The 56,703-nt window shown below is 64.5% G+C and carries 53 protein-coding genes and 1 pseudogene (1 of these 54 only partly in view); 30 read left to right on the top strand and 24 right to left on the bottom strand.

The window, feature by feature from the left end; genetic code table 11:
* From B3098_RS23750 to B3098_RS23735, 4 genes are all read left to right on the top strand, one after another.
* Positions 1-978, top strand: the 3' portion of a protein-coding gene (locus B3098_RS23750) for a cyclic nucleotide-binding domain-containing protein (protein WP_279971072.1). The gene continues 132 nt to the left of window position 1, outside the view; 978 of the gene's 1,110 nt are visible here — the last part of the coding sequence; its start codon lies beyond the left edge, outside the window; it ends in the stop codon at positions 976-978.
* Between the two features lie 359 nt (positions 979-1,337).
* Positions 1,338-4,613 carry a T6SS effector BTH_I2691 family protein gene (locus tag B3098_RS23745; RefSeq protein WP_286899383.1) on the top strand — a complete coding sequence of 1,092 codons (3,276 nt, stop codon included), beginning with the start codon at positions 1,338-1,340 and terminating at the stop codon, positions 4,611-4,613.
* 20 nt (positions 4,614-4,633) lie between these two features.
* Positions 4,634-5,416 (top strand): DUF6708 domain-containing protein, encoded by a 783-nt coding sequence (locus B3098_RS23740; RefSeq protein WP_286899381.1) that lies wholly within the window; start codon positions 4,634-4,636, stop codon positions 5,414-5,416.
* A 142-nt stretch (positions 5,417-5,558) separates the two neighbouring features.
* Complete coding sequence (locus B3098_RS23735; RefSeq protein WP_279971071.1) at positions 5,559-6,569, top strand: Bug family tripartite tricarboxylate transporter substrate binding protein; 1,011 nt, start codon at positions 5,559-5,561, stop codon at positions 6,567-6,569.
* 28 nt (positions 6,570-6,597) lie between these two features.
* On the opposite strand, the gene B3098_RS23730 is transcribed toward B3098_RS23735, so the two are convergent.
* Genes B3098_RS23730 through B3098_RS23720 form a run of 3 tightly spaced genes read right to left on the bottom strand, consistent with a single transcriptional unit; the run spans position 6,598 to position 9,462 of the window.
* Positions 6,598-8,505: an amidohydrolase gene (locus B3098_RS23730; protein ID WP_175136388.1), complete on the bottom strand. Its 1,908-nt coding sequence runs from the start codon at positions 8,503-8,505 to the stop codon at positions 6,598-6,600.
* Complete coding sequence (locus B3098_RS23725) at positions 8,498-8,797, bottom strand: XapX domain-containing protein (protein ID WP_056561574.1); 300 nt, start codon at positions 8,795-8,797, stop codon at positions 8,498-8,500. The genes B3098_RS23730 and B3098_RS23725 overlap by 8 nt, the downstream gene beginning before the upstream one ends.
* A gap of 11 nt (positions 8,798-8,808) precedes the next feature.
* The gene (locus tag B3098_RS23720) at positions 8,809-9,462 is read right to left on the bottom strand and encodes a hydrolase (protein ID WP_175136389.1); all 654 of its coding nucleotides are present in this window, start codon (positions 9,460-9,462) and stop codon (positions 8,809-8,811) included.
* 251 nt (positions 9,463-9,713) lie between these two features.
* Here B3098_RS23720 and B3098_RS23715 point away from each other — a divergent pair, with 251 nt between their 5' ends.
* Positions 9,714-10,919, top strand: a complete 1,206-nt coding sequence (locus tag B3098_RS23715) for an alpha/beta hydrolase family protein (RefSeq protein ID WP_286899377.1) — start codon at positions 9,714-9,716, stop codon at positions 10,917-10,919.
* A 79-nt stretch (positions 10,920-10,998) separates the two neighbouring features.
* A complete protein-coding gene (locus B3098_RS23710) occupies positions 10,999-12,912 on the top strand; it encodes a B12-binding domain-containing radical SAM protein (protein ID WP_218344029.1) in 1,914 nt (637 codons plus the stop codon).
* Positions 12,913-12,935: 23 nt separating this feature from the next.
* On the opposite strand, the gene B3098_RS23705 is transcribed toward B3098_RS23710, so the two are convergent.
* Positions 12,936-13,676 (bottom strand): SDR family oxidoreductase, encoded by a 741-nt coding sequence (locus B3098_RS23705; RefSeq protein ID WP_286899375.1) that lies wholly within the window; start codon positions 13,674-13,676, stop codon positions 12,936-12,938.
* A gap of 189 nt (positions 13,677-13,865) precedes the next feature.
* The gene (locus B3098_RS23700; protein ID WP_286899372.1) at positions 13,866-15,200 is read right to left on the bottom strand and encodes an MFS transporter; all 1,335 of its coding nucleotides are present in this window, start codon (positions 15,198-15,200) and stop codon (positions 13,866-13,868) included.
* Between the two features lie 258 nt (positions 15,201-15,458).
* Here B3098_RS23700 and B3098_RS23695 point away from each other — a divergent pair, with 258 nt between their 5' ends.
* A complete protein-coding gene (locus B3098_RS23695) occupies positions 15,459-16,097 on the top strand; it encodes a DUF2625 family protein (RefSeq protein ID WP_286899370.1) in 639 nt (212 codons plus the stop codon).
* Positions 16,098-16,217: 120 nt separating this feature from the next.
* On the opposite strand, the gene B3098_RS23690 is transcribed toward B3098_RS23695, so the two are convergent.
* The gene (locus tag B3098_RS23690) at positions 16,218-16,910 is read right to left on the bottom strand and encodes an SDR family oxidoreductase (RefSeq protein ID WP_286899369.1); all 693 of its coding nucleotides are present in this window, start codon (positions 16,908-16,910) and stop codon (positions 16,218-16,220) included.
* Positions 16,911-17,013: 103 nt separating this feature from the next.
* Between B3098_RS23690 and B3098_RS23685 the strand changes: the two genes are divergently transcribed.
* On the top strand, positions 17,014-17,895 hold the full coding sequence (locus B3098_RS23685) for a LysR family transcriptional regulator (RefSeq protein WP_286899367.1): 882 nt from the start codon (positions 17,014-17,016) through the stop codon (positions 17,893-17,895).
* Between the two features lie 198 nt (positions 17,896-18,093).
* A pseudogene (locus B3098_RS29080) lies at positions 18,094-18,540 on the top strand (TonB-dependent receptor plug domain-containing protein); the annotation flags it as partial.
* On the opposite strand, the gene B3098_RS23675 reads toward B3098_RS29080, so the two are convergent.
* The 3 genes from B3098_RS23675 to B3098_RS23665 form a co-directional block, all read right to left on the bottom strand.
* On the bottom strand, positions 18,435-18,701 hold the full coding sequence (locus B3098_RS23675; protein ID WP_286899365.1) for a hypothetical protein: 267 nt from the start codon (positions 18,699-18,701) through the stop codon (positions 18,435-18,437). The pseudogene B3098_RS29080 and the gene B3098_RS23675 sit on opposite strands and share 106 nt — an antisense overlap.
* 382 nt (positions 18,702-19,083) lie before the next feature.
* Positions 19,084-19,224, bottom strand: a complete 141-nt coding sequence (locus B3098_RS23670) for a hypothetical protein (protein WP_286899363.1) — start codon at positions 19,222-19,224, stop codon at positions 19,084-19,086.
* Positions 19,225-19,304: 80 nt separating this feature from the next.
* Positions 19,305-19,475, bottom strand: coding sequence for a hypothetical protein (locus tag B3098_RS23665; protein ID WP_286899362.1), 171 nt, complete (start codon positions 19,473-19,475; stop codon positions 19,305-19,307).
* A 104-nt stretch (positions 19,476-19,579) separates the two neighbouring features.
* Between B3098_RS23665 and B3098_RS23660 the strand changes: the two genes are divergently transcribed.
* From B3098_RS23660 to B3098_RS23640, 5 genes are all read left to right on the top strand, one after another.
* The gene (locus B3098_RS23660; RefSeq protein WP_286899361.1) at positions 19,580-20,248 is read left to right on the top strand and encodes a TonB-dependent receptor domain-containing protein; all 669 of its coding nucleotides are present in this window, start codon (positions 19,580-19,582) and stop codon (positions 20,246-20,248) included.
* Between the two features lie 88 nt (positions 20,249-20,336).
* Positions 20,337-20,639, top strand: coding sequence for a hypothetical protein (locus tag B3098_RS23655; RefSeq protein WP_175183559.1), 303 nt, complete (start codon positions 20,337-20,339; stop codon positions 20,637-20,639).
* Positions 20,626-20,916 carry a hypothetical protein gene (locus B3098_RS23650; RefSeq protein ID WP_286899359.1) on the top strand — a complete coding sequence of 97 codons (291 nt, stop codon included), beginning with the start codon at positions 20,626-20,628 and terminating at the stop codon, positions 20,914-20,916. Before B3098_RS23655 ends, B3098_RS23650 begins: the two co-directional genes overlap by 14 nt.
* Positions 20,917-20,933: 17 nt before the next feature.
* Positions 20,934-22,583: a PepSY-associated TM helix domain-containing protein gene (locus B3098_RS23645; protein WP_286899358.1), complete on the top strand. Its 1,650-nt coding sequence runs from the start codon at positions 20,934-20,936 to the stop codon at positions 22,581-22,583.
* 181 nt (positions 22,584-22,764) lie between these two features.
* Complete coding sequence (locus B3098_RS23640) at positions 22,765-26,391, top strand: autotransporter outer membrane beta-barrel domain-containing protein (protein WP_286899357.1); 3,627 nt, start codon at positions 22,765-22,767, stop codon at positions 26,389-26,391.
* A gap of 26 nt (positions 26,392-26,417) precedes the next feature.
* On the opposite strand, the gene B3098_RS23635 is transcribed toward B3098_RS23640, so the two are convergent.
* Positions 26,418-26,984 carry a hypothetical protein gene (locus B3098_RS23635; protein WP_286899355.1) on the bottom strand — a complete coding sequence of 189 codons (567 nt, stop codon included), beginning with the start codon at positions 26,982-26,984 and terminating at the stop codon, positions 26,418-26,420.
* A 305-nt stretch (positions 26,985-27,289) separates the two neighbouring features.
* On the opposite strand from B3098_RS23635, the gene B3098_RS23630 reads away from it, so the two are divergent.
* The 3 genes from B3098_RS23630 to B3098_RS23620 all read left to right on the top strand — a co-directional run bounded on the left by B3098_RS23630 (position 27,290) and on the right by B3098_RS23620 (position 29,640).
* Positions 27,290-28,123, top strand: coding sequence for a DUF4189 domain-containing protein (locus B3098_RS23630; protein WP_286899352.1), 834 nt, complete (start codon positions 27,290-27,292; stop codon positions 28,121-28,123).
* A 229-nt stretch (positions 28,124-28,352) separates the two neighbouring features.
* Positions 28,353-28,700 (top strand): VOC family protein, encoded by a 348-nt coding sequence (locus B3098_RS23625; protein ID WP_286899351.1) that lies wholly within the window; start codon positions 28,353-28,355, stop codon positions 28,698-28,700.
* A gap of 10 nt (positions 28,701-28,710) precedes the next feature.
* On the top strand, positions 28,711-29,640 hold the full coding sequence (locus B3098_RS23620; RefSeq protein WP_175136403.1) for a CysB family HTH-type transcriptional regulator: 930 nt from the start codon (positions 28,711-28,713) through the stop codon (positions 29,638-29,640).
* Positions 29,641-29,709: 69 nt separating this feature from the next.
* Here the strand turns inward: B3098_RS23620 and B3098_RS23615 are convergent, their stop codons facing one another.
* The 4 genes from B3098_RS23615 to B3098_RS23600 form a co-directional block, all read right to left on the bottom strand.
* Positions 29,710-30,546, bottom strand: coding sequence for an alpha/beta fold hydrolase (locus B3098_RS23615; RefSeq protein ID WP_175121403.1), 837 nt, complete (start codon positions 30,544-30,546; stop codon positions 29,710-29,712).
* 147 nt (positions 30,547-30,693) lie between these two features.
* A complete protein-coding gene (locus B3098_RS23610) occupies positions 30,694-31,074 on the bottom strand; it encodes a response regulator transcription factor (RefSeq protein ID WP_286899349.1) in 381 nt (126 codons plus the stop codon).
* Positions 31,075-31,190: 116 nt separating this feature from the next.
* Positions 31,191-31,841, bottom strand: coding sequence for a response regulator transcription factor (locus tag B3098_RS23605; protein ID WP_279971057.1), 651 nt, complete (start codon positions 31,839-31,841; stop codon positions 31,191-31,193).
* Positions 31,838-33,715: a PAS domain-containing sensor histidine kinase gene (locus tag B3098_RS23600; RefSeq protein ID WP_286899346.1), complete on the bottom strand. Its 1,878-nt coding sequence runs from the start codon at positions 33,713-33,715 to the stop codon at positions 31,838-31,840. The genes B3098_RS23605 and B3098_RS23600 overlap by 4 nt, the downstream gene beginning before the upstream one ends.
* A 326-nt stretch (positions 33,716-34,041) precedes the next feature.
* Here B3098_RS23600 and B3098_RS23595 point away from each other — a divergent pair, with 326 nt between their 5' ends.
* From B3098_RS23595 to B3098_RS23575, 5 genes are all read left to right on the top strand, one after another.
* A complete protein-coding gene (locus tag B3098_RS23595; protein ID WP_175183553.1) occupies positions 34,042-34,560 on the top strand; it encodes a Dps family protein in 519 nt (172 codons plus the stop codon).
* 63 nt (positions 34,561-34,623) lie between these two features.
* Positions 34,624-35,127 carry a redoxin domain-containing protein gene (locus B3098_RS23590; RefSeq protein ID WP_175136408.1) on the top strand — a complete coding sequence of 168 codons (504 nt, stop codon included), beginning with the start codon at positions 34,624-34,626 and terminating at the stop codon, positions 35,125-35,127.
* Positions 35,124-35,663 (top strand): DsbA family protein, encoded by a 540-nt coding sequence (locus B3098_RS23585; RefSeq protein WP_286899342.1) that lies wholly within the window; start codon positions 35,124-35,126, stop codon positions 35,661-35,663. Before B3098_RS23590 ends, B3098_RS23585 begins: the two co-directional genes overlap by 4 nt.
* A gap of 198 nt (positions 35,664-35,861) precedes the next feature.
* Positions 35,862-36,185 carry a hypothetical protein gene (locus B3098_RS23580; RefSeq protein ID WP_286899341.1) on the top strand — a complete coding sequence of 108 codons (324 nt, stop codon included), beginning with the start codon at positions 35,862-35,864 and terminating at the stop codon, positions 36,183-36,185.
* Complete coding sequence (locus B3098_RS23575; protein ID WP_286899340.1) at positions 36,157-37,125, top strand: hypothetical protein; 969 nt, start codon at positions 36,157-36,159, stop codon at positions 37,123-37,125. The genes B3098_RS23580 and B3098_RS23575 overlap by 29 nt, the downstream gene beginning before the upstream one ends.
* A gap of 43 nt (positions 37,126-37,168) precedes the next feature.
* Here B3098_RS23575 and B3098_RS23570 read toward each other — a convergent pair whose 3' ends face one another.
* From B3098_RS23570 to B3098_RS23550, 5 genes are all read right to left on the bottom strand, one after another.
* Positions 37,169-37,657 (bottom strand): GlcG/HbpS family heme-binding protein, encoded by a 489-nt coding sequence (locus tag B3098_RS23570; RefSeq protein ID WP_056566538.1) that lies wholly within the window; start codon positions 37,655-37,657, stop codon positions 37,169-37,171.
* A 116-nt stretch (positions 37,658-37,773) separates the two neighbouring features.
* Positions 37,774-38,388 (bottom strand): response regulator transcription factor, encoded by a 615-nt coding sequence (locus B3098_RS23565; protein WP_191577274.1) that lies wholly within the window; start codon positions 38,386-38,388, stop codon positions 37,774-37,776.
* A complete protein-coding gene (locus B3098_RS23560) occupies positions 38,385-39,824 on the bottom strand; it encodes a sensor histidine kinase (protein WP_286899338.1) in 1,440 nt (479 codons plus the stop codon). Before B3098_RS23560 ends, B3098_RS23565 begins: the two co-directional genes overlap by 4 nt.
* 56 nt (positions 39,825-39,880) lie before the next feature.
* Positions 39,881-41,044, bottom strand: coding sequence for an HPP family protein (locus B3098_RS23555; RefSeq protein WP_175121412.1), 1,164 nt, complete (start codon positions 41,042-41,044; stop codon positions 39,881-39,883).
* A gap of 119 nt (positions 41,045-41,163) precedes the next feature.
* Positions 41,164-41,616 carry a MarR family winged helix-turn-helix transcriptional regulator gene (locus tag B3098_RS23550; protein ID WP_279971050.1) on the bottom strand — a complete coding sequence of 151 codons (453 nt, stop codon included), beginning with the start codon at positions 41,614-41,616 and terminating at the stop codon, positions 41,164-41,166.
* Between the two features lie 83 nt (positions 41,617-41,699).
* Between B3098_RS23550 and B3098_RS23545 the strand changes: the two genes are divergently transcribed.
* Positions 41,700-43,484 (top strand): chloride channel protein, encoded by a 1,785-nt coding sequence (locus tag B3098_RS23545; protein ID WP_286899337.1) that lies wholly within the window; start codon positions 41,700-41,702, stop codon positions 43,482-43,484.
* Here B3098_RS23545 and B3098_RS23540 read toward each other — a convergent pair whose 3' ends face one another.
* A complete protein-coding gene (locus B3098_RS23540; RefSeq protein WP_175121415.1) occupies positions 43,485-44,393 on the bottom strand; it encodes a LysR family transcriptional regulator in 909 nt (302 codons plus the stop codon). It abuts the gene before it with no gap.
* Between the two features lie 183 nt (positions 44,394-44,576).
* Here B3098_RS23540 and argC point away from each other — a divergent pair, with 183 nt between their 5' ends.
* Positions 44,577-45,509, top strand: coding sequence for an N-acetyl-gamma-glutamyl-phosphate reductase (gene argC / locus B3098_RS23535; protein ID WP_286899332.1), 933 nt, complete (start codon positions 44,577-44,579; stop codon positions 45,507-45,509).
* A 51-nt stretch (positions 45,510-45,560) separates the two neighbouring features.
* Here the strand turns inward: argC and B3098_RS23530 are convergent, their stop codons facing one another.
* From B3098_RS23530 to B3098_RS23515, 4 genes are all read right to left on the bottom strand, one after another.
* A complete protein-coding gene (locus tag B3098_RS23530) occupies positions 45,561-46,550 on the bottom strand; it encodes a Bug family tripartite tricarboxylate transporter substrate binding protein (RefSeq protein WP_286899330.1) in 990 nt (329 codons plus the stop codon).
* A gap of 72 nt (positions 46,551-46,622) precedes the next feature.
* The gene (locus tag B3098_RS23525; RefSeq protein ID WP_286899327.1) at positions 46,623-47,666 is read right to left on the bottom strand and encodes a hydroxyacid dehydrogenase; all 1,044 of its coding nucleotides are present in this window, start codon (positions 47,664-47,666) and stop codon (positions 46,623-46,625) included.
* On the bottom strand, positions 47,663-48,331 hold the full coding sequence (locus B3098_RS23520) for an RraA family protein (RefSeq protein WP_286899326.1): 669 nt from the start codon (positions 48,329-48,331) through the stop codon (positions 47,663-47,665). The genes B3098_RS23525 and B3098_RS23520 overlap by 4 nt, the downstream gene beginning before the upstream one ends.
* A 131-nt stretch (positions 48,332-48,462) precedes the next feature.
* Positions 48,463-49,362: a LysR family transcriptional regulator gene (locus tag B3098_RS23515; protein ID WP_175136421.1), complete on the bottom strand. Its 900-nt coding sequence runs from the start codon at positions 49,360-49,362 to the stop codon at positions 48,463-48,465.
* Between the two features lie 154 nt (positions 49,363-49,516).
* Between B3098_RS23515 and B3098_RS23510 the strand changes: the two genes are divergently transcribed.
* The 6 genes from B3098_RS23510 to B3098_RS23485 all read left to right on the top strand — a co-directional run bounded on the left by B3098_RS23510 (position 49,517) and on the right by B3098_RS23485 (position 56,379).
* Positions 49,517-50,695, top strand: a complete 1,179-nt coding sequence (locus B3098_RS23510; RefSeq protein ID WP_286899325.1) for an alpha-hydroxy acid oxidase — start codon at positions 49,517-49,519, stop codon at positions 50,693-50,695.
* Positions 50,696-51,093: 398 nt separating this feature from the next.
* Complete coding sequence (locus tag B3098_RS23505; RefSeq protein WP_286899323.1) at positions 51,094-51,900, top strand: hypothetical protein; 807 nt, start codon at positions 51,094-51,096, stop codon at positions 51,898-51,900.
* Position 51,901: 1 nt separating this feature from the next.
* Positions 51,902-52,564, top strand: coding sequence for a hypothetical protein (locus B3098_RS23500; protein WP_286899322.1), 663 nt, complete (start codon positions 51,902-51,904; stop codon positions 52,562-52,564).
* A 983-nt stretch (positions 52,565-53,547) separates the two neighbouring features.
* Positions 53,548-54,417: a class I SAM-dependent methyltransferase gene (locus tag B3098_RS23495; protein ID WP_278484538.1), complete on the top strand. Its 870-nt coding sequence runs from the start codon at positions 53,548-53,550 to the stop codon at positions 54,415-54,417.
* Between the two features lie 38 nt (positions 54,418-54,455).
* Positions 54,456-55,499 carry a MerR family transcriptional regulator gene (locus B3098_RS23490; RefSeq protein WP_286899320.1) on the top strand — a complete coding sequence of 348 codons (1,044 nt, stop codon included), beginning with the start codon at positions 54,456-54,458 and terminating at the stop codon, positions 55,497-55,499.
* On the top strand, positions 55,468-56,379 hold the full coding sequence (locus tag B3098_RS23485) for an alpha/beta hydrolase (protein ID WP_349677769.1): 912 nt from the start codon (positions 55,468-55,470) through the stop codon (positions 56,377-56,379). Before B3098_RS23490 ends, B3098_RS23485 begins: the two co-directional genes overlap by 32 nt.
* Positions 56,380-56,703: the final 324 nt, after the last annotated feature.

Here is a 56,703-nt window from a genome sequence, read left to right as displayed (position 1 = left end):
GCCGAGCCGGGCCGCGTGCTGCTCAACAGCGGTGATCGCGAAGCCGCGTTCTACATCCTGCTCCAGGGCTATGCCGAAGTGTTGGAAGCCGACGCTGGCGGCGCCATGCGCAGTCTGCTTGTCCATCGTGACGGCGAATTCACGGGCAGCCTGGACCTCTTCACCGACCGGCCGAATGCGGTCACGGTGCGCGCCAATACCCCCAGCCGCCTGTTGCGGCTGAGCCGCGCAGCGCTTGAAACGATGATTCTGGCGGAGCGGCCGCTGGCAGAAATCATCCTGCGCGCGTTCATGCTGCGCCGCATCGGGTATCTACGGCGCCGGCCGTATGGGGGCGCCATTCTGCGCTCAGTGGGGGAAAGCGCGCAGGAAGATCCCGTCATGGACCTGGCCGTGATCGGGGGCGGACCGGCTGGATTGGCCGCCGCCGCCTATGCCGCCTCCGAGGGGCTGCAGACATTGCTGGTGGGCGGCTCGCTCTCCTGTGGCGACGCGCCCGGGGTGGACGTGTTGAAGGGCTTCCCCGGCACGATCACCGGATTATGCGAGGGCCCGCTGCTGCGCCGCGCCGAGGACCAGAGCAGGCGCTTCGGCGCGCAGGTCCTGCCGCTGCGCACGGTCAGCCGCTTCGACGGCGGCTGTTATCCCTATCGGGTGTGGCTGGACGACGGCCGGCTCGTCGAGGCGCGCAGCCTCATCGTTGCGACCGGCATGCAGGGCGATGCGGAAACGGTGACCGATCAGGCCAACACCGCATGGCTGGACGGGTGGTTGGACACGGACGACCAGGGCTGCATCCATACGGGTCGTGCCGCCGCGGGATCGATGCAGGCCAGGGATTATGAAAGCTCGCAGCCGGGTGTGTTTGCGGTGGGAGCGGCGCGTGCCGGGTCGGTGAAACATGTGCTGGCGAGCATCGCCGAGGGCGCGGCTGCGGTGCGGGTGGTGCATCGGTTTTTGGATGCGTCGGCGCATTGAAGGCGGGGTGGATCGACTTCCCCCAAGATGACAAAGCGTGCGGCAGAGCCGAGCTGCGGCCCGTGTCGAGATGGATGATCGGGCCAACGTTGGCTCAATCGGGCCGAAATTGGCCCGTTTTTTTTTGTTTGTTTTCAAACCATTAAAGAATTTCGGGCCACAAACGGCCCGAACTTCCGTTGATAAAAACACTTTCGCTGCTTCCGCGACGTTGGGATCGCCAAGTTTGGCGATGAGGAACGCGTAAGTGGTTGATAAGAAAGAACAACGAAAAAGGCGCTTCCAAGTTGGCACAGCGTTTGCACTGAGGCGATAGGTCATCACCGATTACTGCCTCACTGCGCCAAGAAAAGGAACTTATGAGCATCAGCACGACTTTGGGCTGGGCGATGCGCCATGCTGTCCCCAATCCTACGGGCACATGTAACGCCTGCGAACGCACTGGCCTGCCGATTCTGCCATTGCGAGCGGCCTATGCGCCCACGCCCACTGCCACATCCAAGCGGCCGCTTGCCGGCGGTGGCGATCTGGCTGCCGTACCGATGCGGTTCGATCAGCCGCGTACGCTGCGTGAAGGGTATCTCTATGTGCTGCTCGACAAGCGAGAGTGGCAGGCCTATCAGGTGACGCCCGAAGTGGCGCTGCGTCAGTTCAACCCATTTTCCATGCCGCGGGCAGCCCCAGAGCCGCTGAGCGAAAGATGCATTCACCAGGACCACGACGTTCCCGCTTCGTTCATCAACATCGACACCAAACTGTTCAAGACCGCATGGATAGCGTTCTCCAGCGATCCGTGGTCCGACAGCGTATTGAATCGCTATCTCCACAGTTTCGCGGGCGAAAAGTCGCCAATGGCCATCAGGTTTTACGAGCTTGACTTGCAGACCGCGCGGAACGATCCCGCGAGTGTAGGCATCGCAATGACGGAGCAGAGCCTTCAGGTCGATCAGCACGTGCTGGAATACGCTACGCCCACGATCGGCGATTTTGTCAGCGTGCACGGATTTTGCTCGCGCAATCATCGCTTGAACGCGCTTGAAGGTTTCGTCCGGACTCAGACACAGCGCGAGCAATTGCCGAATGGCGTGTTGGCGTTGGTCCTGCCGGACCCGGTCGGGATGGTCCAGGAAATCAATCATCAGCGCCTGGGTTGGCTAAGGGAGCGGCAGGCTTATGAGGCAGACCCGCTCAACAACTACAAATTCTTCACGTCCGAAAGCCTGAAGCGCCTGCGTGAACTCTGCAAGGTGGCCGCGGACAACGCCATTGCCCACAGTCCCTATGCTTACCACAGTGGAACGGCGGGGCCGCCGGTTTTCGGCGACCCCGCTCGCGAGCGAGCCGAACAGGTCGAGCACAAGGCAGGGAAGCTGCTTGCGCGCCTTGATGAGCGATATGACGAAGCCGCGCGCGCCAGTTGGGAGCGGTCGTTCGAAGCGCACAAGGCGCGGTTGCAGACGCAAGTGGATAGGCTGGCCGAACTCTACACAGACCAGATCCTCATTAACCCGATGTTCCGTGTGGCGGAGCAGTATGACTACGATGCGCAAAGTGCGTATTCAGTAATGGGTTACATCCGCACGATGGAGCTGTGCCTGAGCGGCGGCATCACCGAAGCAACGCCTAAACCAGATTCCGAGGGCAATATTCAACCGGTCACTGGGCCGTCGGCGCGCGCCTGGGAAGCCTGGATAACGGATGGTCAGAGCATCGTCTTCAAAACCCTGTTCGCGCTCGACAAAGACCTGATGCAAAGCCTGGTTCCCACGTTCAGCAATCAGGGCGAGCTGGATTGGAACGACTTCGGCAAGCTCTACGCCCCGATCACCAAAATCATTACCAGTAGCGACCTGGGCGACAAACTCATCTGGCCTAACGTTCAGGACGCGATCGCCAGTGTGCTGGCCGCTTACAACAGTGCGGTGAGCCGACTGGAACTGAAGGTTGATGCCGGCGTGCGAAACGTCGCCACGCGCGTGAACAGCGCATCGCTCTTGCTGTATTCGCGGACGTACATGACCCAGGTCGCCGTTCAGATGAAGCTGGGCGAGTTTTACGCATTGATGTGCAAGCAGATCGGGGAAGACCTCGACAGGCTTTCGGCCGCCATCGCGCAGGCGACCGGAAAGGTGCACAAGCAGGTGCGGTCGGTGCTGACAGCGGGCGTCCTCAGTCTGGCCCTAAGCGATCCGAAACTCGCGGAACAGATGGTTGAAGTGGTGTTGTGGGTCGAAGGTAACGCCAATGACTTGCGAAAGCGCTTTGGCGACGTCGTCAAGGATGTCACCCAGCAAGCAGGGGAGGTTATCGGAGACGCTACGAGCCGGGCTGGCGAAGCGCTAAGCGAACTCAAGGTGCTCGCCGGCACGCTGGAGCCGGGGGCGCGCAAGGTGTTAGCTGGTGTTCAGCTTAGCGCGTTGCGGGCTGCCGAGTTCGCGCGGACCGGATTGAGAGGCGCGCGGAGTGCTGCAGCCATCGCCCGCGGAACGGTCGGGAGCGCTGAATTGCTAATTGCCGTTGGCGGCACGTACCTACTATCGCAGGGTTTGCGCAAATCGGTTGAAGCCGTGGATGCCACTTTCGGAGCCAAACACGAGGAAGCCGTGCTGGCGGTGTACTCGGCCTCAATCGGGGTGTTGGGGGGAAGTATTGAGGTGGCGGGAATGACGATGAGGGCCAGCGCTGAGCAAGCGAGGAAAGTTCTCCGCGCGCATGCGTCGAGTGTCGGTGCCATCAGTCAGCTCGCGGACGCTGGGAAAGCACTGGCGCGCTTTGGGGGAATACTTGGCGCGGTGTCTGGGGCTGTTGACGCTGTTGCGGCTTTAGCTGCAGCTGGTCGTGCCGGTGATGCTGGCGGTAAATCAGCAAGATCTTGGTACTTCGGTGCTGCAGGATTATCCGTCACAAGCGCGGGCTTTGCAGTGTACGCCCTCTATTCCGCCTCGACGACAATATTGAGTGCCACCTGGGTGCTTGGGCCTGTCGGGTGGGCAATTCTTGCTGGAATTAGTGCGTTTGTCTTTCTGCAGCTTGGTGGGGAGGCTGAGTCGTCTCCCTTAGAACTATGGGCGTATCGTAGTTACTTTGGACTATCGGAGAGTGATAAGTTTGACGACGCGAATTCCGCAGTTTCCGCATTGAATGCGGCGGTTCTTGGGGTCGATGCGCAGGTGGTGTTTGGTTCTATAGTGCGAGCCGTCCACTACGAAGGGAAGGCTGCCGCCATGGGTGGGGCCGAGGGAGGGCCGGCGGTTATACCGCAATTGCAATATCAAATAGTCATGCCTCGCTACGATGTCTCCCGCGTAGCCTTTAAGTGGCGACTTATCGTAAAGCGGTATTCCGGCGAGCAGATTATGGCGTCCGGTATGCACCCACTCGGTGATCTCAAGTCAAGTGAACATAGCATCCCGCTACAGCGGCTGGATTATGTGCCTGAAAGTAATGCGCCGACTAGCCGCGAGCGCACGGTTACTGCAGTAGAGGAAGGAAAGGAAACCTTCCTTATTGTGGAAGGCTCGATCGAACTCAAAGTTAGTCACGATATCGATGAGGCACGAATCGTTCTAGAGTACCTACCAAACATTCACGACTCAGAGATGATCGCAATCGTGGACGTTTCGGAGGCCAAATGACAACGTCTCCGAAAGCTCTCTTGGACATTCCGACTGCTGGATGGAAAGCTGATCTTCCGCTTCCATGGGCACCACCGGATCATATTTTTCATCCAATCGGCGTCGCACCCAATCACGTGGACGAAATCTACCTTGAGTTGCATACCGCCAAAATATTGAATCGAACGGTGGTTTGCGCTTGTGGCATCTTTATTCTCACGATCGCGTTTCTAATGCTCGTATTGTTGTCGCTTGAGCTTGCAGACGGAGCATATGCATTTAAATCAAATCCATTGGCTTATGTCTTTTTATTGGGAGCAATAATGGTCAGTTTCGTCCTGGGAATAGGCATGTTACGCACAGGTATAGCCGCCCCTCGAGACGAGCCCATCCGTTTCAACCGCAAGCGAGGCAAAGTTTACGTGTACCGATTTCACAGCGCCGGACCGATCAGTCGAAAGGGTTGGGGTGTTCGCCCGGAGGCTTTCGACTGGAAAGACCTACGAGCCGAAGCATGGGGCCGCATGGCGCCAAGTCCTAGCGGTGTGCCGATCTTCGCGTGGGGCGTGGATATCGCCGTGGTGGCGCCGGGCACCAATCACGTCACTGACCGCTTCCAATTAGCCGGCAGCAATGCCAACGGCGAACACATGTGGGCCATGGCGCGCGCTTTCATGAACCAGGGGCCGGAGGCGTTACCCCAGTATCCAAATCCGCCTCGTGATTGGAACAACGATGTGCCGTCCTACCACTTGGCCTTGCGTTTAGCGCCCAAAGTCCAATGGCCGGCTGATATGGATCTCGAGTCGCGCACCCCACCCTGAATCGCCTTTCCCTCATCCAAATGCCCTAAGACCCGCAAGGATTTTGTGGACAGACCATAAAGTTTTTTCTCTTTGCGCAGGCGAGAGTTTGCGAACATGCGTCTAAAGCTTTCCAGCCATAGGAACGCATCGGGAGACAACCATGATCTGTACGCATGCCGCGCGCAAGCGCGTCAACATCGTCGCTGCAGCCTTCATCGCAGCTGCCGCATTCGCCGTCCCCAGCCTTGCCTCCGCGCAGGCTGCCGACAGCTATCCCAGCAAACCCATCCGCCTGATCATTCCTTACCCGCCGGGAGGCGCAACCGACGTTATCGGACGCATCGTGGGCCAGCGCCTGAGCGATGAGATCGGCGGCCAGGTTGTGATAGAGAACCGGGGCGGCGCTGGCGGAAACATCGGCGCTGCCGAGGTGGCCCGGGCTCAGCCCGACGGCTACACGCTCCTGATGGGCGCGCTGACTTCGCACTCGGTCATGGCGACCCTGGAGAAGGACTCGATCCCATACGACCTGCGCAAGGACTTCGCGCCCGCCGGCGTGGTGGGTTTCGTGCCGCTGGTGGCCGTGGTCAATCCCAAGCTGCCGATCAAATCGCTGTCCGAACTGGTGACCTACGCCAAGGCGAATCCGGGAAAGCTCAACTTCGCCTCGTCGGGCGCGGGCGCGCCGCAGCGCATGGCAATGGAGCTGTTCAAGCAGATCGCGGGTGTCAACATCGTGCACGTGGCCTATCGCGGCAGCGGTCCGGCCATGACCGATCTGGTCGGAGGACAGGTCGAGACGATGACCGAGACGGTTCCTGCTGCAATCTCGTTCATCAAATCAGGCCAGTTGCGTCCGTTGGCCGTGCTGACGCCGCAGCGCGTTTCGATGCTGCCGGATATTCCCACTGCCGAGGAGCAAGGGTTCAGCGGCTTCAACGTCAGTTCGCTCTTTGGCGTGATGGCGCCGGCGGGCACGCCGGCTCCTATCGTGGCCAAGATCAACAAGGCGCTGACCACGGCGCTGGCCAAGGACGATGCCAAGGCCCAACTGCTGCAGCAAGGCGTTTACGCTGACGCGCTGGATGTGGAAGCGTCCAAGGCCCGGCTGAACGCCGAGATCGAGCAGTGGGCAAAGGTCATTCGCGAGGGGGGCATCACCGTCAACTGACGGGAAGCCCCGGCCGCGCAATGCATCCTCAGACGGCCCAGCAGGCGCAGCCGAGCGCGCCCCAGAAACCCTTCAGGTCGGAAACGGGCAGCTTGCTGGCCCAGGCCCCGGCGTGCTGGTGGCCGTGGACATTGCAGTCGTTGGCGCACGCGCAGGCAGCGGCCGCCTCGCGCAGGGAGGCCTGCAAAGGCTTGCCCTCGCTGTCGCCCCAGGCGCCGTAACCGCCGAACAGGCGCGTGGGCGACCAGTCGGGCATGGCGGGCGGCGGGGCGGCCTCGTCGTGTTCGGAAAACTCGCCTGCGCCCCAGACCACCTTGCCGCCCACGACGGTCAGCAGGCTGCTGGTGTCGGCGATGTCGGATTCGGGGCACGAGAAGAAGTCGCGATCGGGCACGATCAGATCGGCAAGCTGGCCGACGGCGATACGGCCCTTTTTGCCCTGTTCGTTCGAGAACCAGGTGACGTTCTCGGTCCACATGCGCAGGGCGGCGTCGCGGTCCAGGCAGTTGCGCTGCGGGGTCAGCCGCAGGCCGCCCACCGTCTTGCCCGTGATGAGCCACGACAGCGACACCCACGGGTTGTATGAGGCGACGCGGGTGGCATCGGTGCCCGCCGACACGTTGACGCCTTTTTCAAGCATGCGCTTGACGGGCGGCGTGGCCTCGGCGGCACCGGCGCCGTAGCGCTCGACAAAGTATTCGCCCTGGTAGGCCATGCGATGCTGCACGGCCACACCGCCGCCGAGCGCGGCGATGCGGTCGATGGAACGCTCGGAAATCGTCTCGGCGTGGTCGAAGAACCAGTTCAGCCCGGCCAGCGGAACGTCCTTGTTCACGCGTTCGAACACGTCGAGCGAGCGCGAGATGGTCTCGTCATAGGTGGCGTGCATGCGCCAGGGCCAGCGGTTCTGCGCCAGGATGCGCACGACTTCCTCGAGATCGCCTTCCATTTCGGGACCCATCTCGGGGCGCGGCTGGCGGAAATCTTCGAAGTCGGCCGCCGAAAACACCAGCATTTCGCCTGCGCCGTTGTGGCGGAAGTAGTCGGTGCCTTGCTTGTACTGTGAGGTGGCCGTCCAGTTCAGGAAGTCTTCCTTTTCCTGCTTGGGCTTCTGAGTGAAAAGGTTGTAGGCCAGGCGGATCGTCAGTTGACCGGCGTCGGCCAGTTGCTGGATGACCTGGTAGTCCTCGGGGTAGTTCTGGTTGCCACCGCCCGCATCGATGGCGCCTGTGACGCCCAGGCGGTTCAGGTCGCGCATGAAGTGGCGCGTGGAATTGACCTGATATTCGAAGGGCAGCTTGGGCCCCTTGGCCAGCGTGGCGTACAGGATCGATGCGTTGGGCTTGGCAAGCAGCAGCCCGGTTGGGTTGCCGGCCGAATCCCGGACGATTTCGCCGCCGGGCGGCGCGGGCGTGTTCTTGTCGTAGCCGACCGCACGCAGGGCGGCGGCGTTGAGCAGGGCGCGGTCGTACAGGTGCAGGATGAACACGGGCGTATCGGGCGCCACCGCGTTCAATTCCTCGATGGTGGGCAGGCGTTTTTCCGCGAACTGGTGTTCGGTGAAGCCGCCGACCACGCGCACCCATTGCGGAGCGGGCGTGATGGCGACCTGGCGACGCAGCATGGCCATGGCGTCGGCCAGGCTGGTCACGCCGTCCCAGCGCAGTTCCATGTTGTAGTTCAGGCCGCCGCGGATGATGTGCAGGTGATTGTCGATCAGGCCGGGCAATACGCCCCGTCCGTTCAGTGCGATGACGCGGGTGGCCGGGCCGGCCAGGGGCAGGATGTCGCTGGCGGCGCCCACACGCGTGAAACGGCCATCCTTGATGGCAACCGCGTCGGCGACGGGGTTGGCGGGGTCCAGGGTCGTGAAACGGCCCTGATGCAGGATGAGGTCGGGGGCGCCTTGGCGCGCGGGATCCAGGGTGTCAGCCATTGCGCTTGTCTCCACATGCATCGGCGGGTTGTTGGGCGGTGTCGGCGGACGCCTTGGGGCAGCTGGGCAATTCGCCGAACATATGCGGTTTTACCTGTTCATGGATGAAGGACGTGCGGGTGGGCTCGTCCGCCAGCAGGCGCTTGACCAGCGGGGGAATCTGTTCCCCAGCCAGGATGCCCAGCAGGCCAACCAGCGCGATCACCGGTGGCGCCGGCGATCGCACATTGAACAGGGCGTAGATGATACCGACCAACAGGCCGAGACCCAAGGAAACGAGGTAGACCTTCATTGGCGCTCCTGTCAGCCTTCGTGGGCGTTGAACATGGACTTGGCGTAGATGATGCCCAGGCCATAGGCGCCGCCGAACTTCCGGGCAATGCCGGTCGTCATGTCGTAGGTGTCGATGCGGGCCCAGTCGCGCTGCAATTCCAGCAGGTACTGCAACGCGGTGACCGGCTGGCCGCCTGCCTGAACGATACGCTCAATGGCACGGTTATGGGCTTCGGCGGACACGTCGCCGCAGGCGTCGGTGATCACATAGACTTCAAAGCCCTGATCCAGCGCCGACAGGGCCGGACCGACGATGCACACGCTGGTCCACAGCCCGGCCAGCACGATGCGCTTCTTGCCGATTTCATTGACCTGCTTGATGACGGCGGCGTCTTCCCAGGTGTTCATGGACGTGCGGTCCAGCAGCGGCCGGCCGGGGAACGGGGCGGTGACTTCCTCGAACATGGGGCCGGAGAAGCTTTTTTCGGCAACCGTCGTCAGGATCGTGGACACGCCGAACCCGGCGGCCGCATGGGCCACCAACGCGGCGTTGCTGCGCAGCGTGACGGCGTCGATGGAATGGGTGGCGAACGCCATCTGCGACTGGAAGTCGATCATGATCAGCGTGTGATCGTGTGGGGACAGCAGCTTGGCGCCGGGGGCGGGGGTCGCAATGACAGGCACGGGTGATTCCTTCGGTGGCCGGGGTTTGGGACTCCGGCAATGTGCCAGCCGCCCGGCGGGCCGTATTGAACGATAGTCCGCCGGTTTGAAGATTGTGATCGCGGCTGGCGATCATTTCGGCAAAGACGGTCTGCATAGGCCGGGCGCATCGGCGAAACGCATTGCCGAAACGGTGTATCGCCACGGGCGCGTCGCTCGGTTACGCTGCTTCAGTCCCGGCGCGTCGCAACATTTCCTTTTCGGAGAATCCCATGGGCATGGCTTTCCAGAACGACCTGCACGACGACTTCGGCATGCGGCCGGCCGCCTACATACCCTATGGCGGTGCCGATCTGGGGGAAATGCTGGCGGTGGGCCGGGCGGTGGGCGACGGGGACGACACCGCATTCTTTGAGGCCTGGATGGCGGCGGGTGATCGGTTGACCGCCGAGGCGCAAGACGCCGAACGCCGCAACCTTGTCGCCAGCGCGCGTGAACTGCACTTTCGAGCCAGCGCCTTCTATTGCACGGCTTACCGGCCGCTATATGGCGCGCCGACGGATGCACGGTTGCTGACGGCTTATCGCAAGCAGATCGCGGCTTTCGACCGAGGCCTCGCGCTGTCTGCGCATCCCGTCATGCCCGTGGGTATCCCGCTGGACGGCGCGAGCATGCCGGCCTATCTGATTCCGGCCGTCGACCACCACACCGACGTCAGGCCGCTCGTCATCTTCACCAACGGTTATGACGCCACGGTGACGGATATGTATTTTGCAAGCGCCGTGGCCGCGTCGCGCCGGGGTTATCACGCCCTGGTGTTTGACGGGCCAGGGCAGGGCGGCATGCTGTACGAACAGGGCGTGACAATGCGGCCCGATTGGGAGACGGTGGTGGGCGCCGTGGTGGACTACGCGATCACGCTGCCTATCGTGGACCCCAAACGCATCGCACTTAGCGGCTGGAGCCTGGGCGGCCACCTGGCGCCACGCGCGGCGTCCGGCGAACCCCGGCTGGCGGCCTGCATTGCGGACCCGGGCCAACGTAGCCTCGCGGGCTCGTTCCGGCCGTTGGCCATCAAGCTGGGCGCCAGCCAGGAAAGCGCGCAGAACCTGGGTGAAGTGGACCAAGCCGTGATGGACCGCCTCTGGCAGTTCGTCACGGGCAGCCCCGTGCTGACGTGGAAGGTGGTGCAGCGCGGCTTCTGGGTGCACGGCGTGGACAATCTGCGTGACTACCTGCGAGCAATCGAGCCGTTCACCCTGGAGGGCCGGGTCGACCAGATTACGTGCCCGACGCTCATGACGCTGGCCGAAAACGACCCGTTGGCGGCTGGCACGCTGCAGTTCTTCGACGAGTTGCGCTGCCCCAAAACGCTGCTGCGCTTCACCGCGCAGGAGGGCGCGGGGGATCACTGCGAATCCGCGAACCGCTCGCTGTTGAATCGCCGCGTGCTGGACTGGCTGGACGGCGTGCTGTAGGGCGGACCGGGCCGCGCCCGCCGCGCTGCCTATAATTGCACCGATCCCCGCTTTTAAGACGGCAGTCCTGCCGCGCCTCATGTCGACCTTGCCTTTGCGCGTGCTGTCGGTGATTCCACCGATGACGCAGCTGAATACCCCGTACCCGTCCACCGCTTACCTGACCGGCTTCCTGCGTTCGCGCGAGGTCACCGCGTTTCAGGAGGATCTGGCGCTTGCCCTGGTGCTGCGCCTGTTGTCGGCCGACGGCCTGCGCGCCGTCGCGCAGCGTATCGACGCGCTGCCCCTTGAAAAACACACGCAACCGATCCAGGCCTTCGTCGCCATGCAGGCGCGCTATCTGGCGACCATCGGCCCGGTGATCGGCTTTCTGCAAGGCCGCGATCCCACGCTGGCGCACCGCATTGCCGGGCGCAACTATCTGCCGGAAGGCCCGCGCTTCAGCTCACTGGACGTCTATCTGGACGAGGATGGGGGCGATCCGCTGGCGTGGGCGTTTGGCGCGCTGGGCCTGCAGGACCGGGCCAAGCATCTGGCCACGCTGTATTTGAACGACCTGGCAGATGTGCTGCGTGACGCCATCGACCCGCGCTTCGAGTTCGTGCGCTATGCCGAATCGCTTGCGGGCAGCCAGCCGACGTTCGACCCGCTGGCAGAGGCGCTGGCTGCACCGATGAACCTGGTGGACGAGACGCTGCGCGAACTGACGGATGCGGCGCTGGCGCGTCACAAGCCGACGATGGTTCTGCTGTCGGTGCCGTTCCCGGGCGCGGTGTATGCAGCCTTTCGCATCGCGCAGGCCATCAAGGCGCAGGACCCCACCATCGTCACCGTGCTGGGCGGCGGCTTCGTCAACACCGAGCTGCGCGAATTGAAAGACCCGCGCGTGTTCGATTACTTCGACTTCGTCACGCTGGATGCCGGCGAGCGTCCCTTGCTGGCGTTGCTTGAGCACGTGCAGGGCAAGCGGTCGCGCCAGCGCCTGGTGCGCACGTTTGTGCGCGATGCGGACAGCGGCGCGGTGCGGTACGTCAACCTGGTTGAACCGGACGTCGCGTTCGCCGAGGTGGGCACGCCCACGTGGGACGGCCTGCCGCTGGATCGCTACCTGTCGCTGCTGGACATGCTGAACCCGATGAACCGCCTCTGGAGCGACGGCCGCTGGAACAAGCTGACCGTCGCCCACGGCTGTTACTGGAAGAAGTGCAGCTTTTGCGACGTGGGGCTGGACTATATCGGCCGTTACGAGGGCGCATCCGCATCCGTGCTGGCCGATCGCATTCAGACCATCGTGGCCGAGACCGGGCAGACCGGCTTTCATTTCGTCGACGAAGCGGCGCCGCCCAAGGCGTTGAAGGCGCTGGCGGCCGAGCTGATCGAGCGCAACGCCGGCATTTCGTGGTGGGGCAACATCCGCTTCGAAAAGACCTTCAGCCCGGAACTGTGCGAACTGCTGGCCGATAGCGGCTGCATCGCGGTGTCCGGCGGCCTGGAGGTCGCGTCGGACCGGCTGCTGAACCTGATGAAGAAAGGCGTGTCGATCGACCAGGTGGCGCGCGTGACGCGCGCGTTCAGCGATGCCGGCGTGCTGGTGCACGCCTATCTGATGTACGGTTTCCCCACGCAGACCGTGCAGGACACCGTGGATGCGCTGGAGTACGTGCGCCAGCTGTTTGAAAACGACTGCATCCAGAGCGGGTTCTTTCATCGCTTCGCCTGTACGGTGCATTCGCCGGTGGGCCTGAATCCGGACGAATACGGCATCACGCTCAAACCCTTGCCCGACGTCACGTTTGCCAAGAACGACGTGGGCTTTCACGATCCCACGGGCGTGGATCACGACGCGCTGGGCAAGGGCTTGAAGAAGGCCATCTACAACTTCATGCACGGCATCGGCCTGGAAGAGGACGTGCGCAGCTGGTTCCCGTTCAAGGTGCCGCGCACGACCGTGGCGCGGCATCGGATTGCGCGCGCGCTGAGCCAGCGGGGGTAGTGGTCCGGGCCTGGCTTGCGTAGTTACAGCACGAAGCCGCCATCCGCAGTCAGGCTGGCGCCTGTGATGTAGCCTGCATCGGCCCCGGCCAGGAATGCCGCCAGCCCTGCGATTTCAGTCGATTTGCCCATGCGCCCCAGCGGAATGCGGGGAATGAGCTGCGCCGTCCATTGCGCCGTCAGGTCGGTCTGGATGGGACCCGGCTGGATGTTGTTGACCGTGATGCGGCGTGGTGCAAGGTCCAGCGCCGCGCCGCTGACCATCGCGGCGACGGCGGCCTTGGTCATGGCGTAGACGCTGCTGCCGGGCGAGCCGGTCCGGATGGCGGTGTTGCTGCCGATGGTGATGATCCGTCCGCCGTCGCGCATGTTGGCGGCCGACGCCTGGATGGCCAAAAACACGCCGCGCACGTTCACTGCCAGCATCTGGTCCAGCTCGTCGAGCGGGACTGCGCCGATCGGATTGGCGCGGTAGATGCCGGCGTTGACGACAGCGACACTCAGCGACCCGAACTGTTGCACGGCGGTGTCCACTGCGCATGCGATGGCTTGCGGGTCGGCGCTGTCGGCTTCAATGGCCAGCGCGCGACCGCCGCTGGCCTCGATGGACGCGACGACCGCGTTGGCGCTGTCCGCGCGGCTGGCGTACGTTAGCGCCACCGCATAGCCGGCTTCCGCCAGCCTCGCGGCAATGGCGGCGCCGATGCCGCGGGAGCCGCCAAACACAAGCGCGGCGGGGGATTCAAGGGGTGGGATTTGTTCCATGATGTGCACCGTTTTCAGTAGGTGCTTGCATCATCCCGCTGAGCCCGCGCCCGCGCACCACCGATTTCAAGTCGCAGTGTGTGCGGCAGAAATCACGGATACACGCCGGTACGATTCCCCTGCTTGCGCGCGTTCCGGCCCGCCGTGCTGGCGCAAAAACGTGCGGAATCTGCCGCTTGATGCCGCCCCTCAGGTCGTCGGCGGCGCGTCCGGCACGGTGTTCAGCACCGGCTCGGCGGCGTCGGCGCCATGTACCGCATTGGTCAAATCCTCGGTCATTTCGTGGTCGAGTGCGCCCTGGATCAGATCCTCGGTCACGCGCAGCTCCACACCCACCGGCGACATCTGCGCGGCGGCTGCGAAGGGCGCCACGGGGGCGGGCGCCGGGCGTTCGTTGCGGCGCCAGACGAAGAAGGTGACCAGCCCCAGGTTCAACAGCGCAAAGCACCAGAACAGACCCGCTTCGCCAAACTTCGCCATCACGGGCGAGATCGCCAGCGGACTCAGCGCCGATCCCAGCGAGTTGATCAGCAGCAACCCCTGAATCATGCGCACCAGCGCGTCGGCCGGCGCGCGGTCGGCCGCGTGGCTGACGGCGACCGGATAGATCGCAAAGACGCCGCCGCCCAGCAGGAACAGCAGCGGCATCAAGAAGGACGAGCCCGGCGGCAGCATCAGGATCAGCAGGCTGAGCACGGCGCAGAATACGGCCAGCGCGATCAGCACCACCTGCCGGTCTCGCAGATCCGACCAGCGTCCCACCGGGTACTGCAGCACCATGGCGCCCAGAATCACCGCGCCCATCATCTTGCCGACTTCGGCAACGTCCAGACCGATGCGCTGCAGATACAGCGGCAATAGCGTGTAGACCGCGGCAATGGCCACGCCCGAGCCAAAGCAACCCATCACGCCCGTGGGCGTCATGCGCGCCAGATGCTGCGGCAACAGCGGCTCGACACGTTCCACCAGCGGAGATACGCGCGGAATGATCACCATCGGCAGCACCGACAGCGACGCCAGCAGGCCCGCCACCATGAACGGCGCCATGTCGCCCAGCCGCGTGATCGCGCCCAGCTCCAGCTGGCCCAGCATGCCCGAGCCATACAGCGCGATCATGTACAGCGCCAGCAGGCGGCCGCGCATCTTGGCATCGCCCGCCAGTAGCAGCCAGCTCTCGACCACCAGAAAGACGCCGACGCTTGCCCATCCGTTGATCAAGCGCAGCACGAACCACGCCTCGCGATTGAAGATCAGGCCCTGCAGCAGCACCGTCACGGCGATCAGCGACGCAAAGCTGCTGTAGGCGCGGATATGGCCGATGCGCAGGATCAGGCGGTCATTGAAGATCGCGCCCAGGGTCAGCCCGATGAAGTACGACGACGAAATGATGCCGACCACCGTGGCCGATTCGCCGGCGGCGTCCAACTGCAGGGTCGTGAGGGAAGAGATGAAAGCGTTGCCGATGCAGACAACGAACAAGCCAAGTAGGGGCCCGAGCACCAGGCCCAACAACTGCCGAGACATGAAATCCTCGATTTCCAGAACAGCAAAAGCATCCGGTGCGACCGGACAAACGATCAATGGGGTTTGGGGGAATGCGTCATGGTTCGCCTCGCTTGGGAGGGCAATGCCATGCGCTTGGGCGCGGGCCGGGTGGCGCGGGGCACGCTCGGCGGGAATCCGGCGCGGATTGTAGCGCTTGTTGGTGGGCGGTCTGGCGGGCCCCCTGGGCGCTTGCGGCTGGCTTGCCAGATCAGGCTGAACCGGTCAGCATCGCGCCCCATGCGACCTTTGAACGAACTCATCAACGAAACCGAGCCGGCCTTGCCGCTCGTCCATGATTGGATTGCCGGTGCGGCTGTTCAGTGTGAAATCCTGCCGCCTTCGCCACGCAACGACGATGTCCTGTATGCGTTGCAAGTGACGACCCGGTCCCTGATGGGAGCCATCGCGCACGGCACGGGCGGCCTGCTGCTTGATGGCGGCTGGCTTCGCGTGCTGGGCAGCGGGCATCCGCGCCTACCGCGCGACCTGGCCGGCTGGAACGCGGGGCGGGCGGATGGCTTCCTGCTTGTGGCGGACGACGCAGCGGGCGGCTTCTTTGCGCTGAACGGCGGTGCGCTGGGCGATGATCCGGGCATGCTCTATTACCGCGCGCCCGACAACCTGCAATGGGAGGCGCTGGAGCTGGGCTACTCCGATTTCCTGCAAGCCATGCTGGCAGGACGGATCGAGGACTTCTATGCCGCGTTGCGCTGGCCCGAATGGCAAGCCGACGTGAAGGCATTGGGCCCGGATCAGTGCTTTTCGTTCTATCCGTTCCTGTGGACCCAGGAGGGCTCGCCGGCGGCCAGTTCGCGCAAGGCGGTCGATATCGCCGAACACTACGCCCTGACATTGGGCGTTGACGTTGGGCAATGAGGTTGGGCATTGAGGTTGGGCATTGGCCCGGCCGGCTGACAGCCCGCCCGGCGCGCCGGCGCCCTACGTCAGCGCCATCCCGCCGTCCAGCCGCAGGTTGGCGCCTGTGACAAAGCTGCTCTAGTCACTGGCCAGATACAGCGCGGCGCGCGCCAGTTCGTCGGGGCGGCCCATCCGGCCCAGCGGAATGGCGGCGGCCATGGCGTCGTCCAGCCCCGCGCGCTGATCAGCGGGCAGTCCCAGCTTTTCCAGGATGGGCGTATCCACCGGGCCGGGGCTGATGACGTTGACGCGGATGCGCCGCGCCTTCAGTTCCAGCGCCCAACTGCGGGCCATGGCTTCGATGGCGGCCTTGCTTGCTGCATAGACGGCATGGCCTTCCAGCACCTTGGCGCTGGCAATCGAGCTGACCAGGATGATGGACGCGCCGTCGTTCAGTACGGGCAGGGCTTTGGTCACGCCAAAAAACACCCCGCGCGTGTTGGTCGCGAACTGACGATCGTAGTGTTCGACGGACACCTGCGCCGACGGCTCCAGAATGGCGACGCCGGCGTTGGCCAGGTAGATGTCCAGGCCGCCGAAGCGTTGCCGGACGTCGGCGACCACGCGCTCGTGCGTGTCCAGATCGGCCACGTCCCCCGTGATACCCAGCGCGTCATGGCCGATGGCGCGCACGGCTGCGTCCACCGCGTCCTGCCGGCGGCCCAGGATGACGACCTGCGCGCCGGCGTGGGCGAAGGCGAGGGCGGAAGCGAGCCCGATGCCGCTGTTGCCCCCGGTGATGAGGGCGACTTTTCCCTGTAGTTGGGTCATGGCTTTTCCAGAAAGATGAAGGAAAGCCCACTTTATCTATTCCAAAAGGCGTTAAATATGGGGTCTTTGTACAAGCACCTATTCCGCAAGGTCATCAATGGACATGCCGCCTGACGTTTCCGCGCTGGTTGCCTTTGCCACTGCCGTCGAGGCCGGCTCCTTCAGCAGCGCCGGCCGGATCCTGGGCACGTCACCTTCTGCCGTGTCCAAGGCCATCGCGCGGCTGGAGCGGCGTTTCGGCATCCGGCTGTTCCAGCGGTCTACGCGAGTGCTGTCGCTCACACCCGAGGGGGCGGCCTACTACGAGCGCGTGTCGCCGCTGCTGCGAGCGCTGGATGATGCCAGCGAGGTCATGCAGCCGGCAGCGACCGCGCAAGGGCGCCTGCGGATCACAGCGCCCGGCGACCTGGGGCGCTTGCTGATGACGCCCATCGTCAACCGCTTCCTGCCCGCGCACCCGGACTTAAAGCTGGAAATGAGCCTTGCCGACCGCCATGTGGACCTGATCCGCGAAGGATTCGACCTTGCGATCCGCGCGGGCCGTGTCGCGGATTCGGAACTGAACGCGCGACAACTGGCGCAACTGCCACTGACGCTGGTGGCGTCGCCTGCGTATCTGAAGCGGTGTGGCACTCCGCGCAGCATCGGTGATCTGCCGCGCCACGCGCACGTGCGATATCTGCTGGCCGGAAGCCCTTTTCCCATCACGTTCGCATCGGGGGAGGTGGTCCGCCCGGAGGGCGTGTTCGACACCGACGACGGCACGGCGCTGCGCGCGGCCGCGTTGGGCGGCCTGGGCATCATTCAGATCCTGCGGCTGGCAGTCGCGGAGGACCTTGCGGCCGGGCGGCTCACCGAGGTGCTGCCCGAGGCGCAATTGCCCCGCGTGCCGGTGTCCGTGCTGCACGCTTTCGGCCGCCACGCGCCCATGCGGGCGCGGCTGTTCATCGAATTCATGGCGGATCAGCTGCAGTCGCTTGCGTAGCGTCATCCGCGCGAGCGCAGGACGTGTGGCGGAATTAAAACAGGTCCACATCGAATCGTTTGCGCCAGCGCAAATTCTTCGCCTGCGCCGGGTTGACCACTGCCGTGTTAACGATATTTTTCGTAAGATAAGCGCCTATCATTCTCATTTGCATTGAACTTGAGGGCGTGGAAAGTGTCTGAGGAAAAATTGTTTTTGATGGATTCGCGGGTAGCGCGAATCGCCCCTGGCGTGGCGCTCACCCTGATGTTGCCGTTGCACGCGGCGTACGCGCAGGACGCGCAGCAGGCGACTACGTTGCAGCCGGTCACCGTGACGGCGGGCGCCTTGGGCGACGGGGACCTGCCGCCGGTCTATGCCGGGGGCCAGGTCGCAGAAGGCGCGCGGCTCGGTCTGATGGGAAACCAGTCCGTCATGGACACGCCGTTCAACGTCACCAGCTATACGTCCGAACTCATCAAGAACCAGCAGGCGCGCACGCTGGCCGACGTCATGGCGAACGATCCGTCCGTGCGCTTCACGACCTCCAGCGGCCACGCCTACGAGAACTTCCGCATCCGGGGTTTCGACGTCAACCAGAACGACGTGGCCATCAACGGCATGTACGGCCTGGCGCCAATGGGCCGCACGCCCGTGGAATTCGTCGAGCGGGTTGAAGTGCTGAAGGGACCCAACGCGCTGTTCAGCGGCATGGCGCCCAGCGGCGCGGTGGGCGGAACGGTCAATCTGGTCACCAAGCGCGCGACCGACACGCCCACGGCCACGTTCGGCGTGGGCTGGCTGTCCGATGGGCAACTGGGCACCACGATTGACGCGGGCCGGCGCTTTGGGACCCGCAACGAATGGGGCGCGCGCGTCAACGGTTCGTTCAGCGACGGCGCCACCACGCTGGACGGCCAGTCCAGAAAGCGCGAATTCCTGTCGGCTGGCCTGGATTACCGCGGCAGCGCGCTGACGGCGTCCATCGACGCCTATCACAGCCAGGAATCATTCACGGGCGGCACGCCGGCCATGTTCTGGTTTGCGAGCCCGGTGGTGCCGGTGGCGCCCGATCCTCGCATCAACCAGTTCAGCACCGCCTACGGCAGCATCCAGAGCAACGCCGTCATGGGTCAGGCCGAGTACCGCTTCAATGAGCACGTTTCGGCGTTCGCGGGCGTGGGCCGGCGTGACAGCGACCAGTCCGGCCTAATCAACGGCACGCATGCCCGGCAGATCCAACCCAACGGCGATTTCACCGGACAGATCGTAGGCCAGCGCGCCTACACCGACGCCACTACCGCCGAGGGCGGCTTGCGCACGCGCTTCAAGACGGGGAGCGTGGGCCATGAACTCGTGCTGCAGGCGTCCTACCTCAAGCTCGAGGACGGATCGGCCACCGGTCCGGCATCGGTGTTCCGCTCCAACATCTACAACCCCATCACGCCGGTCATGCCGGCACTGCCGGGCAGCCCGCCCAAAACCAGCGAGAACACGCTGACCAGCCTGGCGCTGGTCGACACCATGTCGTTCCTGGACGACAAGCTGCGCGTGACCGGTGGCGTGCGCAACCAGCGCGTGAAGACCAGCAACTTCGACAAGACCGGCAAGACCACGGCGCGCTACGACGAAGACGCCGTGACGCCAGCCGTGGCCGTCGTCGTCAAGCCGTTGGGGGCCCGATCTGTCGTTCTACGCGAACTACGTGGAAGGCCTGAGCAAGGGCGACAGCGTCACCGACACCACCGCAACCAACTTTGGCGAAGTCTTTGCCCCCTACAAGACCAAGCAGAAGGAGCTGGGTGTGAAGTGGAACGCCGGCACCTTCACCAACACGCTGGCGCTCTTCGAGATCGACAAGCCGATGCTCGTGACCGAAGGCTCCACCGCCCAGCCCACCTATGCGGACGGTGGCGAAAAGCGCGTGCGGGGCGTCGAGTGGAATACGTTTGGCGAGATCGCGCAGGGCGTGCGCGTGCTGGGTGGCGTCACGTACACACTGGGCACGCAGGTCAAGACTTCATATGGCCGCTACAACGGCAATACTGCCGTCGGCGCGCCGCGATGGCAGGTCAACACCGGGGTGGAATGGGATACGCCGTGGGTGCCTGGCCTGACGCTGACCGGACGCGTCCAGGCGACGTCGCGCCAGTACGCGGATTCGGCCAACAACATCGAGATCCCCGGCTGGGGCCAGGTCGACCTGGGCGCGCGCTATGCGACGAAGGTCAATGGCCGCGACGTGGTGCTGCGCCTGAACGTCAACAACGTGTTCAACAAGTATTACTACGCGGGCATCTTCAGCGACACCACGCCCATTGCGACGTTGGGGCCCGCCCGCAGCGTCATGGCGTCCGCCGCCATCACCTTCTGACAGGCGGCCTGCATGGCGTCCGCCGCGCCCTCCGTTCCGGCGATCGGGGCGTGCGGCGGACCCAGACATCATTCATTCCGGGGTGACCATGCCAGTCCTCATCCTTGCCAGCCTGATTGCCGTGTGCATCGGCTGCTTCTGCATCTATCGCGCATCGCCCAACCAGCAGTGGGCAAGCGCTCCGTGGCCCGCCGCGCCCGCCCGCACGGCAGGCATCGCGCTGCTGGCGTTGGGCGGCTGGGGATGCTTGTACGGATTCACCGTGGTCACCGCGGTGTTCGTATTCTGTACGGCGCTGATGCTGTTCTTCTGCCTGATTCCGCATCTGGGCGTATTGCGTCGGATGTACGGCAGAGGCATGCCCGGGGGAGTGCGCGATGACGCCCGCTAAGCCCGCGCCCATCCGCCGTGACTGGGTCTCAAAGACCCTGGCCGGCACGTTGTTGGGGTTTGCGATCGCCCTGGGCGCCAGCGCGCTGCTGGCCGCCTTGACGTCCGCCGTACCGCTTGCGACGCGCTCGCAGCTTGCCATGTGGCTGGTGCCGCCCGTGTGGCTGGGCATCGCGTCCACCGTCTACTTCTCCGGCAGCGGTTTGCGCGCCTGGTGCTGGCTGGGCGGGATCTGCCTGGCGCTGTACGGCGGGCTGTACGCGGCCGGCGCGTTATAAGCAGGGGGATCGCCATCATGCGAGCCGACTACATCCGCATCTACAAATCGGTCCATACCTGGACGGGCATTCTGACCGGCATGGCGCTGTTCATTGCGTTCTACGCGGGCGCGCTGACCCTCTTCAAGGAACCTATCGCGCGCTGGGCCTCGCCGCGGCCGGACGTGGCGATGGCGCCGCTTGAAACCGCGCCCGAGCTGATCGCCAAGACGCTGGCAGCGCGGCCCGACGTGGCCCAGGGCTTCACCATTCATCTGCAGCCCACCGAGAACGTGCCTGCACGCATGGCATGGGAAGTGCGCGACCCGCAGGCCGACGACCATGACGAATCATCCGTGCGGCATTATGTCGCCCGCCTGGACGCGGCCGGGGCCGTGCAGATCGGCGAGGCCAAGCCCAGCGGGCTGGGCAATTTCATCGACGTGCTGCATCGCGTGGTCGGTTTGCCGGCGGACAGCGACCCCAACCGCTGGTTCATGGGCGTCGTCGCGTCGCTGTATGCGATTGCGCTGGTGTCCGGCGTCATCGTCCTGCTTCCTTCGCTGGTCAAGGACTTCTTCGCGCTGCGGGTGGGCAAGAACCGCAAACGCATGTGGCTGGACGCCCACAACGTGGTGGGCATCATCTCGCTGCCTTTCCATATCGTGATGGCGCTCAGCTCGGTCGTGTTCGCGTTTCACGATGGCATCTACGACATTCAGGACCGGCTGATGTACGGCGGCAAGCTGGAATCGGTGTTCCAGCGCGGTGGTGGCGCTACGCCCGACGCCGCGCCGCGCGATCCGTCCGCCATGCTGACGCCGCAAGAGTTGCTGCAGCATGCGCGCAGGCTGTCGCCATCGTTCGAGCCCATTGCGCTGCAGTACACGCAGGTGACCGCGCCACGCGCCATCGTCCGCATCTGGGGCAAGGACCCGGCCGCGGTGTCGCCCCGCGCCCGCGGCGGCTTCGTGGCGATGGACCCGTACAGCGGCAAGGTGCTCAACACCGACTACCTGCCGGGTCGCCAGGATGCGGCCAACCTGTGGGTCAGCAGTTTCTTTGCATTGCACATGGCGTCCTTCGGCGGCGCGGCGGTGCAGTGGTTGTATTTCCTGCTGGGGCTGGCGGGCGCGTGGCTGTTCTACAGCGGCAACCTGCTCTGGATCGAGTCCCGCCGCAAGCGCGCGGACCGGCGAACCGGCGCGGTGCCGGTGCAGCGGCTTGACACGCGGTTGATGGCGTCTGCGACAGTGGGCGTGTGCCTGGGCAGCGTGTGCGGCATTTCGCTCATGATGGTCGCCGCCAAGGGTTTGCATGGGCACGTCGCCGACTTGGACATGTGGCTCAAAGCGGTGTACTACGCGGCATTCTTCGCGGCCATTGTCTGGTCGTTCGTGCGAGGCGGTGCAGCGGCGGCGGTGCATCTGCTATGGCTGGCGGCCGCGTTCACATTGGCAATTCCGTTGACTTCACTGTTGGGCGTGGTGGCGCCGTCAACCGGCTTGTGGGCGCACTCGTCGGCAGCAACGTTGGGCGTGGACGCGACTACGCTGGCCATGGCGCTCGGGTTCGCATGGATGGCGCGAGTCACGCAGCGACGGCTGGCGCACGGCGAAGCAGACAGCGCTTGGGCGCTCCGGCGCTCGCGCCCCGGTGCGGACACCACGGCTGAAACGCACGCTTGAGCGCCGAACCGGCCGCCCGGCGCCTCAAACAGGCACAAAAAACCGCGCGCTATTGCAGATTATTCGTCTCTGTGCCCGGCAATCAAAATCTCGTCAAAACATGAATAAAAGACAGATCTGATTCAGTCAGAGTATTTGTGCTCAATGTTTATTCGGAAGGATTTTCTAGCATTGACCCCTAATGCAAACGTCCTGCGTCGAGCGCGACCAATTGAAATTGGCTGCGCCGCTCCCAGCCCACTCGCTGGGCGTGATGACGACGCGGATTTATCAGCCAACCAAGCAGGGGGGGAACATGCGTTGCGGGTGCGATTCTGTGGAAAGCGGCGTGCATGCGGTTTCAAAGGAAACCGGTCACGCAAAAACAAAAAAATCCATATTCGTTGATCGCGGGAACGCCGGTTCAGGTGCTTTCAGACACCGCCGTGCAACGTGTTTCATCGCGAGCGTGGCGTTGCTGGCGCCGGTTTCGGCGCTGGCGGACATTATCGGCGAAAGCGGTGTCGCCGGCTTGGGTGGCACATCCGGCATGCGTGGCGGCGATGGCGGCGACGGGCACGCGGCAGTCGTGATCACGGACACCACGCCTTTCGTCAACGCGGAACGCGTGATTGGCGGCGCGGGCGGCGGGGGCGGGGGCGGCGGTGGGGGCGGGGGCTTGGTGAGCGGATACGGCGGAGCGGGGGGCAATGGCGGCCAGGGCGGGCACGGCGTCGTGCTGGCGGCGGAAGGCGCCGTGCTGACCAACCGCGACCTGCTGCAAGGGGGGGCCGGTGGCGGAGGCGGCGGCGGTGGCGGCAGCGCGTTCAACGCGGGCTCTTCCGCCGGGGGGCGAGGTGGCGATGGCGTGGGCGGCGCGGGCGGCGGCGGCGGCGGTGGCGGCGATATTCCCTGGCAAGAACAACCACCATTAGGACCAATAGTGCCGATGCCGCCAGGCGACGGCGGCAACGGCGGTCAGCCAGGGCTGGATGGCACGGCGGGCGCCAATTCCTTTGGCGGCGGCGGCGGCGGTGCTGGGGGCAGCGTCAATCCCTTTGGTTGCGGAAGCGGCACCGGCGCCGACAGCGGTTGCGGGGGGGCGGCCGGGGCCGGCGGCGGCAAGCTTCCAGTCAACGGCGCGGCCGGCGGGCAGCCCGGCGCGTCCACCAACCTGAATGGCACGGACGGCAGGAGCACGTGGTTCGAACGGACCGGCGCCGGAGGCGGGGGCGGCGGTGCACCCGGCGGCTTGGGAGGCAGAGGCGGTGGCGCCGAAGGCGGACCCGATGGGTCAGGCGCTGGTGGCACGTCATTGGGCGGATATGGCATACACGTCGTGGGCGCCGACACCGTGATCACGAACGCCGGCCGCATTGTCCCGGGCACGGGGTCGGCGCAATCGGTGGCAATCCTGTACGCCGACACGGCCCACAATTCGGTGCTGCGGTTGCAAGGCGGCAGCGATATCCGAGGCACGGTGGATGCCACCCGATCCACCAACAACACGCTCGTGCTCGACGGCGCGGCGGGCGTCGACCCCATCACGGGCGCGTCAATGGCCTTCGACGTCTCGAAGCTGGGCGCCTCGGGGGGCGTTGGCGCCACCAATGACGTCTACCAGGGCTTCTCCGCTTTCGAGAAAACCTCTGAAGGCACCTGGCAGTTGGCCAATGCGCCCACGCAGGCACGCACGCCCTGGCGCATCAAGGGCGGCACATTGGCCATCGCCAGCGGCGACAGTCTTGGCAGCACCCTCGATGCCGTGACGCTGGACGGCGGAACGCTGCAACTCCAGGACAATGCGGCCCTCCACCATGATGTGGTCGTCAATAGCACGGGCGCGATCGGCGTCGGCGACGGACAGCAGTCGGTGCTGCACGGGGTGCTGACCGGAGACGGCAGCCAGTTTGCCAAGACGGGCGGCGGATCCCTGGTCATCGCAGAAGACGGAAACTTCCACGGCGTCACGCTGATTGACGCCGGCACGTTGCAACTCGGCGCGGGCGGCACCAGCGGCGCCATCGGAAGCGGCGCCTTCATCAACCACGGCACACTGGCGTTCAACCGCGCGGATGACTTCGTGTTCGGCAATGCGATCGCCGGCACAGGGAACGTGGTGAAAGCGGGCCCGGGCCTGACGACGCTGACGGGGCCGCTGACTTACACCGGCTTGACACTGCTGAACCAGGGAGAACTGGCCATTGACGGTACGACGCTGGGCTCGATGTCAAGCGCGGCGGGCGTCATGGCAAAGCTCCCGCCGCAACACACGCTGACCTTGCGCAATGCAGAGTTGAACGGCTGGATGCATGTGCCGGACACATTGAACGTGGATGCCTCCAGCCGCTGGAACATGTTCACCGGGCCGGACAATCCCGCATACAACCCCGTATACGCGACCACCAGTCACGGGACCATAATTAGCTTCGCTGGCGAGATCAACCTTGCCGGCCGCATCAACTTCATGCCGCCCGGCACGGCCAATGGCCTATCCGGCGGCAGCGTGCTGGTCGCCGACAACCTGAACGGCCAGGACGGTATCGTCCAACTGCATGTGCAGTCGACGGAAACCGGATTCACCGATCTCATTCGGCTCAACGGCGGCGCCGTCGGAACGACACATCTGGTTCTGCAAATGGATGAATCCTCCGTTGGGGACGCGCTTACCGGCGACGGCGTGATGGTTGTCCAGGCAAATGGCCCGACCGACAACGCGTTCGTGCAACGGGAGGAAACGCCAGGGGCAAACCGCAGAGGGGCTTTTCTCTACCGGTTGCAACACGGATCAAATGTTGTCAATGGCGTACAGGTTGCTCCGCATAATTGGTATGTGCGCAGCGAAGCGCGGCCCGAGGTTTCCCTGTATTCCCAACTGGGCAATCAGGCCGCGCGCCACGGAGAACTGACCGTCGGCACGCTGAATGACCGGATGGGGGCCACGGAAAGCCTGGCCCGCAAGGTTTACCCCATCGTGTGGGCACGCAGCCTGGCGGACTTGGGGCGTAATCACGGCAGCAGCGCCGGACTGGCCGCGCAAGACGTCGCGACGCGCTCCAGGCTGGCGGGCGTCCAGCTTGGAACCGACGTCTATGTAAGCTTCCAAGGCTTGTCGCGGCGCAGTGCGGGGGTCTTTGCGTCAGCCAGCACCATGAAGACCGACGTGGACCATTATCTGGACCTCAGCAACGAAACCGTCGACGCGGGGCGTAGCGAGCAGTCGGCTTATAGTCTGGGCGGCTACTACACGCTGCTGGATGGAAAGGGCAGCTATCTGGACCTGGTCACGCAGGTCAGCCGCTACGACGTCAAGGCGAACTCGGCGGCGGGCGCAGGTCAGTTGACCACCACGGGGTGGGGCGGCTTGATCTCCGCGGAGGCCGGAAAATCATTCGCCATCGGCGACGACGCCAGCAACCTCCGGCTTGAGCCCCAGGCGCAGGTGATCTATCAGCGGATCAAGTTCTCGGGCGGTCAGGACGACGCAAGCGCGGTGGAGTTTCCCGGCGTGAACAGCTTGACGGGCCGACTGGGCCTGCGCCTGTCCAAGACATGGGATGGCGATTCCGCCAAGGCCAGTACGGCTTGGGCGACGGTCAACCTCCTGACCACCGCAGGCCACTCGTCAAGCCGCTATGTCACAGCCACGCAGGGCGACATCACCTTCAAGAACAAACTTGCGGGTCCGCGAGCGGGTCTGACGGTGGGATACGACAGCCTCCTGGGCGGAAATACTTTCCTGAATGTTCAAGCCGGCACCGAGCAGGGCATCGGCAGCCGCAAGTCCAGCAACTACAACCTCAACGCCGGGATCAAAATCATTTTCTAGCGAAGGCGGGTCAACACACGCCCTAATTACTTGACGACGTAATTCTTCGCCTCGGCCTCGCCCGCCCACTTGCGCAGGGCGCTGATGAATTCCGGGCACACATTGCCATCGACGCTGGTGTCGGTGATGACGCTGTTTTGCATGCGCATCAGCACCTTGCACTCATACACACGCGTGCGGTTGGCGTAGTGGCCGGTGAGGCTGTTCTGGAATACCGGCGTGGCCGCCGTGGTGTTGGTGGCGGGGATCATGCCCACGACCTGCTGGCTGGTGCTGTCCACCACCCACTCGGTGTAGGGGGCGGACTGGTAGTCCGACCATTCCAGTTCCGTCGTGTTGCCGACTGGCCGGATCCTGGACGGCTCGCCCAGCGCCGCAATGGCGTCGTCGATGGAGCGGCCTTCCATGTTCTTTGCCACGTTCACGCTGGGCGAAAACGACAGGCCCGATTTGAACACTTGGCTCAGCGACGGCATCGTGGAGCTGCCGCCGGTGGGCATCGGCGCGCAGCCGGCCAGACCCAGCGTGAGGAGCAGGCCGGTCAACAGAAGGAAGGAACTGCGGTGTCGGTTGGAATGCGGTGTCGGCTTCATGGTGTGTGGTCCAGGCTTGCGGGGTGGCAGGTCCCTCGGTAGGCGAGGACACGGCGCCGATTGTTTCTGTTCGTGACGGGGCCATTGATCGCTGGCGCACGCTACGGCAATTCGCGCGGCCGAGACAAGGATGGCCCGCGCTGGAAAGTGCGCCATTTTTACCGAAAAAAGGGGCCGGAGTTCGCAATCCGAAGTGTGAAATTTGTTACCTAATACTGCCGGTTGCGCAACGCCATAGAGGGACGGACCCCGGGAACGCTGCGCTAAGATCGTCCCCGCCCAATCCACTGGATTTCACGACGATCATGCCCGCTCGCTTTCAATTCCTGATCCGCGCCGCGTTCGCGGCCCTGGCCCTGGTGGCGGGGCTGGCATCGCCCACGGCGCACGCCGCCGAAAAGCTCTACGGCGGCATCGCCACGGACGGCAAGCATTCCCGGATTTTCTGGGTGCTGCCCGAAACCGACGGCAAGGCGGCCGAAGCCGCCGCGCTGGCCGAGTGCCGCAAGGCCGGCGGCAAGGAATGCAAGGTCTTGAGCTGGTTCTCCGACAGCTGCATGGTGTACGCGCGCAACTCCGTCCAGGATCTGTTCCCGGGCAACAGCGTGTCGCCCGAGATGGCCGCCAAGAAGGCGATCCGGCGTTGCACCGCGGGCAGTCCGGACGGCAAATGCCGCCTGACCACCATGCCGCTGTGCGTGGGCCCGGGTTACAGCGCCGCCGACATGCAGGCCCCCGTTAAGGCCACGCCCGCCGATCTGGAGCGGCTGTCGGCCAAGCTGAACCAGCGCGAATACTGGGGCGCCATCGCCGAAAACGAAGAAGGCGGACTTCTTTATGCCGACGGTTATCCCAACGAGAACGATGCGCTGTCCAAGCTGCTGGATTGGGAAGACTGCAAGGGCTGCCGCAAGGTGCTGACATACACCGACAGCTGCGTCGGTCTTGCATGGCCCAAGGGCGCCAAGGGCCGCGGCACCAACTTCACCGCGCTCAATCCCGATCCGAAGACGGCCCGCGATGAGTCGCGCGCCGCCTGCACCGCCAAGACCGGCAGCCCGGCCTGCGTGGCGATGGTGCGTTGCTCGGGCCGCCCGTATATCGACGGCTATGCCGGCGAAGGCGAAAAGCCGAACTGATGTTGGCGCAGCACAATGCCGCATCAAAACAAACGGGCCTGCGGGCCCGTTTGTTTTGTTGAAGCCGCCGCGCGGCGGGGACCGCCAAAGCGCGCAAGCCATCGGCGCATATATGCAAATAAGCCGGCGTCTTTAGGGCTTCTGGCAATGTCCAAGCAATTACAACCTCTTTGTCTGGTTGTACTTGCGCGGCCTAGAATCAGCCCTGTTCCATAGCAGGCGGCAGGGCATGTCATCGCGACTTTCGATCGAATCGGTACAGCTTCCATTCTTGTCGCAACGGCATCAGGCCGTCCGTGACTTCTACCGTCGGATCATCGGTTTGGAAGAGATGCCGGGCGACGGCGACCGCCTGCGATTCGCCTTGGGCGACGCCACGTTGTCGCTGTCGCCGGTGGACGAAGTGAGCCGCGCGGTCAAACCCGACTACCTGGGCATCAAGGCCAGCGCCTACGACGACATCCTGTCGCGCCTGCGCCTGGCGGGTCATCATCCCGTGTGCTCGCTGCCGGATGCGCTGCCGCGTGTCATGTACGTGAAGGATCCTTCCGGCAATCAGCTGGCCATCCTGGACTGAGGCGCGCTCGATGAACTTTCAGCAATTGCGATCCGTGCGCGAAGCCGTGCGCCGCGACTTCAACCTGACCGACGTTTCAGAAAGCCTGCACACCTCCCAGCCTGGCGTCAGCCGGCAGATCCGCGAACTGGAAGAAGAGGTGGGCGTCGACATCTTCGTGCGTTCGGGCAAACGTTTGATCGGTCTTACGCCGCCCGGCGAATTGATCTTGCCGCTGGTGGAGCAGATCCTGCAGGCGGCAGACAACATCCGCCATGCGGGCGCGGAGTATGCGGACAGCCGGACAGGCGTGCTGTCGATCGCGGCCACGCACTCGCAGGCGCGCTATGCCTTGCCGCCGGTCATCAAGGAATTTCGCCAGCGCTACCCCGAGGTCGTGCTGCATCTGCACCAGGGCTCGCCCAGGCAGGTCTCGGAGATGCTGCTCGAAGGCGAGGCCGACATCGGCGTGGCGACCGAAGCCGTGGCGGACTACCCAGGCCTGGTGAACCTGCCGTGCTACCGGTGGAGTCACAGCGTCATCGTGCCGCGAGGTCATCCGCTGGCGCGCCAGCACGACGGCGTCACGCTGTCGCAGCTATCGCGCTATCCCATCATCACGTATGGACGCGGCTATACGGGCCGCGCGCATATCGACGAAGCCTTTGCACGCGCCGGCATCACGCCCGACATCGTCATGACCGCGATGGATGCGGATGTGATCAAGACATACGTGGAACTGGAATTGGGCGTCGGCATCGTGGCCGCGGTGGCCTGGGACGCCGAACGCGACAGCCGGCTGTGCGCCATCGATGCACGGCATCTGTTCGAGATCAACCTGACGCGGCTGGCGATCCGGCGCGGCGCATGGCTGCGCGGCTATGCCTTCCATTTTGTGGAGATGTTCGTGCCCACGCTGACACGGGAAGTGGTGGAGCGAGAGCTGAAGGGCGACGGCTGACGCCGCCGTCATCGGGGCGAAAAAAAAGGAAGGCGCAGTGCCTTCCTTTTTCATATCGCAACTACCGGATCAGCTCTTGATGAATGCCAGCAGGTCGGCGTTGATCACGTCCGCGTGGGTCGTCAGCATGCCGTGCGGAAAGCCCGGATAAACCTTCAGCGTGCCGTTCTTGAGCAGCTTGACCGACAGGCGCGAGGCGTCGTCGATCGGCACGATCTGGTCGTCGTCGCCATGCATCACCAGCGTCGGCACGCTGATGGCCTTCAGGTCTTCGGTCTGGTCGGTCTCGGAGAAGGCCTTGATGCCTTCGTAGTGCGCCTTGGCGCCGCCGATCATGCCCTGGCGCCACCAGTTGTTGATCACGCCCTGCGAGACCTTGGCGCCGTCGCGGTTGAAGCCGTAGAACGGGCCCGCGGCCACGTCCAGGAAGAACTGCGCGCGGTTGTCGGCCAGCGCCTTGCGGAAGCCGTCGAAGACTTCGATGGGCGTGCCGCCCGGGTTGGATTCAGTCTTGACCATCAGCGGCGGGACGGCGCTGACCAGCACGGCCTTGGCGACGCGGCCCTGCGGCTCGCCATGGCGGGCGACGTAGCGGGCGACTTCGCCGCCGCCCGTCGAGTGGCCGATGTGCACGGCGTTGCGCAGGTCCAGATGTTGAACCACGGCGGCGGCATCCGCGGCGTAGTGGTCCATGTCGTGGCCGTCGCTGACCTGGGTCGAGCGTCCGTGGCCACGGCGGTCGTGCGCAATGACGCGATAGCCCTGGGCGAGGAAGAACAGCATCTGGGCGTCCCAGTCATCGCTGGACAGCGGCCAGCCGTGGTGGAACATGATGGGCTGGGCCGTCTTCGGGCCCCAGTCCTTGTAGAAGATTTCAACGCCGTCGGGGGTAGTGATCGTGCTCATGTCTGGTTCTCCGGGGGGGTAGTTGGACCGCAGGGATAGACTAGGGCCTTATGCGTCACCGGGAAATCCTACGCTGGGCTTGACGCGTCATACAAAGGTATAGGCGGGGTTTGGCGGCGGATGTGTCCAATCTGCCACCTCCCGCCTTTACTCGGGCTGCGCGCCTTGCAGCGCGTCGGCCACGCACTGCGCCATGGCTTCGCCGTCCACCGGCTTGTCCAGGTAGGCACAGGCGCCCAACGCCAGCAGCCGTTGCCGCGCCGCCTCGGTGGGGAAGGCCGTCATGAAGATCAGGGGAAAGCGGCGCCCCGACGCGATGAGCTCGGCCTGCAGCTGATCGCCCGTCATGGGCGACATCTGGACATCGGTGATCATGCAGTCCGGGTCGCTGCCTCGCGGGTCGTTCAGGAACTCGGGGCCCGAGCCATAGGCGCGCACCTCGTAACCAAGCGAGCGAAGCAGGCTGCACAGCGCGATCCTGACCCCCTCGTCGTCGTCGACAACCGCGATAGTGGGTGTGTGGTTCATGTAAGAAAATCCTTCGGGCCGGTCGGATCACGATGCGCATCCGATGCCCGGCATATTCCGTTATGAACCTTTGCGCCTGCCGCGAAAATCATACAGAGGTTTGTCCCATCCCCGGGTCAGGACGCGGAAACGCCCAGCGCCTCGGCATGGCGGACCAGATCGGCGAGCGATCGGACCCCCATCTTGCGCATGACGTGGCCGCGGTGGATCTTGACGGTGATCTCGCTCAGGCCGATCAAGCCCGCCACTTGCTTGTTCATCAAGCCCGACACCACGTGCGCCATGACCTCCCGCTCGCGCGGGGTCAGGGTCTCGTAGCGGGCGCGCAGGCCGTCCATGGCTGCATCGCGGGAGCGCCGCTGGGTGTCGCGCTCGATGGCGGCCGAAACCGCATCCAGCATGTCCTGTTCGCGGAATGGCTTGGACAGGAAGTCGACCGCGCCGGCCTTCATGGCGCGCACGGTCATGGGAATGTCGCCGTGGCCGGTGATGAACACGATTGGCAGGTCGATGCCTTGGCGGATGAGCTGGTCCTGGAAGTCCAGGCCGCTGATGCCCGGCAGCCGCACGTCCAGCACGATGCAGCCGGGCGCGTCGGGAATCTGAGTCTGCAGCAGTTCGGCGGGCGACGCGCACAGGGTGGTGCGCAGGCCGATCGAGCGGAACAGGCTGTCCAGCGAGGCGCGCACGCTGGCCTCGTCGTCAACGACGATCACCTGGGATTGCGGAGCGGCGGGCGCGGCCCCGGTGGCGGAGAGGTGGTTCATGTGGAAGGGTTCCCCTGCGTGGTGGCGAGCGTCAGCGTGAAGGCCGCACCCGCGCCAGGCTTGTTTTCGACGGTAAGGCTGCCGCCATGGGCTTGCGCCGTGGTGCGGCAGATCGGCAGGCCCATGCCCATGCCTTGCGGTTTGGTGGTGAAGAAGGGATCGAACAGGCGTTCCAGGTCGTCCGACGCGATGCCCGGACCGGTATCGCCCACGGAAACGGCGACCAGACCGTCGTCGTGGCGCCGGGCGCTGACGGACAACTGGCGGGCCTGCGTCTGGCCGGACATGGCCTGGCTGGCGTTGACCATCAGGTTGACCAGCACCTGCTGAAGCTGGATCCGGTCGCCCATGATGAGCGGCAGGCCCGGCTCGATGTCCACCTGCAGCGCCACGCGCTCGCGCGTGAGTTCGTGCGCGACCAGGCGGGTGGCTTCGTCGATGACGGCGCCGATATCCAGCGGGGCCTGTTGCACCGGCGCCTTGCTGAGGAACGCGCGAATGCGTTTGACGATCTCGCTGGCGCGCCGGCCTTCGGAAATGATGCGTTCCATTGCCAGCTCGACCTCATGCAGATCGGGCTGGGGACGGCGCAGCCAGCGCATGCCCGCGTCGCCGCTGGTGACGACCGCCATCAAGGGCTGGTTGACTTCGTGCGCGATCGACGCCGTCAGTTCGCCCAGCGTGGCGACACGCGCCGCGTGCGCGAGTTCGGTCTGCGCCAGCAGCAGCGCGTCCTGCGCCTGCCTGCGCTCGGTGATGTCCACGACAAAGACCAGCACGGAACCGTCCACGTCGTCGGCCGGCGGGAAGGTGATGGTGAACAGCACCGGCACCCGCGAGCCGTCCGCGTGCACCACCTCGGTCTCGCCTTCGTGGAAGGCGTCGCCCTGGGCAAACGCCGTCAGGGACCGCGCAAACATGCGGTCGTCTTCGCACAGGATGTCGTCGACGGAGTAGGGCGCGCTTGGGGCGGCCGGCCGGCCCACCATGGCCAGGAACGCGCGATTCATGTCATCCACGTCGGTCAGCTTGCGCATCTGGCCAATGAATTCTGGATGCTGGGCGAGGTGGGCGGTGAGGGCGGGGCCATCCATCAGACCCAGGGCGGTCAGCTCGGTGCGCACGGCGCGCCAGTCTTCCTGGATGACACCGATGCGGCTGGCGTCGAACATGCGGCGGTAGCGTCTTTCGCTGCTGACCAGCGCGGTGTAGGCGGCCTTGCGGTCGGTGACGTCGCGATGCGTTTCCATGACGCCGGTGACCCGGCCCTGATGATCCCGTTGAAGCACCCAGCGGCTTTCCAGCACCAGCGTGGCGCCGGCCTGGGTTTTCTGTTCCAACGTACCGTCCCAGCGGCCGGTAGACAGAAGTTCGGCCTCAATGGCCTCGCGGCGGTCGGGGTAGCGGGTATGCAGCAGGTCATCGGCAACGCGGCCCAGCGCCATGCTGGCGGGCCAGCCATAGGCGTCTTCGGCGGTGCGGTTCCAGAAGTTGATCACGCCTTGGTGGTCGCGCACGAAGATCATGTCGTGCGACAGATTGAGCAGGCGCGCCTGCGCGGCGAGCCTGCGGGTGGCGCTCTGGTTCTGAAGCGCCAGCAGTGCCGCAATGCCGATGGCGGCCAGGCTGACCAGCGCCCGGGCCGTGGGCGAACCCACATGGTTCAGACCGTGGGAATTCAGATAGGCCGCGATGGTGAGCACGATGCCGCCAGTGCCCGCCACGATGATGTCCAGGCGCCGGAATGTGCGCGCCGCAAGCAGCACCACCACGACATAGAGCACGGCCACGGCGCCGTCGAAGTCGGTGAACGTGTCCACCACGGCAATGACCAGCGCCAGCAGCAGGGCGGCCGCGCGAAACAGAAATTGCATGCGATGCGGGCCCGCGGTCTCCGGGGCGCCGGGACGCGACTGCTGCGGCGGCTGGCCAGGTGCGCGGCCGAGTGTCGACGTGAGCAAGATCCACCTCTGGGTAAGGGCGCGCGCGTCGGGCAGGAAACCGGGGGCACGCAATGAGACCCGCACATTATCCGCCATCTTTGGAAGAAGACACGCGTATTTCCTGGGTAAACCTTGGTATGACCCGAGAAAACGATGAGCCGATTTTGCTGGCGGGGCGCCGTGGCTATTCTGGTTTCCATCGGGAATCGATACCCGATTCGTGAAGCCAACCCCTGAAGCCAACCCGGAGAAATTCCATGAACGATCTTTCGCTTCAAAGCCGCATGACCGCTCCCCTGCGCACCCCCACCGACCTGGGCGCCGAGGCCAGGGTCGATATCGCCGCCGCCCTCACGGGCCTGCTGGCCGACATGTTCGCGCTGTATCTGAAGACCAAGAACTTTCACTGGCACATGTCGGGTCCGCACTTTCGCGACTACCACCTGATGCTGGATGAGCAGGGCGACGAGATCTACGCCACGACGGATGTCATTGCGGAACGCGCCCGTAAGGTAGGCGGCACGACGCTGCGTTCGATCGGCCACATCCAGCGCCTGCAGCGCCTGGCCGACAACGACGCCGACTACGTGACGCCCGAAGACATGCTGGCCGAGCTGGCCGACGACAACCGCCGTCTGACGGGCTTCCTGCGCGCCACGCACGCCGTGTGCGAGGAACACAACGACGTCGCTTCGACCAGCCTGATCGAAAACTGGATCGACGAGGCCGAGCGCCGCACCTGGTTCCTCTACGAATCGACCCGCGCCGCACGCTGATCCGACCCGGCCACATGCAGTCCTGACCTTGGCGCCGCGTGCGGCGCGTCCAGGAGACGTTTCATGTCATACGACTATCCCGCGGCCGTCCTGCCTGCCGGCACGACCGCTCCGTCCTTCGCCTTGCCGGCCACGCCGGACCAGACGGTTGCGCTGGAAGAATTGCGCGGCCGGCCGCTGATCCTGGCGTTCTATCCCGCGGATTGGAGCCCCGTCTGTGGCGACCAGATGGCGCTGTACAACCAGATCCTTCCTGAATTCCACAAGGCCGGCGCGCAGTTGGTCGGCATTTCGGTGGACGGGGTCTGGTGCCACGCCGCGTTCGCCGCGGACCGCAAGCTGCATTTCCCGCTGCTGGCCGATTTCGAGCCCAAGGGCGAGGTTGCCCGGCGCTACGGCGTCTATCGCGAACAGGAGGGCATCGCTGATCGTGCGCTGTTCGTCATCGACGCCGAGGGCGTCATCCGGTGGAGCTATGTGTCGCCGCTGGGCATCAACCCGGGCGCTGACGGCATCCTGGACGCGCTGGACAAGCTTGCCCCCGCTTTGCAAGGAGTTCAATCATGAGCCGCCTTCTCATTCCCGTGAATGCGCAAGACCACGCCGAAGGGCCAGACAGCGCGCCTGTGACGCTGGTGGAGTATGGCGATTACGAATGTCCGTATTGCGGCGAGGCCTATCCCGTGTTGAAGGCGGTGCAGCGTGCGCTGGGCGACCGGCTACGCTTCGTCTTTCGCAACTTTCCCATTTCGGAATTGCATCCGGACGCGGTCGCGGCGGCGGAATTTGCCGAGGCGGCCGCGCAGGCGGGCAAGTTCTGGCAGGCGCACGACATGCTTTATGAGCGCCAGAACGCGTTGAAGGAGAGCGATCTGTTCGCCTATGGCGAGGAGATCGGCTTGTCGCCGCAGGTGCTGCATCGCGCCTTTGGCGGGGCATTCGATTCCAAGATTGAAGTGGACTTCAGCGGTGGCGTGCGCAGCGGCGTGAACGGTACGCCCACGCTTTTCATCAATGGCGTGCGGTACGACGGCCCGCGTGATGCGGACAGCCTGATTGACGCGCTGACCCAGGCGGCGCGTACCGCCCCGGTCCATGCGTGAAGGGGTAGGGACCGGCATCGTTCGGTCGCCGCGTTGCCCTGGGACTTGAGCCTGGCGTTTTGCTGCCGTTACATTTCTCAAAGGAACCCCGGCCGGGTGGCAAACTTGCCTCCGGCTTTCCAGAGGAAGAGACGCCATGACATCCGTTGCCTCCATCGGCCCCGTGACCACGATCGTCTGGCGCCGCCCGCCACTGGCGTGACCCGTGTGGGCGACAAGGCCGATATCGCGGCCGTGCCTGCATCGACGACGGTCACGCTTGGCCAAGGCACGTCCCCCGCGCTGACCTACACCTCGCAGCCGGCGGCCGCGGGCGTGGTCTGGGAGCGCGACGCGGCGGACAAGGTGTCCTCCGTCATCGCCGACACGATTTCCGCGCGCACGCTAGCGGGGCGTCTGGAAGGCGTGGCTTCTGCGCTGCTAGATCGGTTCCAGACCGCTATCCAAGGCATTTCAGGACGCGGTGGATGGCCTGGCGTCGGTGCCGCCGCGCATGGCGTGGTCCAGCCTGGCCAAGTTTGATTCCGCGGTGCTGTCGTCGGTATCGCTGCAGGCCACTACCACGACGGATGGCGTCGTCTCGCAATCCATCGATTTTTCCGCGGACAGCAAGCAGCGGTCGCTGACCATCAAGAACGCCGATGGCGTGGTGAAGGTCGACGTCGACGTAAGCAAGACCGCGCTCTTTGGCAATGCGCAGCAGCGCGCTGCGGCCGTCAGCGATTATCTGCAGCAGTTCGACGCGGCCCGCAGCCGCGGCAAGGGCAACGAGGCCCTGATGGCGGTGTTCAAGGACGCATTCGCCGAACTGCACCAGAGCTACGAAGCCGGCGCCGCCCCGTCCAGCCAGTCGCCGCGCATCGTGGCGGCCGGCTACACGTACCGAAGCCTGCTGTCGGGCGTGGCGGACTTCTCGGCCTCGATCTCGCAGACCATGGACGCGAGCAATCCGTACAAGACCAGCGAAGTCGACCAGTTCACCTATCAGGTCTCGCAAAACAGCAGCACGAGCGGCCGGCCCTTGTTCGACCTGGGCGTCAAGCAGGAACAGCGCGCCAATCTGACCGCCAGCTACCATTTGGCACTGACACCGCAGCAGACGCTTGATCTGTCCAAAGACAAGGACTCGCAGAACTACAAGTTCATCCAGATCAATGACGAGGTCACCAGCCAGACCGGCATCCAGTACGAGCTGGGCGCGCTGGCCGAAGCCACTTTCACGCATACCCGCAATCTGTCGACGCGGGTGCAGTCGTACGTGAAGGGCGAGCTGATCGAAGACACCTTGACCCCCGTGATTGAAACCCGCACGCGCGACCTGCTGTCGCTGGTGCGTGCCGCGGAGCTGGAACCTTCGGAGAGCGAGCGCCTGCAGCGCCGCGACCCTGCAGCGGCGGATGCGATGCTGCTGAACAAGCATCTGGCACTGTCGCGCGCGGTGGCGCGGGAACGGCAGGACTGAACGGGCTGCGGGGTCGCAAGATCGCCCGCAGCCGTGCCGGTGCTTACTTGAACAGCGCGGCGTTCTCTTCCAGCACCGCGTCGGCGCATTGCGCGTCCAGGTTGCCGCCCGGTGCGCCGGCCACGCCGATGGCGCCGATCACGCTGTTGCCGGCCTTGACCGGCACGCCGCCGCCCAGCAGCAGGAAGCCCGGAATGTCGGTCAGGTTGGCCGCGCCAGGGTTCTTCTGCGCGTTTTCCATCATGGTCAGCGTGGGCGTCTTGGCCGAGACCGCGGTGAAGGCTTTGGCGCGGCTGGCTTCAATGGTGTGCGGGCCGGCATTGTCGGCGCGGGCAAAGGCCTTGAGCAGGCCGGCGCGGTCCACGACCGAGGCGCTGACGTTGTAGCCCTTGGCCTGGCAGGCGGCGACGGTGGCGGTCGCCAGCTTCTGCGCGTCGGCCATCGACAGGTTGTTTTCGCTCAGCACGGCAGCGTTGGCGGCGCCGGCGAAAGCCAGCGTGGAGAGCAGGGCGGCAAGCGACAGTTTCTTCATGGTCTGCATCCTTTTCGGGGGTGTTGCGGTAGGAGCAGACAGTGTGGCCAAAAGGCCGCGGGCGCGGTATACGCCCGACTACGCGCGCGCCTCCGTAGCGTTACGGAGGCGGCGCTTCAATCGAGCAGCGTCGCGTACTGGCGGATCAGTTGCGCCAGCGACTCGGCTTCCAGCTTGGCGAAGACGTTGGCGCGATAGGTTTCGACCGTGCGCGGCGACAGATCGAACTCGCGCGCAATCTCCTTGTTGCTCATGCCGCGCACGATGCGCTCCAGCACCTCGTGCTCGCGTCCCGACAGCCGTGCCAGGCGGTCCGCCGCCGCCTGCGTGACGGCGAGGCGTTCTCGGCTGGCGATGTGCGTGCGCACGGCCGCCTGGACCGCATCGAGGAAGACGTCGTCGTCGACCGGCTTTTGCAGGAACTCCATGGCGCCGCCCTTGAACGCGCGGCGGCACAGGTCTACGTTGGCATGGCCGGTCAGCATGACCACGGGCAGGTCGGACCGTTCAGCAAGCTGCGCAAGCACGTCCAGTCCGCTGATGCCGGGCATGCGGATGTCCAGCACCACGCAGCCGATCACCGGCTGCGCTAGCGCGCCAAGAAACGCCATCGGGTCCGCAAAGCCTGCGCTGCGCAGGCCGACGCTGCGCAGCAGCAGCCCAAGTCCGTCGCGGACTGCGTCGTCGTCGTCCACCAGGTAGACCAGCGGGGAATGATCGTTGGAATTCATGCGGCGGCTCCGGCCTGCGGCAGGCTGACGGTAAAACAGGCGCCAGCGGGGCTGAGGTTGCGCGCGGCGATGCGGCCGTCCATCGAACCGGCCAGCGTATCGCACAGCGCCAAGCCCAGGCCCATGCCCTGATCGCGGGTCGTGAAGAACGGTGCGAAAAGGCGCGGCATCGCGTCCGCGGCAATGCCCGGGCCGGTGTCGCTGACGCTGAATTGATAGCTGCCGTCGGCTGCGCGGCCTTCCAATGCGATCTGGCGCGTACCCGAGGCGCCGTCCAGCGCATCCGCCGCGTTCTGCACCAGGTTGTGCAGGATCTGTTCAAGGGCCACGCGATCGCCAAGCGGCCGCGCGCCGGGACTGGCGTTGGTCCAGGTCAGGCGGATGCCCTGCCTTGCAAGCTCCGGCTCGCGCAGAAACCGCAGCGAGGCCACCAGCGCGTCGGGGTCGATGGCTTCGCGCCGCGCGGGCGAACTGGGCTGCACCAGCGCGCGCATGCGGCTGATGATGTCGGCGGCGCGCTTGGCTTGTTCGGCACTGGCAAGCAGCGCGTGGCGCACGACCGGGCGCTCGTCCCCGTCATCCAGCAGGCGTGCGGCGGCGCAGGTTTGCGCCAGGATGGCGGTCAGCGGCTGGTTGAGCTCGTGCGCGATGCCGGCGGCCATTTCGCCCAGCGTGCTCAGGCGCGCCATGGCCGCCAGACGCACCTGTTCCTGCTGCCGGCGCGCTTCTGCGCGCGAGCGATGCCAGGCGGCGGCGCCGGCCACCAGCAAGCTGCTGGCCACGGCCCAGGCCAGCCAGGCGGTCCACGGCCAGAATCCGGGCGTCAACGTGCGGGTGCTATGCATCTGAAACGGCTGGCTGGCCGCGCCCAGCGGCTTTTGTAGCGCCAGCGTCCAGCCGGGCAGCGCCTCGTTGGGTTGCTTGTCCAGCAGCGGTAGCGGGGTGCGATCCACCGTCAGGGTCAGGTTGCCCAGGCCCGGAGGGAAGTCGGCGGCCGGCACGAGCTGCCGCGCGTCGATCAGCAGGCTCCACCCGGAAGGGGACACCAGCCAGTAGCGCGCGTCGTCCACGGCAATCGTCACGGGGCGGCCCAGTTGCCGCGCGCGCTCGACTGCTTGTTGCAGGCCAGCCGGCGCGGGCAGGCTGCCCGCCCAGACGCCGCCCGGCAGATGGCCAAGCCCCAGCAACTGCGGCATGGCGGGCTGCAGGCTGGGGAAGAGACGTTCGGGAGCGGGCGGATGCGACAACGCGGCCAGCGTAGCCAGGACGGCTTCATGCTGCACCGTCTTCTGGCTCAGCATGCGCTGGGCGATGCTGGTGCTCTGGAAGAAGCGCTCATACTGGTCCACGTACTCCTGCCGCGCGATCCAGATTGCGCCCAGAAAGAACAGGACCAGCCAGCAGATGAAGGCGCGCGTGCGCGATAGGGGATTCACGCCGGCAATTATGCCTTGCGGCAAATGCGCACCGGAATCCGTAGGGCTACGGAGGGTCAGGCGGCCAGCTTGTGCGGGCCGGCGCCGCCCGCGGGCTGCGAGTTCGCGGACACCGCGATCTGATACAACGCGGCCACCAGGTCCGATTGCGTCACCAGGCCCTGCAGATGGCGCGATTCGTCCAGCACCGGCACGCAATGCAGGCTGTCCGACATCGGACGGGCCAGCTCGATCACGGGCAAACCGGGTGTGGCGAATGGCACTTCGCTGCGCATGCAGTCGGCCACCAGCAGGTCGGGCGCCGATTCGGCATCCGTGGGGACCGGGGTCAGTCGGCTCTTTCTCGCCAGCACATCGCCCTGAGCGATCATGCCGGCGTAGCGGCCCGCTGAATCCAGCACGGGCAGGGCCTGCACGCGGTGCTTGTCGAAGAGGCGGACCGCGTAGTCCAGCGGATCCTTTTCCATCACGGTCACCACATCGCGCGACATGATGTCGGCGCAACGCACGTCGCCAAAACGGCGGACGCTGGCGCGCAACTCCGCAGCCAGCACGATCTCTTCCAGGTCTTCCTTGCTGATGTCCAGCAGCTCGCCGCGCTGGCTCAGCGCTTCGTCCAGGTCGGTTCGCGAAAAGCCCAATCGTGCACTGGGAATCGGATCGCGCGTGTTGTGGCCGGCAGCCGGTTCCGCGTGGCGGCGGGGATAGTTGCGTTTCAGCGCGCCGTTGAAGACCACGGCAATGCACAGCAGGATGACGGAGTTCAGCGCAACGGGCCACAGGGCGAAGGCGTAGCCCAGCTTGGCGACCGCGGGTCCCCCCAGCACGGCGGTCAGCGCGACGGCGCCGCTGGGCGGGTGCAGGCAGCGCAGCGAAAACATGGCGCCAATGGCAAGCGCCACGGCCACGGCCGCGGCGATACCTGGGACAGGAATGAATTGGGCGCAGAAGACGCCAATCAGGGCAGACACCAGGTTTCCGGCCATCAGCGACCAGGGCTGGGCAAGCGGGCTGGCAGGTGCTGCAAACAGCAGCACGGCCGACGCGCCCATTGGGGCGATGAACCACGGATTGTCGGCGCCCAACGCGTGACGTCCCACCCACTCGGTGCAGAACAGGCCGAGCAGGGCGCCTACCGCGCCGTAAAGTTTCTCGCGTCCGTTGACGCCCACGGGCGCTGGCGCGAACGACCCCAGCCAGCGCTTGAATGCAACACCCAAGACAATCTCTCCTCGCGACGCATTGATATGTCGCGGGGCGACAATTTATCACGCCGCTTATTTCCGGGCGGCATGAGCTTATGCCGCGCAGACGCAGTCGAGGGTGAAAAACCGGTGGATCAGTCCTCGCCGGTCTCGGCGCCCATGCGTGTCAGCAGCCGCGTCAAAAGCGGGCGCATGGCGTGCAGTTCTTCCAGGTGAGAGGCGGACAGATCTTCGAGCATGCGCTCGGCCTTGGCAGTCAGCACGACCTCGACGCGGCGTCCGTCTTCGGGGTCGGCTTCGCGGCTGACGAGATCCAGCCGCGCCAGACGGCCTACCAGTTCGGCGGCGGTGTGCGGTCGTATCAGCAGACGGTCGGCGATTTCGCCGACATACAGTCCGCGCCGTCCGGGCGCGGTCTTGCGCGTGCCCTTGATGGCGAGAAGCGCCTGATGCTGCTGCGGCATCAGGTCCAGGCCCGCGGCCGCGCTTTCGCTGAACGCCGCGAATTTTCGCAGCGCATAGCGGAAATCCGCGAGCAGTTCGTAGTCGGCGGGAGACAAGCGAGTGGGTGTCGGGGAGGCGTTCACCCGGCGATTCTAATATATGTCGTGCTACGATATATATGACTTTTCGCAAACTCCGTGCGAATACTTCCAACCCTTCCTTGACCATGCCCCCCATTTCCTCTTCCGCCAAGCCCGGACTGCGGCTTGGCGACTTCACCACCGACCGTCGCGTCGTCCTTTTGATGAGCCTTGCCATACCGGTCGGACTGGCCAGCGTCGCCGCCGCCTGGCTCCTTCTTCGCCTCATCGCACTGTGCACCAATCTGGCCTATCACGGCCTGTTTTCGTTTGCCGACCTGCCCATCACGACGGGGCGGCTCGGACTCGGTTCCGTGTTCATTCCGGTCATCGGCTGCCTCATCATCGGCCTGATGGCGCGCTACGGTTCCGAGAAGATCCGTGGTCACGGCATCCCCGAAGCCATGGAAGCCATCCTGATCGGCAAGAGCCGCATCCAGCCGAAGGTGGCGGTCCTTAAACCCGTGTCGTCGGCGGTGTCCATCGGCACCGGCGGCCCGTTTGGCGCCGAAGGGCCGATCATCATGACCGGCGGCGCGATCGGCTCACTGCTCGCGCAGACCATTCACCTGGACGACGGCGAACGCAAGACGCTGCTTGTTGCGGGTGCGGCCGCCGGCATGACCGCGATCTTCGGCACGCCGCTCGCCGCCGTGCTGCTGGCGGTCGAGCTGCTGCTCTTCGAATGGAAGCCCCGCAGCTTCCTGCCCGTGGCCGTGGCGGCGCTGGTGGCGGCCGCAACGCGCGCCTTCATCATGGAGCCCGGCCCGATCTTTTCGTATGCCGGCGCGCAGGCCTTCACGCCGTGGCACCTGGTGGCCTGCGCCGCCGTGGGTGTGTTGGCGGGCTTGGGGTCAGGCGTGCTGACCTCGTTGGTGTACGCAGCCGAAGACCTGTTCGAGAAGCTGCCGATCCATTGGATGTGGTGGCCGGCCATCGGCGGGCTGGCGATCGGCATTGGCGGGTTGATCGAGCCCGCCGCGCTTGGTGTGGGCTATGACAACATCCGGCACATGCTCGCGGGCGATCTGGCTTTTCAGGCCGTGCTGGTGCTGCTGGTGGTCAAGGTCGCCATCTGGTCGATCGCGCTGGGCTCGGGCACGTCCGGCGGCGTACTGGCGCCGCTGCTTATCTTCGGCGGCGCGATCGGTGCGCTGGCGTCGCCCGTGCTGCCGCAGGCAGATCCCGGCTTTTGGGCGCTGGTGGGCATGGCGGCGATGATGGGCGGCACGATGCGCGCGCCGCTGACCGCCACGCTGTTTGCTGTCGAACTGACCGGCAACATGCACGCGCTGCTGCCGGTGCTGGCAGCCTGCGTGTTTGCGTATGGCGTGACGGTGCTGTTGCTCAAGCGGTCGATTCTGACCGAGAAGATCGCGCGTCGCGGCCACCATATCAGCCGCGAATACCGCGTGGATCCGTTCGATCTGCTGCGCGTGGCCGACGTCATGACCACGCCGGTGCAGACGTTGCCCGACACGATGACGGTGGCGCAGGCCGTCGCGCATTTCACGACCGCGCAGCCGGTGCATACGAGTTATCCGGTGGTGGACGGGCAGGGCGTCGTGGTGGGCGAAGTGACGCGTGCCGACACCCTGGCTTGGGCGCTGCAAGGTGCGCCGGACGAACGGACGCTGGCGCAGGCGCTCGATGGGCGCGAACTGGTGTATGGGCACGCCGATGAATTGGCCAGTCAGATCGCCGACCGGATGGCGTTGTCCGGGGCGGGGCGCGTGCCTATCCTTGATCGCGATAGCGGCCGCCTCCTGGGCATCGTTGGACGAAAGGATCTGTTCCGGTCCCGCGCGCGGCGGTTGCGCGAGGAAAGCCAGCGGGCGGCGTTCTTTCGCCGGGCACAGAAGCCAGTTTGACTAAGTCGCCGCAGCGCCTTTGCCGCCCGACGCGCGCAGTTCCCACAGCACGTCCAGCACGTGTTGCGTGGCGGCTTCCACTTGCCCGGCACGATGCGCGATGCCCAGTGGACGCCACAACGCGGGCCGCACCGGCCGCATGATGACGCGGGGATCGGGTTGCGGCGCGGTGGCCTCATGCGGCAGTAGCGTCGCGCCATAACCTGCAGCCACCAAACTCTTGATGGCGTCGTTGTAGTTCAACTGAATGCGCGCGCGAGGGTTGAGTCCAGCGGCCGCGAACCATTCTCCGGTCAGGCGCGACAGTCGCGTGCTGGCGTCATTCAGAATCAGCGGCCGTTCGGCCAGCCACGCGGGCGTGAGGCGCGCTGGCGCTTTCCAGGCCGCAGGTAGAAAGGCCATCACCGGGTCGCGGCGCCACGGACGCAGCACCAGACCGTCGATGGGCGGCTGGGGCAACGCGACCAGTCCCACATCCAGCGTGCCTTCGGCCAACCGCAACAAGGTTTCCTGCGACGTCAGCACCGCGACTTGCACGTCGATGCCGGGGTGATCGCGTCCCAATGTTTCCAGCGCCTGCGGCAGCAGGTGGGCGATGGCCCCGGTTGACGCCCCAAGCCGCACGCGGCCCGCCAGCCCTTGCACTTGCCGCTGCACGTCATCCAGCGCCTGGTCTGCCTCCGCGAGCAAGCGGCGCGCACGTTCCAGCAAGGTTTCTCCGATTGACGTCGGCCGGACCTGGCCGCGTTTCCGGGTGAGGAGCGGGGCGCCGACGCGGGATTCGAGGTCCGATACGTGCAGGCTGACCGTGGGCGGCGCCAGATGCAGGGCGCGCGCGGCGTCGGCGAACGAGCCGAGGTCGGCAATGGCGACCAGGGTGCGCAGACGGTCCAGGCTGATTTCGCGCATGAGAGTTTCCGGGGCTGGGTGTCGGCTTCGGTTGCGGATTCAGGGTCAAATCCGATATCGGCTCAGTTCAGAAATCCTGAACCAAACGATCATGATATTCGACTTTTCTTATCTCGCCCGCAGGTCGAAGATAAGGTCCATTCCTGAACGAATCAGGCAACGCCGAACCACCCGGACAGCATCATGACCCAACCACTTGTTTTCATCGACGGCGACCAGGGCACGACCGGTCTGCAGATCCACGAACGGCTCAACGGCCGCAGCGATTTGCAACTGCTGACGCTGCCCGAGTCCGACCGCAAGAACCCGCAGCGCCGCGCTGATGCGATCAATTCCAGCGACATCGCAATCCTCTGCCTGCCCGACGATCCCGCGCGCCAGGCAGCCGCGTCCGTCGTCAATCCCAAGGTGCGGATCATCGACGCCAGTTCCGCGCATCGCACGGATGCGGGCTGGGTGTACGGGTTTCCGGAAATGAGCGATGGCCAGGCCGAGCGCATCGCCCACGCGCTGCGGGTCAGCAACCCGGGTTGCTACCCCACCGGCGCCATTGCGCTGCTGCGGCCGCTGGTCCAGGCCGGCCTTGTGCCCGCCGACTATCCGGCGGTCATCAACGCGGTGTCCGGCTACTCGGGTGGCGGTCGGGCCAGTGTAGATGCCTATGAAGGCGCGGATGGCCCGCGCGGTCCCGCGTTTCAGGTCTACGGTCTGGGCTTGGGGCACAAGCACACCCCCGAGATCGAACGGCACGCCGGCCTCACGCAGCGTCCCGTTTTCGTGCCGTCTTATGGCGCTTTCCGCCAGGGCATCGTCCTGACGATTCCGCTGCACCTGCGCCTGCTGCCTGCTGGTGTGGATGCCGAAAAAATGCACGAATGCCTGCAACAGCACTACGCCGGCGCGAAGCACGTGCAGGTCGTGCCGCGCGACGAGGCCGCCGCGCACACGAACCTGAATCCCGAGGCGCTGAACGGCACGAACGATCTTCGCCTGGGCGTCTACGGCAATGCGCAGCACGGCCAGGTGCTGCTGACGGCCGTGTTCGACAACCTGGGCAAAGGCGCCTCGGGCGCGGCGGTGCAGAATCTGGATCTGATGCTGGCGGCGATGCGTTGACGCCGATGGCCGCGGGGCCGAGCCATCGGCCGCCGCCCCGGGCACACATCTCTACTTGTCGAGCCAGGGCGCTTCTTTCCAAAGCTGCTGGAACTGCGCTTCGCCCGCCTTCAGCTCTTTCGCATATTCAGCGGGCGGCAAGTAACGCAGCGGCGCGAACATCTCCCGGGCCTTGGCCTGGAATTCCGGATCGTCCACCGTACGCTTGACCGCCGTGACCAGCTTCGTGCGCACGTCGTCCGGCAACCCCTTGGGCGCGGCCAGCCCGCGCAGCGAAGCCAGTTCAAAATCGAAGCCCTGTTCCTTGAACGTGGGCACGTCCGGCAGCGCGGCCGAGCGCGTGTTGCCCATCTGGCCCAGGAAGCGCAGCGGCGTGCCGCCTTTCTGGTATTGAAGCGCCTCGCCCACGTTGATGGCGCCGATCGTGATCTCGCCGCTTGCCAGCGCACCGCGCACCTCGCCTGCGCCCTTGTACGGGATGTGGCTGAGCTTCGTGCCCGACGCCCGCTCGAACCGGAGCATGGCCAGGTGGTCGTCCGACCCCGTGCCCGTGGTGCCGACGGTAACCTTGCCCGGATTCTTCTTCGCGTAGGCGGACAATTCCGCAAGGTTCTTGACCGGGTTGTCGTTCAGGACCGTGAAGGCGCCGGGATCATCGATCAGATTGCCCAGCAGGTCAAAACTCTGCCAGGTGAAGGCGGTCTTGCGTTCGATGGGAATCGTCAACAGGTTTGGCGTGTTGATGAAGCCGATGGTGTAGCCGTCCGGCTGCGCGCGCGCCAGTTCCGCAAAGCCGATTGCACCGCCCGCGCCCGGCCGGTTCAGCACGACGATGCGCGCGTCACCGCCCAGGTGCTTCTGCAGGTAGGGGGCCATCATCCGGGCCACCAGATCGGTGCCGCCACCCGGCCCGTATGACACGATCAGGTTGATCGGTCGGTCCGGATAGCCGGCGGCCTGCACGGCGCCCGAGAACATTGCGGCGCTCGCGAGCAGGGTGGCCAGAGTGCGCAGCGTGCGGCGCTTGTTTTGTTGTTGCATGGTTGTCTCCTCAGGGGTTCTGGCGGTTACCGCGCCGGCCTTTGTATCTGGACCCGCGCGTGTGCCGCGTTGTTATGTCAGCGTGGCGATACGTTTGGCGGCCAGCGGCCACACCTCCGGATTCACGAGTTGCGGCGGCCGATCGCCGCGCAGCATCGCGGCAAGCTGCGTCGCCGATGAGCGGGCGACGCTGCGGCGCGCCTCGTGCGTGACGCCCGCGGTGTGGAAGGTGGCGACCACGTTGTCCAGAGCCAGCAGCGGGGCAGAACGATCGGGCGGCTCCTGTTCCCAAACGTCCAGCCCCGCGCCACGCAGATGCCCACTACGCAGCGCGTCGTGCAATGCGTCCTCGTCGTGGATGCCGCCGCGCGCCGTCGAAACGAACACCGCGCCCGGTTTCATCGCCGCAAAGGCTTTCGCGCCGATCAACCCTCGCGTGGATGCGTCTAGCGGGCAGTGCAACGACACGATGTCCGATTGCGACAGCAACTCATCCAGCCCGACGGGTTCGGCGCCACGGCTGCGGATGGTCGCGGCGTCCAGCAACGGATCGTGGGCGATGACGCGCAGGCCGAAGCCTTGCGCGATACGGGCGACGCTGGTGCCGATCGTGCCAATGCCTACCAGGCCGATGACGCTGCCGTGGATTTCATGGCCCATCAGATCTTCGCGGGAAAAGCCCGTGTCCCGGCGCAGGCGGTTGTGCGATTCGACAATTCGCCGTTGCACGGCCAGCAGCAGCGCATACGTGTGTTCGGCCACGGATTCCGCGTTGCCGCCGGCCTGATTCACGACCGCGATGCCGGCCGCGGTGCAGGCCGCCACGTCGATGGTGTCGTAACCCGCGCCGCCCGACGACACGCACACCAGATCCGGGCATTGCGCGATCAACTCGGCGTTGACGAACCACTGGCGCGGCAGCTCATCCTTGGCCGCGGACACATGGTAGGCGTGGGCGGTCTTCAGGCCGGCCAGCGTGCGGGCGTCGTCGCCGGTCGCAGGAAGCACCGACAACGTGATCCCGGGCGTGGCGCCGATGATCTCGTCGAACACCGGATTGAGCCAGAGATCCAGCCTGCAAAGGCGTGCCGGGTGGCGGGGCGTAGCGGTCGTCACAGCACGCCTCGCGACTTCAGGGCCGCGTCGACCCAGCTGCGATCCAGCGTGCCGCGCTCGATGTCCTTCAGGACTTGCGCCTCGGCTTGGGCGATGGCGCGAACGCGTTCTGCGATGGCCGGGGCCTCGTCAGGCCGGATGGCCAGCAATCCGTCGGCGTCACCCACCAGCAGGTCGCCGGGCATCACGACCATGCCATCTACGGTGACGGGCACGTTGATGGCGCCAGGGCCGTCCTTGTAAGGACCACGATGCGCGACGCCGCGGGCATAGACGGGAAAATCGCCCTCGCCGATGGTTTCGCTGTCGCGGATGGCGCCGTCGATGACAAAGCCGCCCAAGCCGCGCTTGGCAGCCCAACCCACCATGATTTCGCCAATGATGGCGTTGGTCATGTCGCCGCCCGCGTCAACCACGATGACATCGCCGGGCTGCGCGGTATCAATGGCCTTGTGCACCATCAGGTTGTCGCCAAGCCGGGTGCGCACCGTGAAGGCGCGGCCGAGGATCCGGCGCGTCCGGTGAATGGGTCGCAAGGACGACGTGCCCGTGCTGCGGCTCATCGCATCGCTGATGTTTGCCACCGCCAGGTCTTGGTAAGCCGCGAGCGTCTCGCGGCTGGGACCGGGCGGGCAGTCGTCCAGGGTAAATCCAAAATCCGGCATGTCGCCTCGTCTCCAGAGTGGGTGTTTGTGGCGACTCTACGCCCGCATATTCCGGAGATAAAGCGAATAATTTGACTGCGGAAACAACGCTTTTTAGAAACGGTGGCAAGCGGGGTCAGCGTGCTTCGCGGTCAGATCATGCCGGTGGGCGCGTGGAAATCCAGGCACGCCTCGGCATGCGCGCGCAGGGTTTCAAGCATCGGCCGGGTATCGTCACGGCGCCATTGGAAGGTGTAGGTGAGGGGGCGCAACGGCGGAAATGCCGGCAGGGGTCGCAAGTGGCCCCTTTCGATCAGGATGCCGGCCCACGCTGATGGCAGGAAGCCCACGCCCAGGCCTTGCTGCAACATGGCGGCAATGCCGCCCCAGCCGTTGCAACACTGGTTGCGGCCGGGCGACACGCGCTGCTCGGTGAGCCAGTCATCGAGAATGCGGATGGCGCCCGAGCTTTGCGGGAGCGTGATCAGCGTCAGGCCTGGCAGGTCGGCCGGGGTGACCGCGGCGGGATTCGTCACGGCGCTTGGCGCAGCGACCCATTCGAATTGCGCGCTGCCGATAACGCGGGACGCGATGGCGGGGCGGGACGAAGGGCCGGCGATCACGGCGAAGTCCAGTTCTCCTTCCTCCAGACCGCGCTCGACCAATTCGCCGACGCCCACAAATGGCTCGACGAGCAGGTTGGGGTGGGCCTGCTGGATGACTTCGATCAGCTTGGCCATCCAGGTCAGCGACGTCAGTTCGCCCGCGCCAAACCGGCAGCGGCCCGAGTAGCTGAGGTTGTTGCTGGCCTGCTGCATGAACTGGTCGGCGTTGCGCAGCAGATCCTTGGCATGCGGGACCAGTTGTTCGCCCAGCGCTGTCAACGTCGCGCTGCGCGCGCTGCGGCTGAAGAGCTCAGCGCCGATCGATGATTCCAGTTCGCCAATGCGCTTGGACAATGACGAAACCGAAATATTGAGACGATTCGCGGCGATCGCAAAATTCTTGCACGTGGCGGCCCAGTAGAAGGCTTCAAGTTGCTTTAGCGTCATTGGGTAGACTGGTCAACATCGAGAGTGAACAAAAGTGTATGAAACGCGTTCGATAAAGTCACTTTATTCAAACGGGGGGCGCGCCTATAGTCCCCGCGATATCGAAAAAACAATAGACGGCCACTCCCCGCAGTGGCCGCCGGAGGAGCCAGACATGTCCGATCCCCTGCGCCGCATGCTCAGCCTGCACGACTTCGAACCCGCAGCCAAAGCGCTTCTGCCCGCACCCATCTACGCTTATGTGTCGGGCGCTGTCGAAGACGGCCAATCGGAACGCGCCAATCGCGAGGCGTTTGCGGAATTTGCTTTCCGGCCGAAGGTGCTGGTGGACGTGTCCGCGCGCAGCACACGGTGTACGGTGCTCGGCCGCGACTATGCGGCGCCCGTGGGCATTGCCCCGATGGGCATTTCGGCGATCTCCAGCTACCGCGGCGATGTCGTCCTGGCGCGCGCGGCAGCCGAGGCCGGCGTGCCCTGCATCATGAGCGGCTCGTCGCTCATCCGCCTGGAGACCGTGATGGAAGCGGCGCCGGACACCTGGTTTCAGGCGTATCTTCCCGGCGACGATGCGCAGATCGCCGCGCTGATCGACCGCGTGGCAGCCGCCGGCGTCAACACGCTGGTGCTAACGGTAGATACGCCCGTCGCCGCCAACCGCGAGAACAATGTGCGGGCAGGCTTCTCCACGCCGCTACGGCCCAGCCTCGGCCTCGCCTGGGAGGGGGTGACGCACCCGCGATGGCTGTTCGGCACGTTCCTGCGAACGCTCGCGCGCCACGGCATGCCGCACTTCGAGAACAACTACGCCACACGCGGCGCGCCCATCATGTCGTCCAGCGTGCTGCGGGACTTTTCCGACCGAGGTCACCTGAACTGGCAGCATGTATCGGCCATCCGCCGTCGCTGGAAAGGGCTCATGGTGCTGAAGGGAATTCTTCATCCGGACGATGCGCGCGCCGCGCGCGCGACGGGCATGGACGCGATCATCGTCTCCAACCACGGCGGGCGCCAACTGGACGGCAGTGTGTCGCCCCTGCACGCCTTGCCCGCCATCCTGGATGCCGCGGGTCCCATGGAAGTGATGCTGGACAGCGGCGTGCGTCGAGGCACGGACGTATTGAAGGCGATGGCCCTGGGCGCGCGCTGCGTGTTCGTCGGCCGTCCGTTCAACTATGCCGCGACGGTGGCCGGCCAACGCGGCGTGGCGCACGCGATCGCACTTATCACCGAAGAAGTGCGGCGCAATATGGGGCTGTTGGGGGTGGTTGATTTGAAGGAGTTGGGCGTGGAGTTTCTGCAGCGCGCGGGGGATGGTGTGTCGCGCGGGCGCTGATATGTTGTGCGGGCGATGATGTGTTGCGCAAGCGCCGATGTGTTGCGCAAGCGCCGATGTGTTGCGCAAGCGCTGATATGTCGCCCAGGCGTTGATATGTGCGCGAGATCGCCAAAAGGTAAATCGCCTGGCGTTGCCTGTTCCGAAATGGGTTTGGCGTACCGCAGCGCGTCCAGCCGATTCGGACACCTGGTCATATAGGATTGGGTGGAAGGTGACGCGGGGGGCATTGGGCGGCGATCCTGCTGCGGATAGTGCATTTGACCTAGAATGCCCGCATCACTCTCATGTGCGGCGCCGCCGCCGATGCCGTTTTGCTGCCTCCTACGAAAACAGTTCCACCGGATCCCCGCCTTGCGCGGATATGCACGACCGTCGCGCTAGGGCTGTCGCTATTCATGACGCTGCCGATAGTGGCCTACGCGCAGGCAAGGCCAGCAACGGTCACTGACTCCTCCTCGAACAGCTTGGCGCCGCTAGGCGGCGACTTTGAATTGGTAGGCGAGCCGGCTTCGACCCTCCACCAGCTCACATTCCGCGGCAAGCCATACCGGCCTCTGAACGCGTACAAGTTCGCGCACGTCAGGGCGCTGGGTCCAACCCAAGGCGGCCAGCCGATCCTCCTGGCGGTCTCGAACGATTTCATGGGCGTGGGCACCATCCTTATCGCAGTGCAGAACGACACGCCGCTCGCGCGAGTGCTGAGTCCCTCCGTCGATGTGCGCGACCCGGACATGGGTCTGGCGCAGCCCGGTCGTCAGGACCTGCTGCTGTTCACCGCCGGTTCGCGGGCGCTCGTGACGTCGACGGGAAAGGTGCTGTGGTTTGAACATCTGCAACCCAAGGAGCGCCTGCAGTCGACCCCGGTACTGGTGTCGGTCTCGCCAGACAATCGCCATGGCGCCGTGCTGCTCGACAACGAGATCCGCCTTAGCGTGGCGGACGAAGGGCCGTACGCCAGCGTCCCATTCACCAAGGCAATGCAGCGCGATGCTTTCAAAACGGCGTGGGACCAAAGCGCCGCACGTGCGCGCAAGGCGCTCGACGAAGGTAAGCATATCGACCAGCGGCGGCTCTACGACAACCTGAAGGCGGAATGGATCAACCGGAATTTTCGATGGCAAGAAGGGAAGGGCGGCTGGCAATTTGTTGGGCAGGGGTTGCATTCCGTCGCGCTGCCCGTTCAACCGCGCAAGGACCAATGAGATGACGCCGATTTCCGCGGTAAGTGGGTTGCGGTGGCTGGCGCTCGTGTGCACGGCGGCACTTGCCGGCTGCGCAAGCAACGCCGACGTGTATGAAAAACATGTCCGCACCGAAGACGCCAATCCGGCGGACGTGATGATGACGCTGGACGTGGCGTTCGCACGGGCGCCGGACTACGAGCCTCGGACGCTGGAGTACGGGTCGACGGTAAAGCGAGTGGAATATTCCGGCTATCCCAGTATCGAGGTTCCGTTCTATCAGAAGGGCGTGGGTTTCGACTTGGGCGTGGTAGGGGATCCGCGGACGTTGCTGGCCTTGCCGTATCCATCGCCTACGACGCGGACCACGTCCGCGCAATTGAAGATCTTTGGTGAGCGCCTGGATGCTACGCAATACCGGTTCGTGGTTTTGCCTAGGGCAGGGTGGAGCAGTATGAACAGCTTCCAGGTGTCGTTCGCGGTCAACGGGCGGCGCGAGGCGATGACGTTTGCTTATAGCGCGAAGAAGGTTTGCGAGAGCCGGTTTGATGTGACTACGCCGACTTATGGGTTTGGTATGTCGGTTGCGGCCAAGTTTCCAGGGGGAAAGGCGGGATGCTTGAAGGCATGTGACGCACGACCTGGGTTTCCGGGGCAGTGCGCCTTTTTTTCCGGTATTGAGTAAGGCTTGAACAGGCAGACTAGCCTGTTCGCTTTCCATACGCCCGTCGCCTAAAACGGGCCGTGTTTGCAGCAAGCTTATTACTCACCTGTCTTGCACGTCGCTCGCGATTCTCATGGCCGTCAGGATCACGGTCAAGAACTCCCCACGCTTATCGGCCGGAACGCGGTCCATTTTGTCACGCCCAAAGTCGGTATGTCGCCCCTGCTCGAAACGGGGGTAATACCCCTTCCAAAAATAGCGCGCCTGTGTTCCGCCAGCGAACACCTTTTGAGCCGGCAGTCCGGCCACAAAGCGCGTGTCAGCGGCATCCTGCCGCGCGCGCAATGAGACACGTGCTTCGGCCAATTTCCGAGCAACGTCGTAAGGTGAAGAACCGGCAATTCAAGCCTGTGCCAATTGGCTACGTGATGTCGCGGTTCAGGAAATAGTTGAGCACCCTCTCTCAGAGCGCGGCGTCCAATATTTATTCTTGTTGATGACGACGTCTAGCGTTGCTGCTTCGACATACGCTTTCAGCGTCATCGGCGCGAAGATGTGTGCCTGAACTTTGGCCTACCGCTAGATTGGGAGCGGTCATTCGAACCTGCTCCATCGAACGACTGCTCCTGGCCGAGAGCCGTCCTTGTCGACTGGCCGATGACGACCCGCCTCGCTGCGACCACTCGGCTCGCGGCTCGAGGCGCTCGGCCCATGGACAATGACCTGCCCCCGGAATTTCCGTACAGGTCAAAACTAGAGGTAAGGTTGCTTCTCAGCGCCCCGAACGGGGCGAGGAGAAGCCATAAAACAGTCGAGAGTTAATGAAGAGCAGACTACTTATGCGCCGCGATTGGCAGATAGTGGCCCGCAGGTGGTCGACGTCTGTCGGCATCAAACCGTGCTTTCCAGCTTCGTTCTCGGATACCTCGGCAATCACGTTTCGACTTGACCCTCACGCTACGGCAGGGTTGATCCTTCGTTATGGTCAATCCAACCGGAGTTGAATGATGAAGCAAAATAACGTTCTCGACAGTGACCCGCGCCGCTGGTCTGCGCTCACGATGGCCTTGGCTCGAGCGACTCACCAGCTCCTTGATGAGCCTACCATCCTGCACGATAAGCACGCGTTCGATGTGCTGGGCAGCGAGTTGGCACGGAAGACGATCGCGGACCCCTACGTATACAACGCACCCATGCTACGTACCATGCGTGCCGCCATAGTTGCGCGCAGCAGGCTCGTCGAAGATAGAGTTGCTCTGGCCATAGGTGCCGGTGTGCGTCAGGTTGTGATCCTTGGGGCGGGCCTGGACACTTTGTCCCTTCGAATGCCTGCGGGCGTCAAGTGCGTTGAGTTAGATCGGGCGGAATCACAACGATGGAAATTGAAGCGCCTCGAAGAGAGTGGCGTCACAGTTCCGCCTGACGTCGCCTTTGTGCCGGCGGACCTTTCTGAGGTGAGTCTGTGCGAGCTCCTTCACAACCAGGGAATTGACGCAGCGCTGCCCACGTTCTTCAGCTGCCTGGGCGTGCTCCCCTATCTGGAGACCCACGTTGCTCTAGCCTTAATCCGGCAGGTTTCTCTTTATCCGTCCCAAAGTGAGATTGTGTTCGATGCGCGTGTTCCACGCGAGTCCCTTCCGCCGATAGAACAATGGATGGATGACATGGCCGCTCGGTCATTCGCCGCTGTTGGTGAGCCATGGCTAAGTGATTTTGACCCAGTGGACTTAACGAAGACGCTGTTTTCCGACGGCTTCGGTGACGTCGAATGCCTGGACGCTGATGCCATCAACACCCGGTACTTCTGGAGGCGGCGCGATGGCCTTCAAACGGTTGGCGGTGGCTTGCGCCTGTATCGGGCCACGGTTGGCTAGCGCTTATTCAGGCAGTCTTTTCATGAGGAGGCATACCCGTGCGGCTAAAGGTCGGCGATCTTTCTAAGCGGACAGGACTCTCGGTGCGCACCTTGCACCACTACGACAGCCTTGGACTGTTGAAGCCATCTGTTCGTTCCGACGTGGGTTATCGGCTATACGACGCGGAGGACGTCCGAAGACTCAACAAAATTGTGGGGCTGCGGGAACTGGGCATTCCTTTAGATGAGATCCGCCAGATCCTTGAGGGCGGAATGCTATCCACTCCTGCGGTCCTGTCTGCACAGCTCGCCCGTGTCGACGCCGAAATATTGCGTCAGAAAAAGCTCCGTCTGGAGCTGGAAAGATTGCAGCGCGCCCTCGCTGAGGACGGAGAGCCGTCCGAGGCGGCTTGCCTCCACACATTGGAGGCCATGGCCATTTATCGCCGACATCTCAGTGATGATGATCGAAATTTGCCTTTACTTGGGAGTAACGGGAGGTTCGCAGCGGCTTGGCAGGTGCGGCTGGATGTGCTCCGGGCCCTATTTGAGAAGGGATTGTCCGCACGCGCCATTACCGCCCGTCAGGCTGCACGCAATTGGATATTGCAGCTAGAAAAGGATACTCGGTCGAATGCTGGAATGTTCGTGAGGGTGGACAGTCTGCTCACGGCGCAGGGGCGCAACCTTGCCAACACTGGCTTCAGCCCGGAGCTGGCCGAGTACATCTTGTGTGCTTTCTGTGAGCATCGGCTGTCGTTCTATCGGAAGCATCTGGCACCGGCCGCATATAAACATCTGCGCGGCTCGTACATCGGCGTGATGCGGGAATGGCCCGGTTTGCTTCACAGACTCGAGATGCTTTTAAACGCTCGTTGCGCAGTCACGAACGCCGATGTGCAGAGTGCGGCCAAGCTCTGGATAGGCATGAGAGGCAAGCTCGCGTTGGACGAAGCGGCCTCTCGAGCCATGCGTTATGCGGAGTCGTCTGAAGAGGAACTGCGCGTTGGCACGTGGCTCCATCCCCGGTTACTGACCTTTCTTAAAAAGGCTGTCGCGTCGGTCTCTGATGACCGGAACTATCGAACACCTGGTACATGACGACATGTTCATTGACTCAATAGTCGGTCGGCGCGGCGTTAGGCCGTTTGCAGCCAGCCGCAAAATCCACACCTTCGCAGAAGACGGAGTTCCTTGCGCCCACGTCGGCGATATGCCACCCGAATTTGTCGTAATCAACGGTGGTCAAGGGTTCATGCGGCGTCAGACTCCACGCCGCTTGCATCGCGACCTTCGGCGAATTGCACGAGTCCTGCCACCGAACGCTTCATTCGCGTTATTAGGATATCCAGAAGCAGAACGAAACGCGGCTTTGCCCGCACTCGCGGACCGGCTAACGAAGCTCATCGGCAGACGTTATGGGCCTACCACGCTAGTCGGTATCTCTTTTGGAGGCATCGTGGCAACGCGCATCGCGTCGTATAACCCTGCGATCGTAAAGCGGCTCGTTCTCATTTCAAGCGCTCATGAGCTTAGCGAACCCGGCAAAGATTTGATCCGCGAGCAGCTATCAAACGTGTTGGCCGGAAATTACGTCGGTCTGATGAAGAGCTTCACCACGATCTTTCGGCGTCCATGGCGCAATGCATTGTTAATCATCGCGCTATCTCTTAGTCGGAGGCGCTTAGCGCACGGAATGGGAAACCCCCAGACGATTGTTCGATACCTGAACGCTCTGTTGGAACTTCCCCTCGAGCGCGCTGATTGGCTTTCGTGCGTTCAGGCAAAAACCTTGGTAATCGGTGGGGAGGATGACCAGTTTTTCGGTGTGGGCGCGATGGCGCGGTCGGCCGGTCGAATACCTGACGCAACGTTGCACCTGATAAAGGGTGAGCGGCACATGGTCATGGTCGAGCGTGCTTCCACAGTCGCGGGCGTCGTTGCGAAATGGCTTCGCCGTAGTCCCATACCAGAGGGCTGACAGGAGCCAACGCAACATGGACGGTCTTCGCTACGGTCTGAAGTGCTTACGAACTTCCTGTGAAGCGGGCTGCACACGCCCTGATAGACAGGAACTGCCTTTGCCACGCCAGTCACGGCTTGACCACACGGCGTCATCCACGTCTCTAATTTTGCTCTCTTCTAACACTGAAGGTTCCCCATTGGTGAAAGACCTAACGAATATTTAGGCGGGCGGTCTTACCATCTTCTGCTCGTGTAACTATCCGCTTTAGTAGGGGATCGAACGATCGCTTTCGAGCACGAATGGCAATGTCTGCTTCTGGCCGAGGCTGTGTGAAAACTC

Source organism: Achromobacter sp. UBA2119 (assembly GCF_002331005.1).
Lineage (GTDB): Bacteria > Pseudomonadota > Gammaproteobacteria > Burkholderiales > Burkholderiaceae_B > Achromobacter > Achromobacter animicus.
Note: the sequence above shows the minus strand (reverse complement) of the source record. Positions and strands in the feature narration are given on the sequence as shown.

What these genes read in the sequence shown, in the direction of transcription:
- B3098_RS23630 (WP_286899352.1), top strand. Translation starts at nt 27,290, where the DNA reads ATGCCCGCTCGCTTTCAATTCCTGATCCGCGCCGCGTTCGCGGCCCTG.
- B3098_RS23710 (WP_218344029.1), top strand. Translation starts at nt 10,999, where the DNA reads ATGTCGACCTTGCCTTTGCGCGTGCTGTCGGTGATTCCACCGATGACG.
- B3098_RS23625 (WP_286899351.1), top strand. Translation starts at nt 28,353, where the DNA reads ATGTCATCGCGACTTTCGATCGAATCGGTACAGCTTCCATTCTTGTCG.
- B3098_RS23505 (WP_286899323.1), top strand. Translation starts at nt 51,094, where the DNA reads ATGACGCTGCCGATAGTGGCCTACGCGCAGGCAAGGCCAGCAACGGTC.
- B3098_RS23545 (WP_286899337.1), top strand. Translation starts at nt 41,700, where the DNA reads ATGCCCCCCATTTCCTCTTCCGCCAAGCCCGGACTGCGGCTTGGCGAC.
- B3098_RS23745 (WP_286899383.1), top strand. Translation starts at nt 1,338, where the DNA reads ATGAGCATCAGCACGACTTTGGGCTGGGCGATGCGCCATGCTGTCCCC.
- B3098_RS23540 (WP_175121415.1), bottom strand. Translation starts at nt 44,393, where the DNA reads ATGCGCGAAATCAGCCTGGACCGTCTGCGCACCCTGGTCGCCATTGCC.
- B3098_RS23585 (WP_286899342.1), top strand. Translation starts at nt 35,124, where the DNA reads ATGAGCCGCCTTCTCATTCCCGTGAATGCGCAAGACCACGCCGAAGGG.
- B3098_RS23620 (WP_175136403.1), top strand. Translation starts at nt 28,711, where the DNA reads ATGAACTTTCAGCAATTGCGATCCGTGCGCGAAGCCGTGCGCCGCGAC.
- B3098_RS23500 (WP_286899322.1), top strand. Translation starts at nt 51,902, where the DNA reads ATGACGCCGATTTCCGCGGTAAGTGGGTTGCGGTGGCTGGCGCTCGTG.
- B3098_RS23705 (WP_286899375.1), bottom strand. Translation starts at nt 13,676, where the DNA reads ATGGAACAAATCCCACCCCTTGAATCCCCCGCCGCGCTTGTGTTTGGC.
- B3098_RS23715 (WP_286899377.1), top strand. Translation starts at nt 9,714, where the DNA reads ATGGGCATGGCTTTCCAGAACGACCTGCACGACGACTTCGGCATGCGG.
- B3098_RS23730 (WP_175136388.1), bottom strand. Translation starts at nt 8,505, where the DNA reads ATGGCTGACACCCTGGATCCCGCGCGCCAAGGCGCCCCCGACCTCATC.
- B3098_RS23650 (WP_286899359.1), top strand. Translation starts at nt 20,626, where the DNA reads ATGACGCCCGCTAAGCCCGCGCCCATCCGCCGTGACTGGGTCTCAAAG.
- B3098_RS23735 (WP_279971071.1), top strand. Translation starts at nt 5,559, where the DNA reads ATGATCTGTACGCATGCCGCGCGCAAGCGCGTCAACATCGTCGCTGCA.
- B3098_RS23645 (WP_286899358.1), top strand. Translation starts at nt 20,934, where the DNA reads ATGCGAGCCGACTACATCCGCATCTACAAATCGGTCCATACCTGGACG.
- B3098_RS23570 (WP_056566538.1), bottom strand. Translation starts at nt 37,657, where the DNA reads ATGAAGAAACTGTCGCTTGCCGCCCTGCTCTCCACGCTGGCTTTCGCC.
- argC (WP_286899332.1), top strand. Translation starts at nt 44,577, where the DNA reads ATGACCCAACCACTTGTTTTCATCGACGGCGACCAGGGCACGACCGGT.
- B3098_RS23725 (WP_056561574.1), bottom strand. Translation starts at nt 8,797, where the DNA reads ATGAAGGTCTACCTCGTTTCCTTGGGTCTCGGCCTGTTGGTCGGTATC.
- B3098_RS23520 (WP_286899326.1), bottom strand. Translation starts at nt 48,331, where the DNA reads ATGCCGGATTTTGGATTTACCCTGGACGACTGCCCGCCCGGTCCCAGC.
- B3098_RS23530 (WP_286899330.1), bottom strand. Translation starts at nt 46,550, where the DNA reads ATGCAACAACAAAACAAGCGCCGCACGCTGCGCACTCTGGCCACCCTG.
- B3098_RS23635 (WP_286899355.1), bottom strand. Translation starts at nt 26,984, where the DNA reads ATGAAGCCGACACCGCATTCCAACCGACACCGCAGTTCCTTCCTTCTG.
- B3098_RS23485 (WP_349677769.1), top strand. Translation starts at nt 55,468, where the DNA reads ATGACCGGAACTATCGAACACCTGGTACATGACGACATGTTCATTGAC.
- B3098_RS23655 (WP_175183559.1), top strand. Translation starts at nt 20,337, where the DNA reads ATGCCAGTCCTCATCCTTGCCAGCCTGATTGCCGTGTGCATCGGCTGC.
- B3098_RS23605 (WP_279971057.1), bottom strand. Translation starts at nt 31,841, where the DNA reads ATGAACCACCTCTCCGCCACCGGGGCCGCGCCCGCCGCTCCGCAATCC.
- B3098_RS23595 (WP_175183553.1), top strand. Translation starts at nt 34,042, where the DNA reads ATGAACGATCTTTCGCTTCAAAGCCGCATGACCGCTCCCCTGCGCACC.
- B3098_RS23615 (WP_175121403.1), bottom strand. Translation starts at nt 30,546, where the DNA reads ATGAGCACGATCACTACCCCCGACGGCGTTGAAATCTTCTACAAGGAC.
- B3098_RS23695 (WP_286899370.1), top strand. Translation starts at nt 15,459, where the DNA reads ATGCGACCTTTGAACGAACTCATCAACGAAACCGAGCCGGCCTTGCCG.
- B3098_RS23510 (WP_286899325.1), top strand. Translation starts at nt 49,517, where the DNA reads ATGTCCGATCCCCTGCGCCGCATGCTCAGCCTGCACGACTTCGAACCC.
- B3098_RS23515 (WP_175136421.1), bottom strand. Translation starts at nt 49,362, where the DNA reads ATGACGCTAAAGCAACTTGAAGCCTTCTACTGGGCCGCCACGTGCAAG.
- B3098_RS23685 (WP_286899367.1), top strand. Translation starts at nt 17,014, where the DNA reads ATGCCGCCTGACGTTTCCGCGCTGGTTGCCTTTGCCACTGCCGTCGAG.
- B3098_RS23590 (WP_175136408.1), top strand. Translation starts at nt 34,624, where the DNA reads ATGTCATACGACTATCCCGCGGCCGTCCTGCCTGCCGGCACGACCGCT.
- B3098_RS23640 (WP_286899357.1), top strand. Translation starts at nt 22,765, where the DNA reads ATGCAAACGTCCTGCGTCGAGCGCGACCAATTGAAATTGGCTGCGCCG.
- B3098_RS23670 (WP_286899363.1), bottom strand. Translation starts at nt 19,224, where the DNA reads ATGGCCCACGCTCCCCGTCTTGAAGCGCGTGCGCAAGCCGCCCTCGGC.
- B3098_RS23690 (WP_286899369.1), bottom strand. Translation starts at nt 16,910, where the DNA reads ATGACCCAACTACAGGGAAAAGTCGCCCTCATCACCGGGGGCAACAGC.
- B3098_RS23495 (WP_278484538.1), top strand. Translation starts at nt 53,548, where the DNA reads ATGATGAAGCAAAATAACGTTCTCGACAGTGACCCGCGCCGCTGGTCT.
- B3098_RS23565 (WP_191577274.1), bottom strand. Translation starts at nt 38,388, where the DNA reads ATGAATTCCAACGATCATTCCCCGCTGGTCTACCTGGTGGACGACGAC.
- B3098_RS23610 (WP_286899349.1), bottom strand. Translation starts at nt 31,074, where the DNA reads ATGAACCACACACCCACTATCGCGGTTGTCGACGACGACGAGGGGGTC.
- B3098_RS23575 (WP_286899340.1), top strand. Translation starts at nt 36,157, where the DNA reads ATGGCGTGGTCCAGCCTGGCCAAGTTTGATTCCGCGGTGCTGTCGTCG.
- B3098_RS23700 (WP_286899372.1), bottom strand. Translation starts at nt 15,200, where the DNA reads ATGTCTCGGCAGTTGTTGGGCCTGGTGCTCGGGCCCCTACTTGGCTTG.
- B3098_RS23600 (WP_286899346.1), bottom strand. Translation starts at nt 33,715, where the DNA reads ATGCAATTTCTGTTTCGCGCGGCCGCCCTGCTGCTGGCGCTGGTCATT.